Below are 57671 nucleotides of genomic sequence, written 5' to 3' on the forward strand. Positions count from 1 at the left end.
TCATGTCTTTGAGCAGTTATTTCATTTAGCCAAAAAAGAACGTAGACGTGTTGACTGTAATGGTTTTCGGTTGTCTCCTAAACAAATTCTTTTCCCTTAGCCTGACGGCTATGGTGATAACACCAACTTGGGGAGTGAAAGCTGCAAAGGCATCTTTTGTGCTACGATTTCGTCCATTTTTCGGCCCATAGATTTTGCTATGTTTTTCCCGTCGTTGGTGTTATCACCAACGACCACTTTCCCCTCATGCAAAGTCGGGATTACCCAGACCTGCCACTATCAATACTGAGACGAATAGCTTTCTATTTAGGTTTTAGACGATGACTGGCACATTGCCACTGGTTGATGTAATAAACATACGCAATAAGTCCATTTATAGGCAGCATATACGCTTGCGAACAAAGGGACAAAACTTGTACATTTGTTTTTCAATCAACTTTTGTTCCTGGCTGACTAAACACAGGCTATCTGCACAACAAAAAGCAGATGGATGTTGTGTGCAATCATATTTTGAAACTGCGATTTAATGAAAGATATTTATCATGCTGACTTTGTAAGACAACTGTTTAACAGTATGTCTGCTTCCTATGAGCGTATGAATTTTATTACTTCATTTGGCTTCTCTTTGCTTTGGAGAAAGCAATTCATTGACAAAGTAGGTTATGATAATTCACAAGTCGAAGTTTTGGACTTACTTTCAGGATTAGGGGAAAACTGGACTACCTTAATTAAACGATTTCCAAATGGCAATTTTCAAGCTGTAGACTTTTCTGAAATAATGTATAACAAAAGTCAAGTAAAGAATTTCAAGAAGTTTGGAAATCGATTTACAGTTCATAAACAAGATATTTTAGAAAATAAATTGCCTTCTGCAAAGTTTGACATTGTGACCTGTGCTTTTGGCTTAAAGACATTTAATGACAAACAAATTGAAATTTTTGCCTTTACATTAAAAAGAATTTTAAAGGATAACGGCCGATTTAGTTTTATTGAGGTTTCTACGCCAACAAATAAGGTATTGCTTACTTTTTATAGATTTTACTTAAAACATTGTATTCCATTTCTAGGAAAAATATTTTTAGGGAATCCAAGTGACTACAAAATGCTATGGCTTTATACTGAAAAGTTTGAAAACTCAAGAAAGGTTAAAGAAGCTTTTGAAAAACAAGGTTTGATAGTGGACTTTAATGAATATTTTTTTGGTTGTGCCACAGGAATAAGCGGCAAAAAGAATAGCTGTGCAGTATAAAATAAAAATCTTATCAGTAATCTGACCAAACCTTGTGTAACTGCTGGATTTGATGAGGTACTGATAAGATTTAAAAACTTGTAACTATCACAGATGTCATTGTAGTCGCCGTACAATCAGGCTATTGACCAGCTCAAAAAAGCGAGGAGGCAAGTAGGTGCGCCAATTTTCGATTTGTAAGGTTCCTCCAAAGTTGATGTAGTAGTCCAGGTGAAATTTTTTCCACTCTGCTTCTACAAAGTCACGAAAGCTTACTGCTGCAATCCAGCCATCTTCTACTTCTTCAAACCATTCGGCATAGTATTCATCATCAGAGCCGTGGAAGTTAAGAAGGTTTTCACCGATAAGGATATATTTCTTTATTCCTTCACCCACCAGATGGTCAATTACATTTCGTTTGAAATACATGACATCGTTGTGCAGGGTATCATTCCATTCGCCAAACATTTCTATGATGGTGAACTCCCGGTCGTAGTCTGTATAGAGAATCTTACAATATAACGTTTCTGAGCCAAACTCATCCCAGAGCGGATGGATGTAATATCCATATACATCGTGTTCATACTCATTAAAGTTATATTCCCGGCCATAAAACGGACTACGTTCGTCTTCTGCTGCTATATAATAGGTTTCCCAGTTGTAAGAAGGTTCAATATCGTGCATAGTGTATCTCCTTATTTGATTGTATGTGTTTGACTGGATACTTTGCTATCTGGTTTTCTATCAGAGATTGTGAAATGCATCAATCGCTTTACGTACACTGCCATGTTTTTCCAGTAGTTCAGCAGCCTGTTTCTCTTCAATGTTCAGTTCATCCATCACCATATGAACGGCTCTGTTTACCAGTTTCTCATTACTTAGCTGCATGTCGATCATCTTATTGCCTCTTACCTTTCCTAAACGGATCATTACCGAAGTAGAGATCATATTCAAGGCTAACTTCTGAGCAGTACCTGATTTCATACGTGTACTACCTGTAACAAATTCCGGGCCTACTACTACCTCTACAGGGTAGTTGGCCTGTTCTGCTACTTTGCTACCTGCATTACAGACAATACATCCTGTAACTATAGCGTGGGCATTGGCATCCCGTAAGCCCCCAATCACATAGGGTGTGCGTCCTGAAGCTGCAATACCAATAAGTGCATCTTTCTCAGTGATCTGATAGGCTTGTAAATCTTTCCATGCCTGTTCAAAATCATCTTCTGCTTTTTCTACAGACTTGCGAATGGCCCCATCTCCACCAGCTATAATACCAACAACCAGTCCATGTGGGACACCATAGGTAGGTGGGCATTCAGATGCGTCTACCACACCCAGACGTCCGCTGGTACCTGCACCTATATAGAATAAACGACCACCGTTTTGCATTCGTTCTACAATGGCGTCTACTAATTTTTCAATCTGTGGAATTGCTTTCTCTACTGCAAATGGCACTGTTTTATCTTCCTGATTGATTCCAATGAGCAGTTCACGGGTAGAGAGTGTTTCCAGGTTAGTATAATGAGAGGGAGATTCTGTCGTAAGCATAGATGTATTTTTTGTAAGTATGACATAACTGTCCCATATGTGCGTGTAACTAACGACTAGTGGGTACGGGAGGTAAAGTTTGCAATTTTGTCAGGCAAAGGCAACCGAAACGTTCAGAAAACATACAGAAAAATATAGTCTGCCTATTTCTGATCATTCTTTGCATACGTTGCTGGTGTTGCCCGTTGTTGGTGTTATCACCAACAACGGGCAACACCAACAACGGGCATATAATGCGACAGGCAGTGTCTGGCAACTACCTGGTTATGGGGCTGATAAGGTACAGCTTATACCTAGCCCAGGTGGTGAATAGTAGTCTCCCGGAAGGCTTTGGGTGTAGTGCCTTCATATTTGCGGAATAGCTTGAAAAAATAATTCGTATTGTTAAAGCCAGACCGGAAACATACCTCTGTGATAGGCACCAATGGATCGGCTAGTAGCTTTTTGGCGAGTTTGAGGCGTTCCTGGATAATAAATTCGACAGGAGTAAGACCAAATTCCCGTTTAAAGTAGCGGAAGAAGTTAGGTTTGCTCATACAGGCCAGATCGCTGAGCCGGTCAATATTCAGGTTCTCAGCCAGGTTTTCCCGTATATACGCAGCAATGTAGGCAAAGCGATGATTGTTGAGGTATTTTTTGTAATTATCCAGAATCAGGTGTCGGGCCTGTGTTTGCATAAGCCGGATGAGTAGTTCTTTAAGCGTAAAGCTGGCAAGTACCTCTTTTGCACCTATATTTTCGCGGCTCACATGTACCAGCCGGTCTACCGCATTGGTAATCTCAAATGTGTTTTGCAGATGAAATGCACTCATGTCTATACGCCACATATCATTATCTTCTGCTTTAGGAAACTTCTCATTGAGCAGACCGATGGTTTCTTTTAATACTTCTCCATTTACTGCTAGGGCAATGCATTGTGTAGGATTTTGCTGACTGGCATCCGGAAAGTCGATGATCATTTCCTCTTTCTCTGGCACTATAACAGACTCTCCTGGCAGGTAATCAAAATGTTCACTCCCAAAAAGATGCATCACCTTTTTTCCGCGCAGCATGGTTGTGAGCACGAGGTCATTGAAGCAAAGTCGCACGTTTTTACTTTGTTGATGCGTCTCAAACACATTGAGTTCACACTGATTCAGTGTATACACAGAGCGGTGTTCTACCAGTGTTTGTAATTCTGTCAATGGACTTAAACCAATGGGATGAAGTTTGTGACTGGTTTCCATTTCCTGAATATTTTTAGTGAGTAGACAGTTTTGATTACAGATTTAGCATCAGACAATGGTCTAATTTACCCATTGCCAGTATAGTATAAGAACGTATAAATTCGGCTATAGCAGATGATAGAAAGGTGTATAAATAGTTTGATACAATTGTTCCCAACTGTGATACGATAGTACCCTTTTTTGAGAAAAATACAAAATAACTTTGGAAAAATTACAAACGACTGTCAATGCTTTAGTAACGAAACCATACAGTCATTCATTGTATTTCTCACAAAATCACTTTTAACATCATGGAAACCTTAGCAGTAAGTGAACGGCTGGTAGCTCGCCCAAAATTCAAGGAACGTTATGATAATTTCATTGGCAACGAATGGGTTTCTCCAGTTAAAGGAGAGTATTTTGATAATATCTCACCCATTGATGGACGGTCGTTTACGAAGGTAGCACGGTCAACCAAAGAAGACATAGATCTCGCTTTAGATGCTGCTCATAAGGCGTTTGTAACATGGTCTAAATCCTCTGTGACGTATCGTAGCAACATTCTGTTAAAGATTGCTGATATCATGGAGAAAAATCTGGAGTATCTGGCTGCCGTAGAAACCGTGGATAATGGAAAGCCAATTCGGGAAACCAAAGCAGCAGATCTTCCACTGGCGGTTGATCACTTCCGGTACTTTGCTGGTTGTCTGCGTGCAGAAGAAGGCACTGTTTCTGAACATGATGAGAATACCTTATCCATGCAGTTGCATGAGCCTATCGGTGTAGTGGGACAGATTATTCCCTGGAACTTCCCCTTGCTGATGGCTGCCTGGAAGCTGGCTCCTGCCCTGGCAGCAGGATGTACAGTAGTAATGAAGCCAGCAGAACAGACGCCTGTGGGTATTCTGATACTGATGGAACTGATTAAAGATGTATTGCCTGCCGGAGTTGTAAATATTGTAACAGGGTTTGGACCGGAAGCAGGTAAGCCACTGGCACAGTCACCTCGTATTGCCAAAGTTGCATTCACAGGTGAAACCACTACTGGCCGGTTAATTCTGCAATATGCTTCTGAAAATATCATTCCGGTGACTATGGAGCTGGGAGGGAAGTCGCCTAATATATTCTTCCCAAGTGTGATGGATGCAGATGATGAGTTTTTTGACAAATGTCTGGAAGGAGCTGCCTTCTTTGCCTTGAATCAGGGAGAGGTATGTACCTGTCCTTCCCGTATACTGGTGCATGAAAGTATCTATGACAAATTTATCAAACGGGTGGTAGAACGGGTTGAGAAAATTAAGATGGGCAATCCGTTAGATCCGGATACTATGATGGGCGCACAGGCTTCGAAAGACCAGTACGAGAAGATTCTGAACTATATTGATATTGGCAAAGAAGAAGGCGCTGAATTATTAACAGGTGGAGGTGCACAATACATTGACGATGTAAAAGATGGATATTACATTAAGCCAACCATCTTCAAAGGACATAATAAGATGCGTATCTTCCAGGAGGAGATTTTTGGTCCTGTAACGGCCGTTACTACATTTAAAACTACCGAAGAAGCTATAGCAATCGCCAACGACAGCCTGTACGGATTAGGAGCAGGTGTGTGGACTCGTGATGCACATGAAATGTTTAAGGTTCCGCGTGCTATCCAGGCGGGCCGTGTATGGGTCAACTGCTACCATGCTTATCCGGCACATGCTCCGTTTGGCGGGTATAAAAAGTCTGGTTTTGGACGAGAAACCCATAAAATGTCTATGAATCAGTATCGTCAGACGAAGAACATGCTGATTTCGTATGACAAAAATAAACTTGGGTTTTTCTAAGTTATTTTTCTGCTCTTGCATGAGGGGAAACAACTCGTTGGTGATAACACCAACGAGGGGCAGGATTTGAGACAACCTCTACCTTATTTCTCAGCTCTTCTGCCGCATGAGGTGGATTTTACAAGTAATGAACAATCAGATTATGGAAATGGAACATATAAAATCTTCTTCAGCGGCAGAGAGCAGAGAAACTGTAGCACGAGTGTCTGTAACAGATGCGGCTGCTCAGGTTATTGATACACTTAGAGAAAAAAACGGAGAACTCATGTTTCACCAGAGTGGTGGGTGTTGCGATGGATCACAGCCTATGTGTTTTGCCAAAGGAGAGTTTCGGGTTGGTAGTAATGATGTATGGATAGGCACTATTCATGGCTGTGATTTCTTTATGAATACCGACCAGTTTGAATACTGGAAGCATACACATCTCACCATTGACATCACCCCTGGACGGGGTTCAAGCTTTTCTCTGGAAATTCCTTTGGGGTTACGGTTTATTGTTAAATCACGTTTGTTTACAGCAGAAGAATCAGAAAATCTACCCTCTGTACTAAACGGAGAAGAGTATCTGGCTCAACAAAAGTAGACAAAGAGACGGTTACATGGAAAATCCTATGGCTCTCTGGCGGTAGGATTTTTTGTTGTTTTTACCATAAACTTACATAGTACAATACATCTGTAGCTGCGAGTAATCGGAAGAACAAGTCTGTGGCTTTTCTACTGGCAAACGGGAAATGGAAAAATATTTTTGTAAGTAAAAATGACTTATTTTTTTTACAAATGTCTGTTAATTAATTTATTATGATAGTATAAGGAAATGTGCATTAGGCCGGGGTATTAACATAATGATGTGAGTAGGCTTGTTAGTCTGCTCTTTATTGTTTTACTTGAGGCAAAACAAAGAAAAAGAATTCTCTAAAACGAGATATCATACATCGTCAAGGCTAGCTGTATAATTGAGTTTGAGAATTAAACCCAGACAGCTTGTGTTTATCTAAAAAAAGTAAGAAAGCTACACCTTTCTGCTTCTCTACTCTTAAAAACTCAAATAATTTTCAAAACCCGATACTAACTACTTTTATACACGATTTTGAAAAGTAGTATATAGAATATATGGATGTACGATTTAAGTTATATAATACACAGGGTATACCTGCCTGGAAAGTAGAACAGAGTGAAGCAAATTTTAAAAAGCATTATAGTAAACACTTAAAAAAGATAGAGGAGCTGCTCGTTCAGAAAGGTGAATCTGAGACTCCTGTTGAGATAAAAATAGATATTGATCTTAAAAATGGTAAAATATTTCCGCCCATAGTTCATGTTGGTACAGAAACAGACAAAGATCTGGATAAATACCAGGAGCTAAAAAAGGAGATACTTTCAATACTCCCTGCATAAACCTCTTAAACTTTACTTGGATGAAAAACAGAAAAGAAGCAATTCCTGCAAGTGCTGCATACATGCAGAATACAGAATCTGTATACGCGAAGATCAAACAACTGGTCAAAGGCGAGAAAACGGATAAGGATAAAGATGATACCGATGAGCACGAAAAAGATAGATCAAAAGACGACGAATAAAGAAAGCCGTTTATGAAGTTGTATAGCAACTGCTATGCGAAATAGGTAATCTCAAAAGGATTACCTATTTTTCTTTTTTATAGGGTCTAATCATAGAGGAATCTATTATGTTCTCGAGGAATCTATTATGTTCTCTTTGATCTGTTTTTGAAATAGAATTATGAAGCCTGCTATTCCTGTTTACGATATTTGTGCCATAGCTCAAAAAACGATAGATGAAAACGACCTGTTGATTGAACGTTTCTCTGTGTATTTACAAACCAGAAAAAAGCTATGGTTGCCTCACCGACATTCTTTTTATCATCTGGTGATGTTTACCAAAGGGGGAGGAGGACATACAATTGACTTCGTTCAGTTTCCTGTAGTGCCATTTCAGATTTATTTCATGATTCCGGGACAGGTACATAGCTGGGATTTTGAGGGAGAGATGGATGGATATGTCATTAATTTCTCGTCTGAATTTTTCCAGCCCTTTCTGAAAGATCCTGATTATCTGGACCAGTTTTCTTTTTTTAAGGGAAATTGTGAGAACTCGGTTGTGTCGCTGACAGAGTCTGAGAGAGAACGAATTGTAACGCTATTTGAGCATATGCTGGAAGAGTCTGCATTGGAAGACAAGGGAAAAACAGATATCATACGGACACTGTTGCTGGAATTATTCATGAGAGTAGATCGTATAGTATTGTCTTCCACACCACAATTATCTAAACATCATTCCAATTACCACACACTCAGAGAGTACCAGCGATTGATAGATCTGCATTTTGCTACATTAAAGCTACCAGGTGAGTATGTTTCCTTCCTGAATGTAACGGTTGATCACTTGAATGAGATTTGTAAAGAGTTCTTGGGGCAGTCATCCGGGCAACTTATTCGCAATCGCATCCTGTTGGAAGCAAAGCGCTTATTGGTTAATGCCGATTTGAGTATCTCAGAAATTGCCTATCAGCTTAACTTCAGTGATAATTCTTATTTTACGAAATTCTTCAAAAAGTACACACAGATTACGCCTGAAAGCTTTAGAAAACAGGCACTTATCAAGGTGGTTTAGCACTTTTGGGTAAATAAACACAGCACATAGAATGGTTTTTTTCTAAAAAGATGCTATTTTTTTTGTGCCCTAATGTAAAAAATATATTTTTGCACTCGCAAAATGGTCCCGTAGCTCAGCTGGATAGAGCAACTGCCTTCTAAGCAGTCGGTCACACGTTCGAATCGTGTCGGGATCACCTTGTTAACCAAAGGCTTACATTAATCTGTAAGCCTTTCTTGTTTTAGTGTACATAAGAATATAGAATATCAAGCCCTAATCTCTTTTAGAATATGTACAGGTAAGTCCAATTCTGACTAAGTTATTGTCCACATCCCTGCTTAAAATAGAGTTCATACCCAAACAGAGAACGCCACTCAATGTTATATTCGGGAATACCAAGCTACTTGAGCCATGCTGAGAAGAAGCTGGGACAGTCTTTATTATCAAACTGGTTATGTCCGGCAATCTTTATATTCGGGCAGTTTAGTGTATAATCATGTATTGGAATTTCATACAGATTGGTGGCTAGTTATCCGTAGTAATTTATTGAAAGAGAACAAGACGGGTTCTTCCCTAGATCTGTGTTATTACCTGCCTGGATAAGATTGGCATAGATATTTTGTATTTGTAATTGAGAATACATAGAGAATGCAAGCCCATAATCTGATTTACTAAACAGGTTATCATAAATTATATAAAGGAGTATTCTACTCACAATACAGCTATGGAAATTCTAAAATTTAAAATGCCTAAACATTCAGTTGATACACAGAGACAGCTTGCGCCAATACTAAATAAAGAAAAAGGGGTTATGCATTGGAATCTAAATACAAACTATCATATCCTGACTGTTTCCGGAGAGAATATCAATCCTGAAAAGATTGAGAAGTTAATAGAATCATTAGGCTTGCAGGTTGATCTTATGCATGTGTTTGGAGTTAGTGGGGTCGGTTTATAGCTCTTATCTTGTCCCATATGTTTGCTGGAGAGAATGTTTGTATATGAAGAACACACTCCTCTTTATCTTTCTGGAAGAATCTTCGCGCCAAGTTGTGACAGGTATGATGTGAGCTGGACAGGCGTGATAAGACCAGCAACCTTACCAATTGGACTATATACTTTTTCTCGGGAACTGAAATATAACTACAGATTAGAAGCTATGCTAGTAGTTTAATTCTATTATATTTTCTTCCTATGTTAGCTGTCTGAGAAATTTACCTATGAGACCCGCCGTCGGGTATCAAATATATCCAATAATCTGTCTAGTTCTGAAATAGGTAAATGTCCCAGACGCATAATAGACGAACAGAGTGACGTTAGTTCTGCACTCAGTTGCAACGTAATATCCAGCATCTCTCTACTGAGTTCAAATTCTTCCCTGATCACATCCCAGTCCTTGTCGTGTTTGATAAATGCAGGCAAGAGGATAATTTTTTTGAATGCCAGTGCATCCCGTAGATAGGCGCAGAACAAAGAATGTATCTCTGGTTCCCTTAAAATAGGTTTTATTGCCTTAAACAACGCAAAATCAATCAGGCTCTCATTCATAGAGGATGAAGTTTGGTTTTACATGCTTATTGTCTTGTTAATCAAGCAAATGTTGAAAAAAAAATGATGCCTAACTGCTAATTTTTATCAGGAAAAGATAAAATAAATGAGACAGGAAAGTTTATTTAAAAGATAATTCATAACGAATATGTCGTTACTAATATGTTACTATATGTGGTTAGATATGTTGCCGTCAGTTGTATAATCTTAGACTCGCTTATATCTACTGTTTTTTGTTTTTCTGTTAAACAACTTCCGGTTTATAATGCAGAAATAGCATTTTTTATATTTTAATTGGATTTTAATCTCCTAAATTATCACTTTTGTAACTTTATATCTACTAATAGATAAACAGAGGTTTGTAGGTACTTCAGGAAGTTATAAAGCCTACTAAATGATCAGCTAACTATAAAGTTTGATATACAATAAAGTGAAACCTATATATACTGTAAAATATGACTGAGAAGGTATACATTTTTTGCAGTGATACGATAAGAGGTTGTCTAAAAGAACTGGTATCGTAGTTTGCCAGATCTTATTTTTTGATCCATAGGAAGCTATGTGTGAGAATGAACGAATTTTTATTTATAGACTATTCACATGAGCCGGAATAAATTAGTTGCAGTCGTGATTCCTGTACATGAGGCAACACCTGACGCAAATGAAACATTGGTACTGGGATATTATTTGAAGCTTTTTGCTCAGTATCCGATTGTGTTTGTAACACAGTCTGATCTGGATACAGGATTTTATGAGCAGATGATCCATGAGTCCAGTCACCCAAACTGTAGTTTTGAACGCTTTGAGTACAAAGGGTATGATGAGTATATGCACCTGTTGGTATCAGAAGCCTTCTATGCTCGGTTTCTGGAGTATGAGTATATGCTTATGACTCACCTGGATGCGTTTGTGTTTAATGCGGATCTGGAGCACTGGTGCAAACTAAATTATGATTATATAGGGGCAGTAGTCTATCATAAAACCTATGTGAGAGAATATGTTGCCTCTTCACGTATACTACAAACACTACATAAATTCAGATTATTGCGTAAACACCCTTTGCAAAAAGGAGGGCTTTCACTCCGGAAAGTCCGGACATTTTACCGCAATAGCCGTTTGTTTAAGCCAGTTATTCGACTTACAGACATTTTTTATACAGAAGACTTCTTCTGGAGTGTCAGAGTGCCTTTACTCAATCCTTTCTTTCGGGTTGCGCCTACAAAAGTAGCACGCCACTTTGCTATTGAGTTGCCAGATGCCCGAAGCAAGGACTTCGATCCTTTTGTGAATAGACTATATCATCTGCCTATGGGATGCCATGGATGGAAAGTATATGGGTATACTTTCTGGAAGTCATTCCTAGAGACATTTATGCATAAACACTTAGTTGATACAGGTAAGGAAGATTAAGTTATCTAGCTAGCATGTAGTAATAGAGATGTGCACCCGGAATAGCTAAGGTCCTTTACTAACTATATCCTGGTGGTACTGATACAATTAGTGAACATAGCTGGTATCAGTATTGGTATTTTCCGTAGTTGAAAAGCATTTGTTTTTCAGCTTATCAGTGTATTCTTCTCCAAATGATAAACTACTATCGCTGCCAGATGGCCTTCAGGTGTAATGTCTTTGATTTCTTTGACCTGATAGCCTTCCTTAAGTGCTGCTTCCAGCTCAAGGTATGGAATCAGGTTTTGTGAAGAGTTATACAGCAGTTGTTCTACACCGTACATTTGGACGGTAACAGTTTTCGATTTCATAATAGAGTTGGTTATGTGGTTAGGGAAAGTTAAAAGAAATAGTTTGTAAAATCAAGATTATCAGGATATTATATTTTGATTGCATGCTTGTCGATACAAAAGTTATGACAACTTGCTACTAGGCGAAGAGGTAGTTCTGTCTCAAATACCAGGAATATAGTCTAATGTGCTGATTTAAAGAGCATAAAAGATAAAAAACGACAAGAAAAGATACAAGCAACAGAGATAACTTCTATCTTTCTGCTATTCTTTGTAGTACCCATTTTCCAATCCCCATGTTGTTAGTATCACCAACGTGCATGATGAAAAATAACTCGTTGGTGATAATATTAATGATGGACAAAATACGAGAACCCTACTTTTTTCTTAATTCTATTCTAACAATCCCTAAACAACAATTCGTATGAAAACACATGGTATAGGAGTCGTTATCATTTTAACATTTACATTTTTTACTATGGCAACATCTGTATTCGCACAAGGCGATAAAGCAAGCCGCCCCAGTCCACCCGCAACCGCAACAGGTAAGATCGGTGCGGCTACTGTTACAATCAATTATAGCAGCCCATCTGTAAAGGGGAGAAAAGTATGGGGAGATCTGGTTCCTTATGACAAAGCATGGAGAGCAGGGGCAAATGAGGCAACTATATTTGAGACAGATAAAGAGATTAAAGTAGCTGGTAAGGCCTTGCCTGCTGGAAAATACAGCCTGTTTGCTGTTCCGGGAGAGAAAGAGTGGAAAATAATTTTTAACTCTGAGACAGGACAGTGGGGAATTAAACGTACTGGAGAAGCCAACCACGACCCGGCAAAAGATGTATTGACAGTAGCTGTAAAGCCTACAAAGTCTGCAATGACTGAAAAGCTACTATATGAAGTAAATAAAAACAATGTGACTCTTAAATGGGAGACGGTCGCTGTTCCTATTCCAGTTCAATAATCTACTAGGACACTTCATCAATCAAAAAGCCAGCTTGTTATATAGCTGGCTTTTTGATTGATGAGATTTTTCAATAGCAATTATATATCACATAACATAACTGCCTTTTTCAGAGAAGTCAATTGGCCTTGAGGTTCTTTAGGTGTAGGCACAAACTCCTGTGCAACAAAGCCTTTGTAGCCAGTTTCAAGAATTGCTTTCATCACTGCCGGATAGTAAATCTCTTGTGTCTCATCTATCTCATGTCTACCCGGATTACCACCTGTATGATAGTGTGCAATGTATTTACTGCTTTCTTTGATGGTACGAATGATATCACCTTCCATAATCTGCATATGGTAGATATCATATAAGAGCTTGAAGTTGTCAGAACCTATTCGTTTACATAGCTCTACTCCCCAGGATGTACGATCACACTGATAATCTTTGTGATTTACCTTGCTGTTAAGCAGTTCCATTACCATTGTCACCTTATGCTTTTCAGCTATAGGCATTAGCTTCTTTAGTCCAAGAGCCGCGTTTTCAAGGCCCTGTTCCTCTGTTTTACCATTACGGTTTCCTGAAAAGCAGATAATGGTACTAAAACCCGCCGCAGCTACTTTAGGAATCATCTCTTCGTAGCTCTTTATTAACGTTTCGTGGTATTGCGGATCATTAAAGCCTTTTTCGATACCTAAGCCAGCACCCCACGGCATGGCAGAAACAAGACCATATTTCTTTAACACCGGCCACTCCTCGGGACCCACAAGGTCAATGGATTTAATACCCATCTCTTTGGCGGCTTTGCAAAGGTCTTCAAGTGGAATTTTATCATAGCACCAGCGACATACCGAGTGATTGATATTTCCTTTAAGAGGTCGCGCTGCTTCTGCATTTTGTGTGTTTTCCATGGCAAGAGAGGGAAGCGAAGTAAGTAAAGCCGTGCCACCAAGCATTTTTTTGGCAACAGACCGACGGGTAAGTTTAGCTGACATAAATCTATAGGTGAAAAGTGAAATCTTCTGGTAGGATGCAGGTAAGAGATGTCTCTTACCTGCAGTAAGTTACTATATTACAATTCACGAATACGGATGTTGCGAAATGATACCACATCTCCATGATCCTGCAAACCGATATGTCCTTTCGCATATTTATTGAATCCTTCCCAGGTAGCAAACTTGCTATCCTTTACCATATTTGCCCAGTCTGTACCACTCAGATTGTATTCCACAACCTTGGTTCCGTTTGTCCAGTGTTCTGCATGATTGTTTTTAACAACAATACGAACCTTGTTCCACTGTCCTGCCGGATTTGCTTTTTTGCTGGGAGGCAACATATCATATAAGGAACCTGCTGTACGGTTGTTGTTTTTTCCTGCCTTTGCATCCGGGTGTCTTTCATCATCCAGAATCTGTACTTCAGGGCCAGTCAGATAAGGAACTTTGTATTTTTCGTCTTCATGTACACGATAGAAAATACCACTGTTGCCACCTTCTGCTATTTTCCACTCCAGTTCCAATTCAAAGTTTTCATATTCTTTATCAGAAACCAGATCTCCGCCACCTTTCCCACTTAAAGTAAGCACACCATTTTCTACAGTCCAGGCAGAAGACACATCCTTTTTAAGGTAGTTGTGCCATCCTTTTGTGGTTTTGCCATCAAACAGGCTTTCCCATTTACCTGGTTTCACCTTAGCTTCCGGATTGACAAAAGACGCCATCAGAAAGCTGGCCAGTACAAAAGAGAAAGAAAATAAGATTTTCATAATCAGATTGTTTACGTGTGAATGTGATGAACTACTGTCAGTTCGGAAATAAACCGTATATGACACTTCTCAAATATATAACGTTGGAAGTGCCTGATCTTTATTTAAGAATTATAATCCCAATACTTTTTTATTGAACTCTTCATCTGCACCCATTCCTGCAAAGTCATCAAATGCCCGTTCTGTAACACGTATGATATGATTTTCAATAAACGGTGCTCCTTCTGCTGCGCCTTGTTCAGGATGTTTAATCGCACACTCCCATTCCAGTACAGCCCAGCTATCATAGTCATACTGAGCCAGCTTGCTGAATATGCCACTAAAGTCTACCTGACCATCACCCAGAGAGCGGAAGCGTCCTGCCCGTTCTACCCATCCCTGAAAACCACCGTACACTCCTTGCTTACCTGTAGGATTAAACTCAGCATCCTTTACGTGGAAAGCTTTGATACGTTCGTGGTAAAAGTCTATAAACTGAAGATAATCTAGTTGCTGTAATACAAAATGGCTGGGATCATAGTTGATGTTAGCTCTTGTATGGTTGTTGGTGTGTTCAAGGAACATTTCAAATGTAATCCCATCATGTAGATCTTCGCCCGGATGTAATTCATAACACACATCTACTCCAGCTTCATCAAATGCATTCAATATAGGTATCCAGCGGTTGGCCAGTTCTTTAAATCCTGTTTCTACCAGACCTGCAGGGCGTTGAGGCCATGGATACATAAAAGGCCATAGTAGAGCACCAGAAAAGGTAGGATGTGCTTTAAGTCCCAGGTTCTGACTGGCTTTGGCAGCCCATTTTAGTTGCTGGGTAGCCCATGCCTGCTGGTCCTTAGGTTTGCCTGCCAGTTCAGCCGGACCAAATCCGTCGAACATAGCGGCATAGGCAGGATGAACTGCTACTAACTGTCCTTGCAGGTGAGTGGCCAGTTCAGTAATTTCTACACCAATATCTTTTAATTTTCCTTTTAGTTCATCACAATATGTTTTGGATTCGGCAGCTTGTTTTAAATCAATACAGCGACTATCCCAGGTAGGGATCTGAATGCCTTTATAGCCCAGTGATGCCATATAGCGGGCAATGGATTCTAACGAATTGAAGGGTGCTTGGTCACCCAGAAACTGAGCCAGAAAGATCGCAGGTCCTTTGATGTTTTTCATTGGAAATGGTTGTTGAAATAAAAAGAATAGCAAAGTTAGTTTACAGAAAAGTGCAATCTGTGTCAAAAACGGTTGCTTTGCAAATTGCGAAAAAATTGCCTGTTTTTATTATTTTCTTGCAAAAAAACAAGGATTGGCAAAAATGTCAGAGAGACAATGGGTTAGTCGCTAACTGATAAGAAATAATAGACCCAGGATTACATAACTGTATATTTTCGGGAGGATATGCAGGTGCTGGCAGTTGTATCTGTTGAATATAGTAGCTTATCAGGTTTTTGTTTGTTAAACTTCTTATTTGCCCGTTGTTGGTGTTATTCACCAACAACCACCTTCCCCACAGTTCATGGTGGTCTTATCACCAAGATGGGAGGCGAATTTTGTCAGGAGGCAGGTAGTAGCTGATGAGATAGAAAAACAAAAGAGCCGGATGGTAAGTCCAGCTCTTTTATCGTTGTAGTAGGCAGTCTAAATATATCCAGGCTGCAATTTCTGATAGCGGTTGAAATAACTTGGGAGTGTTTTGTTTATAAGCACATCCACAATCCAATGAGTAGTATCATTACCAGCTTAGCCAGTTGACAGTACAACAGTGGTAAATGCGAAATTTGTCTGATAGTTTTCATAGTTGAAAGAATTATAATCACGAGGTATTTAATCTGTCGCAATACATCTATTGGTAAATGTAAGCTAAGCATTTGTAACCTCCCTCTTAAAATACTTTTTACACTACAACTATTATCAAATAATGTGCCAGTTTTGATTTCTGGGTCTGACCAGCCTTGTGTTTAACAACTTTCCGTAGATTGATTACGTATAGTCTTTCATTTCAGGAGTTTTTTCTATATTTCTGCCTTGATTCTTGCTTTTCTATTCCTAAACGTGACTATATGTGTCCAATTAATTACCCATACCTGCGAAGTTTTATAGTTTTTGGATTTTTGTTGGCCGGAGTTTTTGGTGCTCATGCACAAAGTGCTTATGCCCCTCTTAATTCAGATTATTACCATCTGGTAGAGCGTTATGAAATTAAGTCTGGAAAGTTTGCTGAGGGTATGCATACACAGATAAGACCTGTATTGCGACAAGCTATTGTGCAACTCACTGATACTGTAGTTCAGAATAACAATTTCCTATCAGACAGAGACAGATTTAACCTGACATACCTGCGCAATGATAGCTGGGAGTGGGCTGGTGATAGTGCTGATAGTGATAGCCGTAAACCGATTTTAAAACATTTTTACAAGAAAAAGTCAGATCTGTTCTCCTATCAGGATGAGGATTTTGATCTACATATAAACCCAGTTATTTACTTTGCTGGCGGGGGAGAGAGTGGGACAAAGAGCGGAAATTATTTTACCAATACCAGAGGTCTAGAACTTCGTGGCATGATCAGTAAGAAAATCGGGTTCTATACATTTATTGCCGATAACCAGAGTACTTTTCCTACTTATGTTCAGGATTTAATGAATCAGTACTATGCGGTGCCTCAGGAAGGATACTGGAAATTATGGAAATCGGGAAATAAAGGAGGCAGAGATTTTCTAACTGCCCGTGGCTATATTACCTTTCATGTGGCCAAACCTATCATGATCCAGTTTGGTCAGGATAAAAACGTTATTGGCAGCGGCTATCGTTCGCTGGTGCTTTCTGATTTTGCAGGCGCCTATCCCTTTCTGAAAATCAATACAAAGGTGTGGAAGCTAAACTACATGAACCTGTATGCACAGATGACTGCCGATACTCCTCCAGGTGCCAGAGATTATCTGCGATCTAAGAAATATTTTGCCTTTCACCATCTGAGTATAAATCTGACAAAAAACTTAAATGTAGGTGTTTTTGAGTCTATTATGTTTGGCCGTCCAGATGATCGTCGCCGCTTCCGGTATGACTTCCATTATTACAACCCGATTATTTTCTATCGGTATGTAGAGCAACAATTAGGTAGTGACGATAACGCCGGACTGGGTATGGACTTTAAATGGAATATCAAACGTCATGTGCAGCTATATGGTCAGGTTATGCTGGACGAGTTCCTGTTGTCTCATGTACGTGCCAGAGATGGCTGGTGGGGCAACAAACAGGCTATTCAGCTTGGAGCCAAATATATAGATGTATTCAATATCCGCAACCTGGACTTACAGACAGAGTTAAATATTGTACGTCCTTACACTTATACTCATACATTGACGAAAGTGCAGAACTCACCAGGTTCTACTGACTCCAGTATGGTGTCATTTACAAATTATGTACACAACAACCTGCCACTAGCTCATCCACTGGGAGCTAACTTTGTAGAATGGATAGGCATTTTGCGTTATCAGCCGATTAAGAAATTGCAGCTAACCGGAAAGTTAATTATTACCAAATATGGGGCTGATCAGGCCAATGGAGATGGTACCACTACCAACTGGGGAGGAAATATCCGGTTAGATTACGATACACACGAAAAAGAATATGGAAACACCATCGGCCAGGGAGTACGTACCAATATAGTGTTTGCCGATATGACAGCTTCCTATATGATAAAGCATAACTTATTTGTGGATGGTAAACTCACTATCCGAAGATTAGATAGTGCATTACCAGAGCGTAATCTGAATTCTGTAATTGCTTATCTAAATCTGCGCTGGAATATTCCTCAACGATTACAGGAATATTAATGTATAGTCTATTTTACAACTTTTGCTAGTTAAAAAGTGTTATTCTCTGTATCAGACATTAAACGTGTACAAGTGTATGAAATCATTTAAACCTTTTCTATACGTTATTTACACATTGTTGTTTTTGTGTACCTTATTGATGGCTTATCTGAATGATAAACTGATTAATCTGGTTTCTATCGAAACTGCAACTCAAATCTGGATGTGGTGGGCTATTGGGGGTTTTGTGCTACTAATGCTTGAAAGCGTATTTGAGAACATTCATATTTCCAGTGTGAAACGAAAACATGAAAAGCTTAATCTGGAGAATAATGAATTAAAGGCTAAGCTATATGATAGATATGTAGCCGGTGAAAGAAATACGTTATTGCCAACGCCCCAATCACGTATAGAAACTAAAGATGATATTTAGATAAAAAGAGTTTTGTTGAATATGCAGTCTTAATGCATTTACAAAACTTGGCAGAACCATTTTTATCCTGTAATCTTGCCTCAAAATAGTTCAGGCTATTTCATATTATTATTGGATTCGCAAGACAGAAATTATTTACGAATGGAATTTGAAAGTATAATAACCAGCGAATTGAAAGAGTCCGCTCTGGTACTGGAAAAGTTTATGTCTAATCCTGTATCTATTGAGCAGATTCAGAAAGCAGCAACGCATATTGCAGATGCTATTCGCAATGGAAAAAAAGTAATATCATGCGGCAATGGAGGATCACACTGTGATGCCATGCATTTTGCAGAAGAGTTGTCCGGGCGTTATCGTGATAACAGAAAAGCATTACCTGCTATTGCTATTTCAGATGTAAGTCATATTACCTGTACAGGCAATGATTATGGGTTTGAATATATCTTTAGTCGCTTTGTAGAAGGGTTAGGTCAATCAGGTGATGTATTGTTGGGAATCAGTACCAGTGGAAATTCGGCTAATGTGATTCGTGCCTGTGAAACAGCCCGGCTTCGGGGTATGACAGTAATAGCCTTAACAGGAAAAGATGGAGGAGAGTTGGGACCATTTGCCGATGTAGAAATACGTGTTCCTCATTATGGCTATGCAGATCGTATTCAAGAAGTACATATCAAGATCATCCATATACTCATCTTGTTAATTGAAAAGATGGTTGCCTGATCAATTAGAAGGCAAATACTAAAAAGGCAGAAAGTATACGACTTTCTGCCTTTTTAGTTGGATATAGATAGTTAGCTTATTCAGCTAGGAGCTTATCTGTAAATAATGTGAAGTCTTCTACAAACTCATCATAGTACTTGCCTGTACCCGGTCCGTTAAAGCCTGTATGAATTCGACGAACTTTTCCTTTCTTATCAATAAAGATTGTAGTTGGATATCCTTTAATCTTTTCTAGCATAGGCAATGATTTTGAAGCGGTAGAGTCGTTAACGCCCGCGAGTGCTACATCATATTCCATTCCAAAACGCTGTTTCATCCGTTCAATTTTAGGCCCTGAAACTTTGAGATCGTTACTCTTTTCAAAAGCCAGACCTACTATTTCCACTCCTCTGTCTTTATTTTTCTTATACCAGGGAGCTAGAAAATTAGTCTCATCCATACAGTTCGGACACCAGGAACCTAAGATCTGTACAATAACCACTTTGTTTTTGTACTTAGGGTCCTGAAATGATATATTTTTACCAGTAGGATCTGGGAATGTAAAGTCTATGGTGCTATATCCTTTTTTCAATAACGTATAGGTATTAGCATCTGGTAACGCGGCTTTCTCATTTTTAATAGCTTTCCATTTGCGGTATCCTCTATCTCCTGACCAGAATTCACCAGTGATTTCATTTCCTTTATCTGTTGTAGTGCCTTTAAAAAGATATACGTGACTTCCGTCAAAAGTGGATAGTTGGAAAGTATTACCCTGTGCACTACCTGCCAGATAGCGATAATCGCCGGTAGGAGTGAGAAATGATCCTGTTAACTCCGCTCCATTCTGATTAAATACACCCACAGCCTGTGAGGTATCACTGTCTCCATAAAAATAAACATCCCATTTACCTGTAATGTTGGTTTTAGGTGCTTCGGATGTAGTGGCAAAACGATACGTTACTCCAGGCTGTGCAGAGAAATCCATCTTTACAATACGGTTGGAAGATTGCTTGGTATAGTATCCTGTCAGAACACTATCACCTACATGAGCTATAATTTCCGCATCAAATAGGCGCATAGGAATGTGAAGCGAGTCATTCCGTAAAATGGCATCATCCATTTTGAGTCGTTCTGTGCTATTTATAACATACACCTGATAGGTGCTGTCATCTTTTTTAGATATGTCCAGTCCGAACGGAAGTTCTCCTCCCGGAGATTTTATAACACCTCTCCAGGTTCCGGTTTTTAGTTCTGTTGATGTTGTTTGATCGTTTTGTCTTGTTTGGCAGGAGGATATAAGTAGTGCCATCCATACTGCCAGACAGAACGTTGGAATAATCTGTTTCATATAAAACTCTATAGGTTTGGTAGTTTAAAGATATAACCTTCTGAAAAGGTCTAAAAGTTCTTATGCTTTGTAAAATGCAAAATATATTTTTTTATATAATAAGTAAAATTTTGTAAAACACGAGGAATTCAAAATAGTATTTTATGTTTTTTGGTACATACTGAAAATAAAGGCAGTATTCGTTTTGGTATTGTAAGACCTGTTTATGAGTTGTGAAAGTAATTTTGATTGTATTTTGTCTTAAGTTCAATTATAAATGAGTTATGTTATATTTTTTAGTGCTCGGAAAAAATATTTGCTACAGTGTATTGTTTTGTGTATTGAGAATTTGTAGTATTATATTCGATTTATAGGTTAAAAGTCAAAATAATATTTAGCATTTGATTGCTGTGTTAGAATAATTCCACTTTTTTGTTGATTTTGCTGAAAAGCGTTAAAATGATGTAATGCGGGTCTTGTATTTGAATTGTCCTGTTGTAATAAGTTTATCTAAAAGATATAGTTTATGAACCAGTTAATCTATTCTTAATTACCAAACAATCTATTAACCAATCAAACAAAAGTACCTATGAGGAAAACTTACAAATTTCTACTTGCGGTGCTATTAACATTTTGGGTAGGAGCTGCCTGGGCGCAAACTCATTCTGTTAGTGGCAAGGTTACAGATTCAGGAGACGGCTCCCCACTTCCTGGAGTTAACGTAGTTGTAAAAGGAACAACTCAGGGAACGGCAACTGATGCTAGTGGGAAGTTTATATTAGTCAATGTTCCAGATAATGCAACATTGGTATTCAGCTTTATTGGATTTCTTCCGGAAGAAGTCTCTGCAGGAACAAAAACTACTATTGATGTCAAGCTGATATCAGATGTAAAGGCTTTGCAGGAGATTGTTGTAACAGGGGTTGGTGTAGCAACAGATAAGAAGAAGTTAGGAATCTCTGTTGAATCAATTACAGCAAGTAAGTTACCTGCAGCACCTACAGCATCCATTGATCAGGCTTTGATTGGAAAGATTCCTGGGGCACAGATTTCATCTGTTAGTGGTAATCCTGGCGATCCAGTAAATATTGTATTACGTGGTATAAATACAGTTCAGAATGGTACTAAGCCATTGATCATGGTTGATGGGGTTCAATTATTTGGTACAGATCTTAATTCTTTAGACTTAAGTAATATAGAGAGAGTTGAAGTTGTACAAGGTGCTGCTTCTTCAACAATTTATGGTGCACAAGGTGCTAATGGTGTTATCCAGATCTTTACCAAAAAGGGAAAACAAGGGCATATCTCTGTTAATGTTTCCAGTAGTTATTCTGCTAATCAGTTTATAAATAGTGGAGATCTGCATAAAGCCAGAAAACATCCATACATCACTGACGATAATAATAATGTTGTTGATAATGCAGGGAATGTATTGCAATATAACGAGTATGGAACTATTACAGGAATAAGTTATCTCTATGGATTACCAAATAACACTGCAAACGGTAATGGTGCTACACGTTATGCAATCCTTGATCCTAGAAATGTTGCAGATAAAGATTATGGTGCTAATCTGAAGTACTATGATCATTTCAAGCAAATGTTTAAAACAGGGAGTACATGGAACCATAGCATTAATATTTCTGGAGGATCAGAAAAAACGGATTTCTCAATTTCTTTGGCTAATAATAATACTGTTAGTCCGGTAATGAAAAACGGTTCTGTTGATAGAACAAACTTGACTGCTAATGTAGGAACTGAACTACTTAAGGGATTGAAAATACGTTCAACTACTCAATTAGTATATACAAAAAATGATCTTCATCCAGGCTTGGGTGGTGCAGGCGGATCTTATTATGGACAAGGAAATTCATTGGGTGGTGTTGGCAGAGTATACAGCTTTTTGAATACATCTCCATTTTTCGATCTTACATACAAACTCGCAGATGGAACTTACCCTCGATATCAGACAGCTGATTTCGTGAGTATAAATGCTTCCAATCCATATTATCAACAAGCATATTCAAGCAGCCTTGATAATAAAATCGACATAATCCAGAGCTTTAATGCTACTTACACTGTAAACAAATTTCTTGATCTAGATGCCAAATATGGTATTAATTATCGTAATGAAAATGCCAAGTGGACATACTATAATCAATCTCAGAATATAAATGCCGTTCACTATAAATCATGGTCAGGACAATTTGCTTCTGCAAATACAGGTGAAATCGATAATTGGCAGTATAATAATACCTTCCAGAATTTTCTAGCCACAGCTTTTATTAAAACAGATTTTGAAAAAGATTTTAACTTAAGTATACCTATTCAGACAAGCACACAAATTTCTTTTGATTACAGAAAAAATAAATATACAGAATATGATACTTATGGCTTGGGTTTACCTTTAGCTCCTCCTATTAATATGAGATCTACTGCTAGCCAGGCGGTTGCTTTGGATTATGTAAAAACATTTGTTACATATGGGTATTTGATCAATCAAAAGATTGATTTTGGAGATTTTGGTGGTGTAACTGGTGGTTTTCGTAGTGACTGGTCTTCTGCATTTGGTGGAGGTTCTAAACCATTTACATTTCCTCACTTTGATGGTTATCTTTTGCCTTCTTCTTTCTGGAAAGAAAACCCTATTGCTTATACAATACCATACTTCAAGTTAAGAGCAGCTTATGGACAAGCTGGTATCCAACCCGATGCATTTGATCGGTATCCCACTTTGAGTCAGCAAAATCTTGGATCTCAAGTAGTATACTCTATTCCAGAGATTTCTAAAAATCCTGATTTAAAAGTAGAAGTTTCTAAAGAATTTGAAGTAGGAACAGATTTTACTGTAGATCTTCATAATGGAAAATGGTTTAAATCTATTAATGGATCATTCTCTTACTGGAAACGTGCAAGCGAGAATGTAATTTATACAGTTAGTACTGCTCCTACAACAGGATCTACTGGTCTAAAGAATAATGCAATTGGTTTGTCTTCTAATGGAGTTCAGTTTTCTTTAAACATTCCAGTATATGCATCTGGTGATTTAACTTGGGATTTCACAACAAACTTCGGACATCAGGTATCCAAAATAGATAATATTTCTGGAGGTGCAGATATTATTTTAACGTCAGGAGCTGGAGATGCTGCTCTTGTTTTAACTCCTGGACAAATCATTGGTCAGATTTATGGTTATAAAGCATTGACAAGCCTTGATTATAAACGCAAAGATGGAACTCGTTACATTGCAGAAACTAATGAAGACCAATACGAAATAGTTGATGGTCGGGTGGTTAACAAAGCCAAAAAGCAAATTCAGTTTGCTGATGAAAAAACACCATTAGCTAATCCTAACCCTAAGTTTAATGCTTCATTTATCAATGCTTTCAGTTATAAGAATTTCTTGACATTTTCTTTTCAATTTGATTGGATTTATGGTAGCCATATATATAATCAGACAAAAGAATGGATGTATAGAGATGGAATCCATGGTGATTTTGAGAAGCCTGTGACTATTAATGGTGAGACAGGAGCTTATTCTGCTTACTATGCAAGTGCTTATTATGCTCTTTGGGGAAGTGACAAAGGTGCAGGAAACCTGGCTACAAAAGATTATTTCCTGGAAGATGCTTCTTTCCTGAGATTGAGAAATATTTCTTTGGGTGTTGATCTGAATAAATTTATTAAAGTACCTGCATTGAAGAAAGTACAATTAGTATTTACAGGAAGAAACCTGTTGACAGTGACCAAATACACAGGTATGGACCCTGAAATTAGTTCTGGTGCTTCTAACTCTTCATTTGATAGAGGGGTAGATCATAGTACTTTGCCAAATACCAAATCATATCAGGTGGCACTCAACATAGGATTCTAATACCAAAATCTCAAAAAACGATACTTATGAATAAAAATAAATTTGCTTCTTTGGTTGTTCTTATAGCTGTGTTTTTTGGAACAATTGCTTGTAAGAATCAATTGGATGTCGGTAATCCAAATGAACCTACCGTAGATCAAAATGTAATAACAGAATCTGGACTTATCTCTTTAGCTCAGGGAGGAGTGTATATCAATGGTTTCTATAATGGAGATGGTTGGTTGGGAGACAGTTATTTTTCCTTACCTTGGGGATATAACGAGTTAATGGCCGATAATTTGGGTGCTGATGCCTCAAACAATCAGGTTAGTACAATTGGTGTACCTGATTATATAGTTTACGATGATGGAACCAAGGTTACTAACTCATCTCCTTCTATAGGCATAATTCGTACTTATAATACAAGGGCTTCAACAGGTGCTAGTAATAATCCTATCTATTATCAGTGGTTGAACATGTATGCCTTAAACAACGCTTGTAATGTGGTTTTGACTAAAATAGATGGTATCACCTTTACTGGTGATGCTGCTACTAAGGCTAATACATTTAAGGCGTGGTGTTATTGGTGGAAAGGCTATGCATATGCTTCTATTGGGTCTATGTATTATTCTGGTCTTATTATTGAAGACGTTAGTGGTGCTAATAGTATACCTAATGGAAACTATGTTTTACATGATGTTATTATTGATAAATCCAATGAATATTTTAAATTGGCCGCAACTACATTAGATGGGATTACTACTACTAGTGATTATCAGGAAGTTTTAGGTCAGTTGATTCCTGAGTTCTGTCAGGTGGGAAATGGAGGAGTACCAAGTCCTGAAATGTGGAAGCGCAATATTAATACTATGTTAGCCCGTAATATATTGATTAATAAGCTCGCTCCCTTTGTTGATGGCAACCCTAATGCTACAATTACCAAGTCGTCGACAAGTGCAATGTCAACTTCTGATTGGAATGATGTACTTACATATGCTACTAATGGTATTAAAGAAGGTGATTATGTATTTACAGGGAGAAGTCCTGCAAATAACTATTTTTTCTCTCCAAGTGGAGGAACTGCAGCTGCTTTAACTACAGGTATAAATACTTCTGCAACTTTCAGGATTAGTGAACGTTTTACTCAAAATTTTAAAGAGGGAGATAAAAGATTTTCCAATAATTTTGATCAAACTACTACTTATAAAAATAGCTATTCATTCACCACACGACATAGTATGATTGATGGCGGAAATGGTCAAGCTGGAGTTTATGTTTATGGTAGTCAAACCGAAGGCGAATATGAAGTATTTATTGCTGGATCATATGAGGAAAATGCTCTAATGCTTGCCGAAGCAAATATTCGCTTGGGGAATACAGACCAAGGACTTTCTTATGTGGATGATGTAAGAAATTATATGGGGGCTGGTATTGCTCCTGTTTCAGGTAAAGGTTTGTCATTGGCAGGCGCTTTAACAGAATTAGTAAAAGAAAGAAGAGTCGCTCTTATATTTAGAGGATTGTCTTTCTATGATAATAGAAGGTGGGGATGGACGTATGATATAGCTAATGGTGGTGGTAGTTATGGTAATACTGTGGTTACTACAGGTGGTACAGTATACACTAATGCAACTATTAATTACAACTTCCTGGATTATTGGGATGTGCCTGCTGACGAATCTGAGTTAAATCCGTCAACAAGTGAGGTGGCTACTAAAAATCCTAACTTCTAGTTAGATTTAAAGTTTGATAATAGGCAAAGCCACATCCTTATGGATGTGGTTTTGCGCTTTATGGAGTTTTGGCAATATTTGCAAAACACCTAAATCATTTTTTTTGATGAGCTATAGAAAAATTTTTACCCTGCTTACACTATTCATTGCAATTAGTGATTTTGTTTTTGCTGCCAAAGTTGATACTGTAGAAACAGTAAGTGTTGTCATGAACAAAAAAATTAAGGCAGTCGTGATTACACCTGATGCCTATACAAGTGGCAAAGAATTTCCTGTAGTGTATCTATTACACGGCTATAGTGGCAATTATTCAGATTGGATTAAGAAAGCAGTTGCTATCCGGGAATATGCAGATCTTTATAAAATGATTATTGTATGTCCGGATGGTGGATATTCAAGTTGGTATTTTGATAGCCCTATGGATTCAAAGTGGAAATATGATACCTATGTGGCAGATGAATTGGTGAAATGGGTGGATAAAACCTATAAAACAGTGAAAAGCCCCGCAGGAAGGTCTATTACTGGCTTGAGCATGGGTGGACATGGTGCCTTATATCTGGCATTACGTCATCAGGATGTATTTGGCGCAGCCGGAAGTATGAGTGGTGGAGTGGATATAAGACCTTTCCCAAAGAACTGGGAGATTGCATCCCGTTTAGGAAAATATGCTGAACAACCTGAGAATTGGGAAAAGCATACGGTTGTCAATATGTTGCATCTGCTGACTCCTGGCGCATTAACCCTTCTTATCGATTGTGGCACAGAAGACTTTTTCTTTCAGGTGAATGAAGAGCTGCATAAAAAGTTATTGGAACGAAATATTCCTCACGATTATATAACCCGCCCTGGAGCACACAATTGGGATTACTGGGCAAATGCTGTTCAGTACCAGCTTTTGTTTATGCATAATTTCTTTCAGAAGAGTACTAAGGTAAATAAAGGGTAGTTACATTATCTTTTAGGGTATATTATTTAACAGGTTGGTTTCGTACTTTTGCAGTATACTATTTCGTTACTACCTTGTATCATATTCCTGTTTTATTAAAAGAATGTATTGATGGCCTGAATATTAAGCCCGATGGAGTTTATGTGGATGTAACTTTCGGGGGAGGAGGCCATTCCAGATTGATAACAGAACATTTAACAACTGGAAAGCTGTTTTCCTTTGATCAGGATGAAGATGCCGTTGCCAATGCAGAAAGTATAACCTATCCGGGATTCCAGCTTATTAAAGCCAATTTCCGTCATCTGCGTAAATTTCTGAAGTTATATGGTGCTGCTAAAGTAGATGGTATTCTGGGAGATTTGGGTATTTCTTCTCATCAGATAGATGCTCCGGCACGTGGTTTTTCAACCCGTTTTCCTGCACAACTGGATATGCGAATGGATCAGACGGGAGATATTTCTGCTCGTGATATTGTGAATTCCTATAGTGAAGAACAGTTGCATAAGATATTAGGGATGTACGGTGAAGTGAAAAATGCTCGTACACTGGCAGCTGCCATTACACGCAATCGTTTTTCGAAATCTATTGAGACTACCAATGATCTGATAAGCATCTTGCAGCAGTATGCACCGAAGGGCAAAGAATACAAGTATTATGCTCAGGTGTTTCAGGCATTGAGGATAGAAGTAAACCAGGAACTGGCAGCTCTGGAAGAAATGTTGTCACAATCGGCAGATGTGCTGAAACCAGGAGGGCGGTTGGTAATTATGTCTTATCACTCGCTGGAGGATCGATTGGTAAAGAACTTTATTCGTACAGGAAAATTTAGCGGAGATGCTGATAAAGACTTATATGGAAATACCAATGTGCCTTTCCATGTTATTTCCAAGAAGCCGATAGAGCCTGATGCAGACGAAATTGCCCGAAATCCCCGTGCCCGTAGTGCTAAGCTACGAATAGCAGAACGTTTGTAATTGTTGTTAATGAAAACTGATAGCGTGATATAGAATACATATTATGGCAACAAATACCTATAAAGAACCCGTTAAACAAAATTCCAAAATTGAAACCAAACGGAAACAAGTGAATTTCTTTCGGTTTCTGGAAGGATATCTGAGTTTGGGAGGTGTTTTTGAGCAGGGATTACCTATTCGTTATATTCCTCATATACTGTTTCTGACATTTCTGGGTATTATTTACATTGGCAATATTCACTATGCAGAAAAGAATGTGCGTAAGTTAACCCGTCTGAAAAAAGAAGTAGATGATTTGAGAGCTGACTATACAACTACCCAATCTGAATACATGCAGGCCAGTAAACAATCCGATGTAGCTACCAAGGTTTCTAAGTTTGGATTGGTAGAGAGTTCAACGCCTCCTTATAAAATCATTGTTAAAAAAGAAAAATAAATCCTAAAAAGATACCAGGTTTGGTATGCTTGTGTTGAGAATATTGAATATTTAACTGTCTAAAAGATATGAGTAAATTTCATGCACCTGAGAAGTCGATATTTATCTGTACGGGAAGTAAGTGTGGAAAGCGTGGAGGTAAAGATATGTGTAAAACATTGAAGCATCATATCAAGGATGCAGATTTGAAAGATACAATAGAAGTCGTTCGGATAGAATGTACAGACCGCTGCAAGTTTGCACCTATACTATCCATACAACCTGCGAATATATGGCTCAAAGAATATGAGGAGAGAGATGCACTGCGTATTCTGAAGCTGGCGATCGATGGCCAGGCTGAATCCTAATATTACAGACGTTTATTGATATTGGAGAATTGAAGACAAATAAAAAAACTCGTAGCCATTAGCTACGAGTTTTTGCGTTATTTCAGAATGGGAAAAATTATTCGGCAGGAACTTCAGTGGCTGGAGTATGTGTCACAACTCCAGATCTTCTTCCGCCTGATTTTTTTAAGAAACGGTCTTTGATCTTTTCTACATTATAGTACATACAAGGTACAATCACCAGTGTTAGGAATGTTGTGGCTAACAATCCAAAAATGATTGTCCAGGCCAATGGTCCCCAGAAGACAGAACTCTCTCCTCCAATAAATATATTAGGATTAAAGCGAGTAAATAATCCGGCGAAGTCAACATTCAGTCCTACACCTAAAGGAATCAAGCCAAGTATTGCTGCAGATGCCGTTAGGATTACAGGTGTTAAACGAGTAGCACCTCCATCCACAATGGCTGTCTTCAGGTCTTCACCACGCATGCGTAACTCTTCAATAAACTCCATAAGGATGATACCATTCTTTACAACTATACCTGCCAGCGCTATAAATCCAACACCTGTCATAATAATGGAAATAGTCATACCTGTTAAGGAGAAACCTAGTAGTATACCTATCAAACTAAATACAATTGTAGCAAAAATGATAACTGGCTTGGTGATAGAGTTAAACTGAAGCACCATGATAAAGAACATCAAACCAACTGCCGTAAGGAATGCTATGGTAAGGAAATCCTGAGTTTCTTTTTGGTCTTCCTGCTCACCTGCTGTTTTTACACTATATCCTTCTGGTAGAGTAAGACTGGAAAGCACCTGACTGTTAATCGCACCGACAATCTCATTGGCATTGTAACCAGGCATTACTTCAGAACCCAGTGTGATAAGGCGTTCCTGATCTTTTCTATTGATACCACTAAACGTAGTTCCATAATGGATATTGGCCACTGAGTTGAGAGGGATCTGACGGAAACCTCCTGTTGCTATATCCATGTAACCTATTTGCATAGCTAACAACGTTTCAATCTGTTTCCGTTGACTCTCTTTTACACGGATCTGAACCGGATATTCATCTTTGTTATCTCTGAACTTAGTAGCTTCTGCTCCGAAGAGTGCAGTACGTACAAATAGAGCAATTGTTTGAGTAGAGATACCTTCTCTTTCTGCTTTTTCTTTATCGATATCAATGATGATCTCAGGTTTGTTCATCACCAGATCAGACTTCAGGTTCTCAATACCTTCAATACCATTCTTTTTGATACCATCGCGAACTTCTTTCTCTATTTTCAATAATTGATTAAAGTCCTCCCCAGCAATTTCTATACTGATAGGCTTACCTGTTTGTGGACCATTACGTTCACGTTCAACAGAGATTTCTGTACCTGGAATGCCTTTTACTTTTGCACTGATGGCTTCCATGATTTCTGTTGTGGATACACCAATACGCTCATTCAGGTCTACAAACGCAATCGTAATTTTACTTTTGTAGGATGCAGGTTGACGATCCGCTGCATTTTGAGGATCACCCGCATTCACACCCACATTGGTAATAATGGATTGAATTACCGGATTGCGATGCCCATTGGGAAGAGTCGTCACTTCTGCAATTCTTTTTTCAATTATTCGGGTTATTGAATCTGTAACAGCAGCGTCAGTACCTACAGGTAGCTTATTGTATACATACACAAAGTCAGGTTCACCGCTAGGGAAGAAAATAACTTTAGGTTTCATAATACCTGTTACCACAAATGAGATAACAAGCACAACGATAGAGGCCAGAATAAATAGCCAAGATCTATATCCTATCAAAGCAAATGAAAGCAATCTTCTGTATCCGTTCTTTAACTTAGGTAAGAAACGATCCTGGAAAGCAAAGATCATCGGATTAAACAGATAATGATTGGCTACATATAGTACAATTACAAAGAGCATAAAATTACCTGCACCTACATGTATCATATAACCCAGTACTGCCAGTACTGCCATGATGATAAGCGGACGAATCAATGGTTTGAAACCTTTATTCGCTTTATGATCTTCTGTGTTTTTCATAAAGTCAACAGCAAACACAGGGTTCATTACAAAGGCCACAAACAAGGAGGCAAATAAGGTTGCAATCAATGTAATAGGCAGATATTTCATAAACTCACCTACTATACCAGGCCAGAATAGCAATGGGATAAAAGGTGCTACGTTTACTAATGTTCCACTCAACACAGGTGCAAATACCTCACCTGCAGCCTTTTTAGCTGCTTGTTTAATTGACAGATTCTCATCATGAAAAATACGGTGTGTATTTTCAATTACCACAATAGCGTCATCCACTACTATACCCAAAGCGAGCAGGAATGCAAACATTACTACCGTGTTGAGTGTAAATTTGAGGTCCGGATTAATCCATGCAATGATTGAGATAATCAAGAATGCCATCAAAGACGACAGAGGTACAGATAGTCCCACAAAGAACGCATCTGTAGTACCCATGAAGAACATCAATACAAACACCACAAAGATGAAACCTAAAATAACCGTTGCAATTAAGTCATTTAAAGTATTCTTGGTACGTTCAGATGTATCGCCTGTAACTGTTATCGATAAACCTTCAGGGAATCTATGTTCTTCAAAATCTTTAATGAGTTCTTCTATCTTCTCAGAGGCAGAGATCAGGTTTTCACCACCACGTTTAATTACGTTTAGTGTGATTACTGTCTTTCCATCCAATCGGGCATAATCCTGTTTCTCTTTGAATCCATCTGCTACATCCGCGATTTCTTTCAGGAATTTCGCATTTCCACGAGCAGAACGAACGATTACATTTTCAATTTGCTGTACATTTTTGAATTCTCCTGCAACCCGTAACGTCCGGCGTACTCCTGATGTATTTAATTCACCTCCTGAGATGTTGATGTTTTCAGCTGCTACTGCCTGGTTAATATCATTAAATGTGATACCAGCTGCTTGCATCTTGAATATATCTACATTCACCTGAAATTCTCTTTCAAGAGCCCCTACGATATCTACCCGGTTAATTTCTGGTAGCTCTTCAATCGCATCTTCCATATCCTCTGCATAGTCTTTCAGTTTATGCAACGGATAGTTACCTGCCAGGTTAATATTCATGATCGGGATCTCAGATAATTCGATTTCCTGTATCTGAGGTTCCTGATCTAGCTTTGTAGGTAAATCCGGACGTGCTTTGTCTACTGCATCACGAACCAGATCCTTGGCATCAGAAATGGATATACCTGTATTGAACTCAACTATAACCAGTGAAAACCCTTCTAACGAAGTTGAGGTTACCTTTTTTACATTCTTTACTGATTTTAGCTGTTTCTCGATGTGTTTGGTAATAATGTTTTCAACATCGGCCGGGCTTGTACCAAATTGCACAGTTTGAATGGTAAACTGCGGAAGTACAATATCCGGAAAGTTCTCTTTGGGTAAACTGGAATAAGTAAAGAACCCAACCAAAGAGATAATGGCTGTCATGACGTACATTGTGGTTTTATTCTCAATAAACCACTCTGTCGGCTTAAACCGTTTAAATTTTTCTTCCTGATCTATCTCAGGTTTATGAGTATGTTGTGCCATAATATAATATGGTAAGAGTATATTCGTAAGTTATAAAGTACAGAAGAACTGTAACTTGCTTGTAACATCAGGAAGTTGTAAAGATGATTGAAAGAGCTCGAATCAAATCTTTACATTATCTTTACTTGCTGGCAACTTGCTGATTAACTTTAATTACCTGACCGTCTACAAGGTCTTGACTTCCAACAGTAATAAGCTGACTACCTGCATCCAATCCTGATGTGATTTCGACTTTACCATTGTAAGAAAGTCCTTGAGTCACTTTTTTAGCTTTGGCAACAGTCTTTCCACCTTCATTAGCCGCAACGTATATGATATTACCTGATTCTGTATTTTGTACCAGATTTTGGTCAATTACCAGAGCGTTATTTTTGGTTTTATCATTGATGTTAACCACAGCTAACAAGTTTGGCTTAAACTTATTGTCTTTGTTTGGAACACTAATTTCAATATCAAAAGTACGGGTCATCGAATTAACTACCTGACCAACAAAGGTAAGACGAGCCTGAATTTCTTCATCAATATCCGGAAACTTAACAGTCACAGGATCACCTACTTTAATGGAGTTGATGTACGCATCTGCTACTTTCGCTTTTACTCTCATCTCAGCCAGATTCACAACCTGAACAGCAGGTGCGCCAGGGGCAGCCATCTCACCAATCTTTACATTGACTGCGTTTACAGTTCCATTGATAGGAGATGTAACCCGTGTCATAGCAATCTGTGTTTGCAGAGTAGCTATCTGGCGTTCTACCCCTTCTTTTTGATTTTTAGCTTGAAGGTATTGAATCTCTGAACCTATTTGCTGTTTCCAAAGGTTTTCCTGACGTTCAAATGTTGTCTTGGCTAGTTCGTATCCAGTCTGTAATTGTGCCAGATTCTGCCGAAGTGTGGCATCATCCGTAACCAACAGTACTTGTCCAGCTTTTACATAGTCTCCCTCTTTTACATATACCTGAGTTACATTGCCACCCATTTTAGGGGTTACGTTGATATTGTTGCGAGAGTCAAGAGATCCCTGTATTTCCACAAAATGTTTGAATGTTTGTGGTTGTACAGTAGTTGTCATTACAGTGGTAATGCGTGTGCTATCCGTTTTATTTGTTCCCAGCTCCTTCTCCAGTGCTACAATTTTAGTTTCAAGCTCTGCTTTTTGTTCTTTTAATTTAGCAAGTTCTGCCTTTTTGTCTCCTCCTGAACCACAAGCTACTGCTAAAAGTGTAGTGGCTGCTAAAAGTGAGGTCTTACTGGTTTTTATGATCGTATTTTTCATATATAAAGTCAATTTGTATAGTTATATCAGAATTGTATGGGTGTTTATTGAACTTTGTACAGATCTCCAGTTGCTTTATCCAGATCTACTTTGGCAATAAGTGCATCATAGAGAGCTGCATAATAATTGGTTTGAGCTTCTTTCAGAGAGGCTTCTGCATTGATAACCTCAATGTTAGATCCTACGCCTTGCTGATACTTGATCCGGGTTACTCGAACAATCTCCTGTGCCAGATCCAAATTGCGTTTTTGCATTTTTAAACTTTCCAATGCATTCTGAAGTGTAACATTTGATTGCTGAACCTGGAAATCAACTGCTCTCTTAAGCTGTGTGATATCATTCTCAGTTTTCTTAACTGCAATCTTCTTCTGTTGTGCCTGATAATTTTTACCAAAGCCACTAAATATGGGTACATTGAGCTGGAACGCCAGAAAAGAGTAATTAAGCCAACGATTAGATTGTGTAATATCTTTCAAACGAGTTGCAGCAGGATTATAACCTGTGGTAAAAGAGGCTGCTAATGTTGGGTATCTTCCTGCCTGTATATTTTTCAAATCCAGTAAATTAAGCTCTTTTTGTTGCTGTAGTAGAGTATACTCGATGCGTTGATCATAATTTACTGTTTCAGTAGCAACTGGAGTGAATGTTGTATTTGTTAAATCAGCAAGTTTCTCTGTCAAAACTATATTCTCATTGAGAGGCATGTTCATTTGAAACTTCAATGCATTTGTCGTCAGATTTAATGATCTCTCAATATTTTGTAGTTGCACTTTTAGATTATTGGCTTGTACCTCTATTCTATCCACATCTATTTTCTCTACGAACCCATTTTTATTGAATTCCCGAGTTTCATTAAGAAGCTTCTCTATGCGATCTACATTAACCTTTACCAGATCATATTGTTCCTGATTAACCAGAACCCCATAATATGCTTTGGTTACATTCTCTACTACTGTAATTTTAGCGCTGTTCAAACTTTTGTCACTGAACTTACGATAAGCCTTTGCTGCTTGTAGGCCTACAAAGTAAGAGCCACTAAAAATTAATTGCGAAGCTGTCACTGATACTCCTGCATTATTCTTTAAACCAAATGCAAAGTGATAGACAGTGTCTAGATTAGGAGGAGCTTGTGGTGCCGGAATATATTCTGTTACAGTACCATTTTTTTTGAGTTGATCATAAATATGCTGAGCTAGTGGATCTGAGCTTGATGCAAAGCTTGTGAATGGACTACTAGCTCGGCCATCCAATATGGATTGTTGTATTCTGAAGTTGTGTTGCAATTGAACTTGTCCACTAATTTGTGGTAATCCGGTAGCGCGAGTCTCACCAATACGTGCATTGGCAGTTTCTATGTCTAGTTGTGCATTTTTTACAGTTGTACTATTTTGCAATGCATACTCAATAGCCTGTTGAAGCGAATAGCTGGTTTGTGCCTGACTGGCAACTGACACTAGCAATAGACTCGCTATTGTTAACTGCCAGCGGCCAACCGTAAAAGGGAAGCCGGTAAATGTAAAAAGTAGTCGGAGAATGGTTTTCATTGTTCATTAATCGTTTGTAGGTAAAGGTTAAGAAACTCCCGCCCTTTATCACTGAGGATGCCGTGCAGGAAGTGTTCCAGTAGTTGTAGTTGTATCTTTTTTAGCACAAACTCTTGTCCTGGAAAAATAGTAGGATCAAACCCCATCGCTATTTGTTCCACTCGTAGGCGTGCCAGTATATCAGGATCAATATCAGATCTGTAAAATCCCATCTCCATTCCTTTCTTCAGATTGTCAATAATGGATTGTAGTATCCATTTCTCTTTGTGTTCCTGAAAAATAGCCCAGGCTTTGGGATGATATTTTTTTAATTCAAACAGGATAGTAGGGTGTATGTTATGAGTGGTAAACTTCAGATGCTGAGCCTCTATAACAAACTCTTCTACCGGATTGGATACTTTCGCCCAGATCTCATTGGCTGTACATTTTTCATAGTCCAGATGATTTTCGATGCAGTGGCACACAATCTCATCCTTATCGGCAAAATGCTGATAGATTGTTTTTTTGGATACACCCAGATGTTTTGCTATTTCGTCCATGGTAATACTCCGGAATCCATATTGAAGAAAGAGTTCTTCTGCTCCTGTTAAAATCCTTTCCCGGATTTCTTTGTCTTTGTCTTCTCTTTCGTCATTTCTCTTTTCTGCAAAGTCACTTTCGCTTTGGCCAACAGATTTTCTAATCATGGTCTTACTTCCTTCTGATCAATTGGGTATCTGGCTGACTCTCCTGAATCGGCCTTAGTGTACATATACTAATTTTTATTTAACAATCAGACTCTGAATAGTGAATGTGTGTGTAAAGGTAATTCCGTATGTCGGCAATGCTGTTCCAGTTGTGTTGTGGAGATACAGGTGCCTTTACAGAAAAGCCTTTTTCGATTCGTTTGGAAAGCTTAATGATCTTTCGGTAGGGAATGCCTAAATCATCGGAAAATAGAGCCTCATCAGGGATTAACCGATCGTCAATCTCAAAGTCTATGAGAATGTGGCGGAGTTTTTCATTAATAATGTTCATAGTTTTGTATGGAAAAAATGTATGGTATGGTTGTAAAAGAAGATACTGTGAAATAATCAGAACTACTATTACTTATGTACTGACAAAACTATGGAAACTTTTTCGTTACAAAAAGTTTCCGATGGGATTTTTTGACGAAACTGCTATTTTTTCGGATGAACCGTTATTTCTATCAGATGAATGGTGTACTCTGGAAACTATTTTTGTGGTAAAAGTTTTTTGTTGTGTTTTTTGTTAGACAATACATCGAAATCCTGTTTTTTATCAGTAAGAAAAATATACATCGCCGATTTGTTAGGAAAGGAGTTGACCAGTTTCTATATTTTATCTATATTTCAATTCTTTTTTTCAGGAAGATGGTTTTGCTATATAGCTATGGGTATTTTTCATTCCGTACTGGACGAACAAATCAAAAAGTATTTGGACAATAATTACCTGATAGACGAGAAGCTACGCGGTTTATTGTTGGAAATCAGTAAGACATATGAAAAGATTTCAGATAGGGAAGAGAAAGAAGTATCTGAACAGTCTTTGCTACAGAAACTGCAGTTTAACGAAGCTCGATATCGGCAGATTGTTGAATGTACAACTGATCTGATTTATGGATGTGATGCAGAAGGTTATCTGATTTATGCCAATCCGGTAGCATGCCAGCGGTTTGGTTACACAGAAGAGGAGATTCGTCAATTACATTTCACAGATGTAGTTGCATTAGAGCATCGTGAGATGGTGCGGGACTTTTACAAACGACAGTTTGAAGAAAGAATCATAGATACATATCTTGAGTTTAAGTGTCTTACACGAGATGGAAAAACAGCCTGGATCGGAAATAATGTGCATTTGCAACTTAATGCAGAACACAACTGGGTGGTTGGTTTTCAGGGTGTGGCCCGGGATATGACAGAGGCCAAACAGGCTGAAGAAACATTGATTCAGGCAAGGCGAATGGCTGAAGAATCTGTAAAGGCCAAAGAGCATTTCTTGTCTGTAATGAGTCATGAAATACGAACACCACTCAATGCCGTAATTGGTCTGTCTCATCTGCTTCTGGATGAAAATCCACTTCCTAATCAGGTCGAACACCTGCAGGCTATCAAACACTCTGCTGATAGCTTGATGATTATTATCAATGACATCCTGGATTTTTCAAAGATAGAGTCTGGTAAGGTGTCTTTTGAAAATGTTGATTTTAAACTGGATGATATCTTTCGTGGCATAGAGAAGAGCTTGGCTTATAAGGCTAGAGAATCTAATCTGCGTTTGCTGATAGAAACAGATCCTCGCTTGCCAGCTACTGTAGTGGGCGATCCGTTGCGACTGAATCAGATAATCCTTAATCTGGTCAGCAATGCTATTAAATTTACGGAGAAGGGCTTTGTAGAAGTAAAAGCTCAGATGGTGAGCCAGAAAAAAGATACGATTACTATTGAGTTTAAAATTACAGATACAGGTATTGGTATTCCAGCTAATAAACTGAGCACTATCTTTGAAAGTTTTACCCAAGCTTCGCATGAGACTACCCGTAAATATGGTGGTACAGGACTGGGACTTACTATTACTAAAAGACTGGTCGAGTTGAAGGGTGGAACTATTCAGGTGAAAAGTAAGATAGGATTGGGATCTACATTCACAGTATTACTTACCTTTGAGAAGTCTCATCTTACAGCACCTGTTATTCCTGTTCCCAGTGGAAATACAATTGAAGCATCTACAGAGTCTCTCGATAACTTACAGGTATTGTTGGTAGAAGACAATCGAATGAATCAATTGGTTGTAAAAAAGTTTATGGAGAAATGGGGAGTGAGAATGGATATTGCAGAAAATGGGATTGAAGCTATTGAAAAGCTGAGAGAAAGTACTTTTAGTCTGGTGTTGATGGATTTGCAGATGCCCCAAATGGATGGATACAAAGCTGCCCGTTATATACGCTACAATATGGACTATCCGTATCGAAATATTCCTATTGTAGCACTGACTGCATCTGCCATGGTGGATGTAAGACGTAAGGTAATGGATGCTGGCATGAATGACTTTATTACCAAACCATTTGATCCCCGTGATTTATACCTGAAGATTTTAAAGTTTTCTATGAAAGGATCTCAGTCTGATGAAAGTCCCATTTTCACACCATCTGTGTTACCTGGAAACAATGGATATGTAAATCTCCAATATCTGGAAGAAATTTCTGCCAATAATCAGGAGTTTATAACAGATATGATTCGGTTATTTCTGCGTCAGATGCCTCAATTTGTACAAAAGCTTAAAAAGGCTTGTGAGAATGCCAACTGGATGGATTTGAGGTATATTACCCATAAAATGAAATCTTCATTATCTACCATTGGTATTTTTGAATTGGAATCCGTGATTCGACAACTGGAGACCTATGCTGCACAGGAAAGTCATCTGATTGAGGTTGTACAACTATGCAACCATGTGGAGCGGGTATGTGAGGAGGTCTATACTGAACTAAAAGAAAAGCTCAATGAGAAAAATCTAAAGCTGATTAAATAAGGTTCTTCTATTGAACTGGAAAATAAAACGCTCCCAAAAAGTTTTGGGAGCGTTTTATTTTTCGGCTAGATTCCTCTATAGTATCATTCAATTAGAAGATGTTATCTTTGCCACATCTTTACTACTGCCTGATTTTGACTTCTAATGTCCGATTTTACTTTTGGTGGTTCGTCGCTACATTATACCTGTACAGGTTCCGGAAAACGTGTGTTATGGGTGTTTCACGGATTTGGTCAGACACTCCGGAATATGGATGTACTTGTGCAGCAACTTAGTGAGCAGTTTACTGTCTACTCATTTGATTTGTTTTTTCATGGCCAAAGTGTGTGGGGACACAAGGAGAATCTGCTCTCAAAACTACATTGGAAAGAATTGGTAGAGACATTTCTTACCCAGGAAAAGATTGACAAATTTTCGGTCCTAGGATTTAGTATGGGTGGAAAGTTTGCATTGGCAACCTTGGAAAGTTTTCCTGAGCGAATAGAAGAACTAATTCTGATTGCACCTGATGGAGTGAAAACTAACTTTTGGTATAGCCTGGCTACCTACCCTTCCTGGGCAAAAAAAGCTTTCAGAGGTGTTGTGATACGACCTCGTCGGTTTCAACAACTGGCACTTTGGATGAGACGTTTGCGTGTGGTAGACAAGGGTGTAGTGCGATTTGCTCAAAGTCAGATGAATACTCGTGAAAAACGTCACAGAGTGTACTTTTCGTGGATAGTTTTTAAGGAACTAGCTTTTGACATGAACCATATTGCAGAATTGATTAAACAATATCAGATAGGAGTGAGTATGTTCATTGGGAAGTATGACAAAATTATTACAGAACATAACATGCGTCCATTTCTGCAAAAAATACCTGATCATACATTTATTATACTGGAAAGCGGGCATAACAGATTGGTTGAAGCCGTTGCTGAACATTATACCAAGGGATTTTCGGTACATAAAAGTCGGTGACTTTCCTTTGTACTGGAAAAGATACTATTTTGCATACAGTTTTTATTCTTTATTGATACATGAAATATTTGATTGTAGGGTTAGGAAATATAGGCCCGGAGTACGAATTAACACGACATAATATTGGCTTTTTGGTGGTAGATCAACTGGCCGACAAAATAGGTACAGATTTTACAATGGATCGGCTGGCCTATCGGGCAGAAGGTCGTTACAAGGGAAAAACGTTGATTATCATAAAACCTACCACTTATATGAATCTGAGTGGTAAAGCTGTCAATTACTGGTTGAAAACCGAAAAGATTCCTCTTGAGAACCTATTGGTTATTACAGATGATCTGGCTCTGGACTATGGCAAGATACGTGTACGTGGTAAAGGGTCACATGGTGGCCATAATGGATTCAGAGATATAGAGGCTGTACTTCAGACACAAGAGTATGCCCGTTTGCGTTTTGGTATTGGCAGCACCTTTTCCAAAGGCAAACAGGTAGATTATGTGTTGGGAAACTTCTCAAAAGACGAATTTGCGGAACTGCCTTTGCATATTGATAAGGCCTGTGATGCGGTATTTTCATTCTGTACAGCAGGATTGTCTCAAACTATGACACAGTTTAACTCCTAGAAACTGCTGCTCTGTATTGATGACATGTTAGTTTGAAGAAAACTTTAGTATGTCCGCAACAAAGTTATCTGGCAATTTTTTAAAACCTTTTCATTCCCGAATTGCACCCACTCCCAGTGGTTTTCTGCATATTGGGAATGTTTTTTCATTTGTTATCACCTGGCTACTGGTTCGTAAAACACAGGGAAGCTTACTACTTCGTATTGATGATCTGGATTATGACCGGGTAAGACATGAGTATATCAAAGATATATTTGAAACGCTAGACTGGCTTGGTCTGGATTGGGATCATGGTCCGCAAGGAGTGGATGACTTCAATAATCATTATTCGCAGATTCACAGAATGGATATGTATCAGGCTTTGTTGACTAAACTGGTCAAAGATCCTGTTGTGGTATATGCTTGTGATTGTTCCCGAACCAGAATACAGGAACTTGGTAGTTATACGAATATATGCCGTTATCGGCGTCTGCCACTGGATAATAACGATAGTGCATGGCGTATGTGGGTATCTGATGATACACATGTTTGCTGGAATGAACTACATCAGGGAACCACTCATGTAGAATGTAGGTCTGTAACAGAACAGATTGGAGATTTTGTAGTGAAACGACGAAATGGGCAACCTGCCTATCAGGTAGCTTCGCTGGCAGATGATCTGTATTTTGGTAGTAATTGTATTGTGCGAGGAAAGGATTTGTTGCCTTCCACTACTGCCCAACTCTGGATGGCAGGTTTGTTGGCGCAAACAAGCTTCTCGGGGTCTGTCTTTTATCATCATCCTGTGGTAATGGATGTATCTAAGCAAAAACTGTCTAAATCAGCAGGAGCCATGTCTGTTCGGTCTTTGCGTGAGACTTCTGTACAGGCTGGAGTTGTCTTTCGCAATTTGGCTCGAAGTATGGGAATACCATATGAGGACATCTTTACTGCCCAGGATTTGTTACAACAATTTAACTTTCAATTACCCCAAACACTTTCTCCTGATCTGACTCTATGAGTAGTTATTCACTATGAAAAGTATCAGATCTCTGATAATTCTGAAATGTGACCAGTATTTCGATAGTTTGAAAAATTAACCGGAACTTCAGTCAATGACAGAGATGACTGGAATTCCGGTTAGACAGAAAAATGAACCGAGTTCAAATATTTTTGTAAAATGACTGGTATTCGGATATTTTTTCAACCTGACCGCATTTCCAGTCAAAACCAAAAGTGAACGGAACTATGGTCAAAACTAAAAGCGATTCGATTTCTGTTCATTTTTTATTTTGATCAACAAGTTTGTGTATGCAGGCTTTGTTGGAAGTTTGAACAGAATTCAAATATTTTCCAAACCAATCAGAATACAAATTATTAATGATGTTGGTTTTGTCACTTACAGAAACCTATCAAAACTTACTGTAAATCTAACAAGAAGTACTTCGCATGAATAAAATAGAGTTGCTTGCCCATGCCTTACAGACATTTTCAGGAATGGATCAGGAAGCATTTGATTTGTCAGTGCCTTTCTGGCAGGAACGTAGTTATGACAAAGGTGAGTTCTATAATGAGTATAAAAATGTATGTCGACATCTGGGATTTGTTATTGATGGCGTTTTCAGGACCTACTATATTCATTCTGATACCGGAGAAGAGAAAAATGCATTCTTCTTTTCCAAAAATCAGATCATAGTTTCCTACAAGAGCTTTATCAACCAGGCTCCATGCAATTATTATACGGCTAGTCTGACAAATTCAACCATTCTCTATATTGGGTATGAGCAACTGATGCATCTGTATTCACAATCTCATCAATGGGAAAGGCTAGGGCGACTGATTGCCGAATCTGCTTTCAATACCTCCATGGGGCGAGCCGAAGATTTTATGTTTCGTACACCTGAACAACGCTATCAGGATCTGGTTGAAATGCATCCGGATATTTTTAATAATGTTCCATTATATCATATTGCTTCTTACTTAGGTATTCAGGGGCCTTCACTAAGCCGTATTCGCAAACGCATGGCACAACGTTAATTTCCTTCTAACAACTGACGAATAATCTCAGATGTAGTCCTTCTGGGTGCTTTCGATGCATTTTGTCCTGCCCATAGAGAGAGAAACTGGCTATTGTTTGTCTTTCTGGCTAGTTCACGTATCGCTGCAGTGAGGCTATTCTGAACCGGATAAGGAGGAATGGATATACCTGAGGAGTCTACAGCTTGGGTATACAGATTCGGAAGGCCACGAGCCCATCGTCCTGAAAAGGATTGGGTAAGGATCGAGTCTTCTGCTACTGATTGTTGTATGGCATCTTTGTATGACTCAATCGCAGCACTTTCCATACTTGCTAAAAATAAACTACCGATTTGTACACCGTGTGCCCCTAGTGCCAATATCGCATCAATACCTGCCTTATTATAAATACCCCCGGCAGCCAGTAATGGTTTGTTGGTAACTGCTTGTACTTGTGACAGTAATGGCAGCAGTCCTACCATCGGTAAGTGGTCATGTTCCAGAAAAGTACCCCGATGACCACCTGCTTCTATTCCCTGTACTGTAATTATATCAATATCTGTTGCAGCTACCAGTCTGGCTTCTTTTACACTGGTTACCGTTGCTATAAGGATAGTTCCTTTTGATTTAAATAAACGAATTTCTTCATCTGTAAGGATTCCAAATGTAAAGCTGACAATCTCTATATTCTCCTCCAATAGGATATCCAGTTGGTCTTTATAAGAGTAAAACCGCACATTTTCAATCGTAAGAGGTGTATACGGTACTCCGTTTTCTTTACAGAGTTGTTCCAGAAAAGTATTCATCTGAGAAAACTCATCTATTGAAAACTGAACTGGAATTGGATGTGCAAACAGGTTAACCGCAAATGGTTTATTGGTAAGTGCTTTGACCTTTCGAATCAATTGCTGAGCTGTTTCAGGAGACAGTCCACCTATTGCCAGAGAACCTAGCGCACCTGCATCGGAAGCGGCAGCAGCCATTTCAGGAGTGGAAACGCCCAGCATAGGAGCTTGTACAATTGGATAATCAATGTATAATAGCTGGGTTAAGGAGTTGTTCCAGGTCATGATAATAAAGTCAAAAATGGAAACAATGCTCAAAAAATAATAGACCCTCTCTCATTAACTGAGAGAGGAGTCTGGATATTAGGCTAGTTTTGCACTAAGAGTAATTTCTGCATTCAGCAATTGGGATACCGGACAGTTTTGTTTAGCTTCTAAAGCTGCTGCCTGAAATGCCTCTTCTGTAATAGAAGGTATAGTAGCTGTCAGATCCAGATGAATGGCTGTGATCTTACCATCTTCAAATGTAACTTTTGCCTGTGTATCCAGATTATCAGCAGTAAATCCTTTTTCTGCTAATACAAAACTCAGTTTCATGGTAAAGCATCCTGCATGTGCTGCGCCAATTAGTTCTTCTGGATTGGTACCCACACCATCTGCAAAGCGGGTTTTAAATGAAAGTTGTGCTTTGTTTAATGTTGTGCTTTGAGTAGATACTGTTCCCTGGCCTTCCATGCCAGTTCCTTTCCAGTTTGCACTTGCAGTTCTTGAGAATTTCATGATAATAGATTGTTTAAGGTATAAAAAATGTGTGAGAAATATAGGTAATTAATTGTTATTGGGCCAAGTTAATCTATAATCTGCATTTTGGTTTTAATGGTTTTAGGTATTTTCTTAGTTGATTTTGATAAGACAAAGATCTGGCAACTAGAGGAGAATAATTTTAACTTGGGTTAAAATCGTAACATAATTCAAAAATTATTTGGCAGATTTTTGTGTTTGATTTCAGAAGGAATCTAGTCCTATAAAGGGATTCATGTGATCCATCTCTTTGTTGGGTTACACTTCGTTATATTAAATCCTTTGATTTTTTCGTAACTTTGTGAAAAAACAGTTTTTAAGTTGTCTGAATCAAGATGTTATCTATAAATAATCTTTCTTTTTACTTTGGTGGGCGAGCATTATACCAGGAGGCAAATTTACACATCAAACCCAAAGATAGAATTGGCCTCATAGGATTGAATGGAACCGGAAAATCGACATTACTACGTTTGATAGATGGTGAGTATCAGCCAGATGAAGGCAGTATTTCCAAAGCAGGTGGCTGTACTATTGGTTTTCTGAACCAGGATTTACTTTCCTATCAGACTGAAGACAGTATTTTGTCAGTTGCTATGCAGGCATTTGAACAAGAAAATAAACTTCAGCAGCAGATCAATGAGTTATTACACCAGTTGGAGGTTTCTTATACTGACAGTCTGATTGATAAACTAACTCGTTTGCAAGAGCAGTTTGATACATTAGGAGGATACACCATTCAGGCAAGAGCTGAAGAAATTCTGGAAGGGTTAGGATTTCGTACTGAAGAACTGCAACGTCCTTTGCGTGAATTTTCCGGAGGATGGCGTATGCGTGTTATGTTGGCTAAAATGCTTCTTTCCAAACCAGCTCTGCTCCTTCTGGATGAACCTACCAACCACTTAGATCTACCCTCAATCCAGTGGCTGGAAGATTACTTAAGTGACTATGAAGGTGCCTATATAATTGTATCTCACGATAGAGAATTTCTGGACAATGCCATTGAAACAACGGTTGAGGTTGCTAATCAAAAGCTGAATACATATTCTGGGAATTACAGTTTTTACCTGGAAGAAAAGGCCTTGAGAAATGAAATTCAGCGGGGTGCTTATGAAAATCAGCAGGCTAAGATTCGCCAGACCGAACGTTTCATTGAACGTTTCAAAGCAAAAGCAACAAAAGCACGGCAGGTACAATCACGTGTGAAGGCACTGGACCGAATGGATATGATTGATGCGGTTGTAGATGAAAATGTGAAAGTACATTTTCGTTTCAACTTCCGTCAGCAAAGTGGGCGCAATGTACTTTCTATTGAAGATGTAAGTAAGTCTTATCCACAGAAGCCTATTCTTAAACATGCTACTGCTCGTATTGAACGAGGGGATAAAATAGCACTGATTGGGGCTAACGGAAAAGGAAAGTCAACTTTGCTACGCATTGTTGCCGGAACGGAAAATATAGATGGAAAACGTGAGATTGGGCACAACGTAAATTTTGCCTTTTTTGCTCAGCACCAATTAGAAGCTCTAAACGTAGAGAATACTATTCTGGATGAACTCAAACAGGCTGGTACAAACAAAACAGAAGTAGAGCTTAGAACTGTTTTAGGGTGTTTTCTTTTTAGCAATGATGAAGTATTCAAAAAGATCAAAGTACTTTCCGGAGGGGAGAAATCTCGTGTAGCTCTGGCTAAAACGTTGATCTCTGAAGCTAACTTTCTGCTTCTGGACGAACCTACCAATCACCTGGATATGCAATCCGTAAGTATTCTGATTCAGGCGCTTGAGCAGTATGAAGGTACATATGTGGTCATAAGTCACGACAGACACTTTGTAAGTCATGTTGCCAATAAAATCTGGTTCATAGAAGATTACCAAATAAAGGAATATCCTGGTACCTATGATGAATTTGAAACATGGTATGCAGAACGTGAGAAAAATAAAGCTACACAGGTGGCCCCTATAGAAACAAAATCTGTTACTACCAAGCCTGTTACCAGTAAACCCATATCTGCTGACCCTACTGTTACTAAAAATCTTCAGAAGGCCAATCGCCGTGTAGAAGAATTGGAGAAGAAAATTGCAGAATTGGAAACACAAAAACATGATCTGGAGCATCAGATGGCTCATTTCTCTGCTGAGAATAATACAGAAGAAGTTACTAGGATATCAGGTGTATATCAGCAGGTAATGCAGACAATGGATAAAACCATGGAAGATTGGGAGGTAGCAACACTGGAAGTAGAAGAACTGGAAAAAAAGCTAGCATAGTTATAGCATAAAGTCTGGTGCTAAGCAATAGACTTGCATCAGACTTACTCCTTTATTTTCTTTTGAAGTTGAGTTTTGGCAGAGGAATATCTTCGCATCAGACTTTTTTCTACTCCAATGATATCAGCCCAGGGTTGAAACAGGCTTAATGCCTCTGCTGTATTTATCCGATTGTCTATATTTGTCACTTTATCAAAAATAAGGGTACGAGTCCATAGCTTGTACTCCTCCTGATAATTGTATACTTGTGCAATAGCATGGATGGTCTCAAAATCAAGTCCATGAAGAGTATTGCTGATCAGACCCGACTGGTACACTGAGTTCTCCAAAGGAGGAATATAGATACCTTTCCATCCAGAAATTAGTTGAAATCCTCCACTTTTCCAGAAGCCTGCTTGTAATCTGTCTTTACCAAGTGTATGATATAAGGCCTGGCTTGTTTTCAGAACGTGTTCACGATACGCCAGAGATTGTTGTAATTTTTGCTGGTTGGAGTCAATCTCCATAGACAGGTTTTTAAGAAAGTCTTTTTGTTTAATGGTTTCATTATGTTGTTCATTCCAGTTGCTGGCAACAAGACCCAGATATACACCTGCTGTAATAAGAACCAGTTCTCCCAATAGCTTAACCAGACCTTCCTTGATGTTTTGACCTATGGACATTGGTAGTTTAAAATGTTTAGACGAATTTGGCCGAATATAATTATTTGAACGTAAAACCACAGTCACTCGTAATGCATTTATAATGTAATAGTCTCAATATCATGATAAGCAAACCTGAAAATACTTATGTTAGACCTTGGCATATATTGCTGGATATAGATGGAGTATTCATTACAACACCTATCTGGAAGCCAGATGTGTTGCATGAGGATGGATATTCAGATTTTCGTCAGGACTGTGTTAAGAATTTTAACGAACTGGTACAACAGATAGATGCTCGCATTATTATTACCTCTTCACGCAGGCATACCAAAAACAGAGACGAACTAGCTCTTATATTTCAAAACAGAGAAATTCATACTCCAATAGAAGCATTATTGCCTATATATGAAAATGTAAATAATAGAAAAGAAGAATTAACGTTATTTATATTACAGAACTGGTATGAGAAGTATATTATTATAGATGATGATATGTCATTGCATGAACTTGAGCCAGATATAAAGCAGAATTGCATAATTACAACCTATTCCAGAGGATTTGATAGGGAAGCTTTGGCTACTACACAATTGCTCATTTCAGGCTGATAGTGATAATATCATCATTTCAGATACATTTCTTTGTAATCCTGATTTACTTCGCTACCTTTGCAACCTTTTGTAATAAATAGAGGTTTTTACTGAAAATCTATTGTTTTTAAACTGACAAAACACCCCAAAGGTGTTTGTAATTCCTACCTATGAAGCTCTCTGAGTTTAAGTTTGACCTTCCTGCGAGCCTGATTGCCAACTATCCTGCCGAAAATCGGGACGAAGCTCGGCTTATGGTTGTTAATCGCCAGACCAAAACTATCGAACATCGCGTGTTCAAAGACATCATCGACTATTTTGGTGATGGTGATATGATGGTGGTGAACGATACTAAAGTATTTCCTGCCCGTTTATATGGTAACAAAGAAAAGACAGGGGCAAAAATTGAGGTTTTCCTTTTACGGGAATTAAATCGTGAAGCACATTTATGGGATGTACTTGTAGATCCTGCACGTAAAATTCGTGTGGGGAACAAGTTGTATTTCGGAGATGGAGATTTGGTTGCCGAGGTGATCGATAATACTACTTCCCGTGGTCGTACTATTCGTTTCTTATATGACGGTACTCCGGAAGATTTCTATCATACAATTGAATCATTGGGTGAAACTCCGCTGCCAAAAATTATCAAGCGGAAAGTAGAACCTGAAGATCGTGACCGTTATCAGACTATTTTTGCTGAAAATAAAGGTGCTGTCGCTGCCCCAACAGCTGGCTTACACTTTACCAAGCAGGTTGTGCGTCGTCTGGAAATAAAAGGTGTACATCTGGCTCCCATTACATTGCATGTGGGTTTGGGTACATTCCGTCCGGTAGATGTAGAAGATCTGACCAAGCACAAAATGGATTCTGAAAACTTCAATGTACCTGCTTCTACAGCAGATGCCGTAAATGTGGCGCTGGACAATAAAAAGAAAGTATGTGCTATTGGCACTACTACCATGCGTACACTTGAATCCTCTGTGTCTGCTAATGGACGTTTGAAGCCTAATCAGGGATGGACAGATAAATTTATCTTTCCTCCATATGATTTCAAAATTACCAATGCAATGGTAACCAACTTCCACTTGCCTGAGTCTACTTTGTTTATGATGACAGCCGCTTTTGGAGGATTTGATTTTATCCATCATTGTTATCAGACTGCGATCAAAGAAAAATATCGCTTCTTCACCTATGGTGATGCAATGCTGATTCTATAAATTATAGTAAATCCGTTCTTCTGTTTAATGAGAGGAACGGATTTTTTGTATTTCCAAAGGTTTTAGCTGCCTGATCATGAAAACCTTAGCTCTCTATTTCTCTCTTCTCATAATTGGTATTATCTGTTCTTCGTCAGTTCCTGCTACTAATACCCCAAAGAAACTTCCTATTGACTATTGCGAGGTCTATGGTGCCATTTATCTGGAAAAGGATCGGTCTTTTGCAGATGTACGTGTATACATTGAGGAAAGTGAAGGATTAGCCAAAATGCAGGTTTTTAAGGAAGATAACGCCTTGTATGCTGATAAACCTGGAATCTGGTATATTACTAAGAACCGTAACCTGGCTAATTATCGTGTATATATTGAAGAAAACCGTTCATTTGCTCAGTTCTCTATCTATTACATAGATAATCCCTCATTTGCTGGCTGCCGGTAACCTCTACTATTTTTGAATAATTGAGTCGTTAAATACATATAGGGTTTTGGTCTATTCATAATGACAATCGCAGATTTATAGGTATTCATACAGTTTTTAACACCTTGTGCATTTCTTTCCTGATAATAGGATTGCTTCGGTATTCTGCTTCTGCTATTTGTAAAGAAAGTCTAAAGCTTAGCTCTGCTATTTTTACTCCATACTTCTGTCTCTGTAATAACTTCACCAAAGATACATCATAAGGCTCTTTAATTTTCGGCGGCGAAAGGCCGTAATGATATTATTTGAGATGCCCACCGCTTATCTAAAAATCACTTATGTAAGTTTGTGACACTGAACGTGTTGGATACTGTCTTATAAATTCTAATTTTTGTAATTGGCAAAAAAATACTATACAAACCCTTACCACATTGGATTTCATTGAGTTAAAAGTTTTCGTATCGCCTGAATGGGCAGAGATTATTATCGCCGAACTAGCTGAAATTGGCTATGAATCGTTTGTAGAGTTCGACGAAGGCATTATTGCCTATGTACAAAAGTTGCAGTTTAGTGAAGAATTATGGCAATCAGTTGTTGAAAAATACACTGATTTTGTGACAATTGACTATACAGTTGCAGAGATGCAACGTAAGAATTGGAACGAAGAGTGGGAAAAAAATTATCAACCTATTGTAATAGATGATCAATGTATTGTAAAGGCATCATTTCATCAGATTGAAGAAAAATATCCCTATGAGATCACTATCAACCCTCAGATGTCGTTTGGCACAGGGCATCATGAAACTACTACACTGATTCTTCAAAGTCAGTTACAGTTGGAACATGAGGGATTAAAAGTGATGGATGCAGGCAGTGGAACAGGTATCCTGGCTATTATGGCTCAGAAAAGAGGTGCAGTTCTGATAGATGCTTTTGATATAGATGAATGGGCGGTAACCAATGCTGTTGAAAATTGCCAGATGAATCAGTCTGACAAAGTTCGTGTACAGCAGGGAACCATTGCGAGTGTACAACTGGAAGATGTTTACGATATTATATTGGCTAACATTAATCGTAATATTTTATTGGATGAAATGCCATTGTATGCCAGTAAGTTAGTTTCTGGCGGAACATTATTGTTAAGTGGTTTTTATGAACAGGATATCCCTGAACTTGAAAAAAGAGCTAGTGAATTTCAGTTAGTAAAAAAACAACAAACCTCAAAACACCAGTGGGCGTCTTTGTGGTTTGAGAAAAGATAATGAGTAAAAGAAGCTCTCTGCTATATGTGATTCTTAGTGCAGAGGGCAAATACGTTTGTGAGTATACCAGCTAGTGCAAAAAAACGTTTAATAAAGAAACGAATCTTAGATGAAAAAGAAAGTTTACATTCTTCTCGTATTCAATCTGTTAGCAACCATACTAACATATGCGCAGTCTTTTAAAATTTCGGACAAACAGGAAGAGTTTGTAGCGGATGTATCTAAGATGTTGGCAAGCACTAAAAATGAAAAGCTGACTCAACTGGGCTCTGACTTTGGAACAGCCTGGAATAGTCTGAATGAGGCTCAACGAACGAAAATAATAGCTGTCACACAAAAAATGAATGTGAAGAAATATCGTGTTTCTCCACATTATGAATCATTATTTGGGGCTCTTACCTATGCAATTACCAAAGAGAATACCCCCGCTGATGAATATTCCAAGCTATTAAATGTGATAGAGAAATCCGTAAATCAGTTTGATGGCAAAACATTAGCAGAAGTCTTAAAGAATATGTCTGTATTCTTTGAGAATAAAGCATTGTATAGTACACATTATAGTAGCTTACAGGTGACAGGCGGTAGCTATACATTTGAGTTTATTGGTGAGGCGGCACCTTCTGAAGTACTGCCTCCTGCCGAAGAACCAAAAGAGGAGAAAAAGGTAGAAGAGGTGGTGGTTGAAACACCTAAAAAAGATGACAAGAAAACACCTGCAAAGAATACAGTTACAAAGAATACCGCCAAACCTAAAAAGGTTGATGACGGCTGGGGATCATTTGACGATAAGCCAGCTGAAGATGCCAGCAAAAAGAGTGCAGATGATGGATGGGGATCGTTTGATTCAAAAGATGATAAGAAAACTGCAAACAAAACGAATGATGATGGTTGGGGTTCTTTTGATGACAAACCTAAAACATCTTCAAAAACCAAGAACAAAACATCGAATACCAACAATAAATCTACTGCACAAGCCAAACAAAATGATGGATGGGGGGATGCTCCCGTAGAAGAAAAGAAACCGCAGACAGATGATTGGGGTACTCCAGCTACAGACTCTGAACAAAAAACAGATGCGAATAGTGGATGGGGAGATAATTTCCAAACACCTGAGAGTACATTTTTGCAATCTACTTTACCTCAGGTTTCCGGACCTGTACTGGTATTGACAAAAGCAGATTTTACATTTATCAGTCCACACGATTCCGCTGCTCTGATAGGAACAAGCGGATCAGTAATGTTACAGAATGGTACTTTTGTAGGTAAAGGTGGAAAGTTTGACTGGAGTACTGCTGGTAAACCAGAGATCTATGTGGAACTAAAAGACTTTAGCTTTAATGTAAAAAAATCTCAGTTGTCAGCAGACAATGTTACACTGCACTATCCTGAAAAAATAGAGACCCCTGTGCCAGGTGTTTTTCAGTTTGCAAGTAAAAAACATTCTTCACCTGCAACTGCAGAATATCCTAAGTTTACGTCCTTATATAGCAACATTGTCATTAAAGACATTGGACCTAATCTGGTTTACAAAGGAGGATTTTCATTGGCTGGTCGTAAAATGTCCAGTAAGTCATTATATGGCAAGATGTGTAGTTTGAGTTATGTAAAAGATGGACAAACAAAGTTTAAAACCCGTGGGACACAATACGAATTTCAGGATTCTACCATTGTTGGTCAGCAGGTTAGTGTGACCATTCCTATGCGCCGGGATTCTATTTATCACCCTGCTGCTCGGATGACATACAAACCGTTTTCAAAACAGCTCCGGTTAAATCAGAAAAATGATGGTTTTCAGAATACTCCTTATATCAACTCATTCCATAAAGTAGATATTGTTATGGATGGATTGCAATGGAATCCCGACAGCAGTGAGATCAATTTCTATACGTTGAATGCCCGTATGGAAGTACCGGGTATCCTGGAATCACATGATTTCTATGATTCTACACGGTATTTTGATTTGCGTGGTATGTATTCTTTCCATCCATTGCAGATATTAGCTTCACAAGCAAAAAAGGCCAAACGGACTACCTTTACTATTACAGAACTAGCTACCACCTATAAGCTCAATCCATCAGTAGTGCGCAATGCAATGATTCGGATGATGCAGGGTGGTTTTGTGGATTATAATTCGGATATGGACGAAGTACGAATGACTCGTAAAGGGGACCATAACGTATTGGCAGGTAATAAGAAACGTGACTATGACAGCTTTGTTATCAATTCCTATATTAAGGATAAACCCAATGCATCGCTGGATCTTCAAACTAATACGCTGACAGTAAGAGGGGTAGAGAAGTTCCCATTGAGTGAGAAACTGGAGGTATATGTGTTGCCACGAAGTAAAGAGATTCAATTGCTTAAAGACAGAAACTTCCTGCTGGAAGGGGAGGTGCAGGCTGGTAACTTCCGCTTTAAAGGATCAGGGTTCTCTTTCCTATACGACGAATTTACTGTGGAGATGAACCAGATTGATACCATTCTCTTTACTCCAAAAGAAGCAAAAGGTAAATCAGATAGTGTACAATTGGGATCAGAGATCCGGTATTCAGCAGGGACATTATACATCAATAAACCAGATAATAAAGCTGGTTTGAGAGATTATCCGGAATATCCACGTCTGAATGTACAATCAGGTGCTGCTATCTATTTTGACCAGAAAGATCGTATCAACGGGTCTTATAACCGAAATGTACGTTTTGAGGTTCCAAGTATTACACTGGATAGTTTGAACTCAAAGAACCCTGAATATAAGGGGACATTCTATTCGGATGGTATATTTCCTGAATTCGAGGAAGATCTTATTGCTATGTCCGATAACTCTCTTGGGTTTAAGCATAAAGTTCCGTCAGGTACCTATCAGCTCTTTGGTAGTGAGGATAGCCGTATGATTTTTGCCGGCGATTTGATTATGGACCGCAAAGGATTACGTGCTTCCGGACGCATTGATCACCTGAACACTACTTTGACAGCCAAAGATATTGTCTTTACTCCCGATTCTGTTTTTGCCAGAGGACCACAGGCAGATATTAAGGCTGCTACTTTGGGAGCGGTGGCTGTACCAAAAGCTACAGTCAAAGATTTTAAGCTGACGTGGAAAGCCAAAGTAGATAGTATGATGATCTCTAGTACCAAAACTCCTTTTGAGATCTATAAGGAAACCGGTGCATCATTCAGTGGTACGATGGTTGTACGACGCAATGGTTTGTTTGCAGATGGGCAGTTTGACAGACCTGACTCAGATATAAACTCTCCTTCTTTTGCATTTGAGAAAAACAAATTCAGTGCAGGTGATGCAGAGTTTCGTATTAAATCCAAGACGCTGACCAAACCGTCCTTACTTGCCAACTTTGTAAACGTTAATTTTGATATGGGCAAAGGAATGGTAGAAATCAAGACTAGTACAAACCCTGATCTTATAGGATTTGCCAGTCTGGAATTCCCTTATTGTGAGTATAAGACATCTATTCAGGAGGCTACCTGGTTGCTTGATAAGAAGTTAGTATTCATGAAGGGTGATGTGAAGACTTCGACATTTACATCCAACAACCCACAACATGAAGGATTGACATTCAATGGTAGTGTGGCTGGTTATAATATTGATAAAATGACATTGAGTATCTCAGGTATTCCATACATTGTTTCTGCTGATGCGCGTATCTATCCAAGCAAGGGAACCGTAATGATTACCGAGAATGCTAAAATGCAACCTTTGTCAAAAGCCGTACTGACACTGGACACAACAACCTCTTATCACAAGCTGGTAGATGGTGAAATTCAGATCTTGTCCCGTAAGAAGTTTGCAGGTAATGCAACATACGCCTATACCAACTTTGAAGGAAAAACCTTTAATGTGAAAATGCGTGACTTTGAAACCCGTACAGAAGAAGCAAAACGTAAGAAAGATGTTCCTCTTGAATATACAGCTGCTACGGGTATTGTAGATGAAGGTGATAAATTTTATCTGACATCCAGGATGTTGTTTAAAGGAGCTATTACGATGAAATCTCCCCGAAAGTACCTGGATCTTGATGGCTTTGTGAAGCTCGACTTAAAATCTACCAGTAGTCTTGCCGACTGGATTTCTTACAAAAGTAAGCCAGAGGATGAAGGGGTAACGATCACAGTAGATGAGAATCTGAAGAGTGGTGAGACACAGATGACTGTGGGTGTGCATGTTGATAAAGAAACTTCTTCTGTTTATACTACCTTTATTTCTGCCAAGAGCCATGCAGATGATAAGGACATTCTGATGGCTACAGGACAACTTACCAACAACGATGAAGGAAACGAATTTAAGGTTGTTGACCCCGAAAGAGCCAAGAATAACAAATATGCCGGTAATCAATTTATCTTGGATGATAATACAGGTAAGATCCGTCTGGAAGGAAACCTGAGACTGTTTGAGGATCCGGGAAATTATCTGCCTGTGTCTTCAGGAAGTGGGGAAATAGATCTTAAAACCAATAAATATACATTCAACACACTGATGGGATGGAACTTCCCTACATCTACTCAGATTTATGATGAAATGGCGGCAGGAATTTTGGAAGCCAAAGAGAATGAAGGCGTAGGACAGGAAGCGGCAGAAGATAACAAGGAAAGATTCCTGATGAAAATTGCGCAAATCATTGGAGAGAAAGAAACACAATACTGGAAAGACAAACTGACCATTGAGTATATTCCTATGCCTCAGATTTCCAAACGATTTGCATTGCCTCTGGTATTATCTAATGTGGATCTACTTTGGAATGATGAATCTAAAAGTTTTGGTAGTGTAGGTAAAATTGGCGTATCAAATATTGGAAATAACGACATCAATTCTGCCTTTGATGGTATGGTTGAAATTCGTAAAACGGCAGAAGGTGATCAGGCTACTATTTACCTGGAGGTATCTTCTGACAAATGGTACTATATGAACTACCAGCAAGGTCAATATTCATTACTTTCTTCTGATGAGAATTTTAATGCAGTAGTTTCTTCAAAAGGAAAAGGTGGAAAATCGTTCACTGTTGCATTGGCTACTGAAAATGATGTCAATGGCTTCAAGGATCATTTCAATGATACTCACAATAAAGGAAAAGAAATTCCTAAGAAAGAAAAGTCTGTTGTAAAGAAAGAAGAGCCTAAAAAAGAAGAACCTAAGAAGGAAGATTCTAAAATAAAAGAGAAGCCAAAGGCGGATGATAAGCTTGTAGAAGGAGAAGCTGATGAAAATGCGCAGCCTGAGGGAGAAGAAAATACACCTCCAAAAGAAAGTAAAAAGGAGAAAGAGAAGAAAAAGAAATCTGATAAAAAGGCTGACTCCAAAGCAGATGCCAAAGAGAAGAAGAAAAAAGAAGAGAAGCCTAAAACTATCGATGAAGAAGAAGAAGACGGTTTCTAGCTTATCTAAACAAAACACCCTGGCAGAGATGTCAGGGTGTTTTGTTTTAAGCCCTCTTAGGGCATACTTTTTTCATCAGTTGTACTTTCTTATTTATTAACTTTTAATGTAGAATGCTATGTATGCTCAATCCATGCAACCCACAGAATACGAAAAACTAAAAGATAAAATCAAGGGCATTAAAATTGCCATGCTCACTACAATTGACTCTCAGGGAGACTTACGAAGCCGTCCGATGGCAACACAGGAAATGGATGAAAATGGAACCTTATGGTTTTTTACAAGCGATGATTCTCATAAAGTAGAAGAACTGCAACGAAACAATAAAGTGCAAATAAGCTATTCGGATGAGGATGCAGTTACCTATGTGTCTGTTTCAGGAATCGCTGAACTAACCAAAGACTCTCAGAAAATTAATGAACTTTGGTCTGATGCTTTCAGAGCTTGGTTTCCAGGAGGAAAAGATGACCCTAGGTTGGCCTTGTTAAAAATCACTCCTTACAAAGCAGAGTACTGGGATAGTCCGGGTGGTAAGATGCAGACTTTGTTTGAAATGATCAAAGGTGTCTTCACTGGAGAGTCTGATAAGTCATCCCAACATGAAAAACTGGGAAGAGACTCTTAAAGATTTTCGAAGGTAGTGTTATTGAGAAGCTTATAGCCTAATTTTACCAGGCTATAAGCTTATAGCTGAATACTATTACTTTTGTGTCTGACTGGTAAAGGTACTCTCGAATATCCGGTCGGCATTGTTAGTTTCAAATCCATCCCGCAGGTGTTCACGTTTGATTTGATCCGAAGGTAAATGGCGAAACTGAGGTAATACCCGTCGTTCTGCAAACTCTACATAACTACCTGATATCTGATGTTTCTCTCCTTCAGCAAACTCTGCTTCGATCATTTCTGCCACAGAAGAACTTTGAGCCAATCCTCCATCTGGACTGGTTTTTATCTTGCCACCTGAATCATTGAGCTTTATACCCGTATGCTCCAGAAAGGTATTGAATTCAGGAAGTGTATTGTACCCTTTCTTTAGGTTGTGAACACTTATTGTGTAATGGTTCAGATAATATCTGTTGTAGATAACCCAAGCTGCATATTCACTTTCTGCCTGCAAAGCCTGATAATCTTTCCAGGTTGGCTTACGCCAGAGAGGTTTGTGTAAAAACGCATCCACAGCCGCAGGGTCATTCAGATCAAGAGCATTTACCGGATCTGATTTTACTTCATTAGTATAGCTGGTGATAATCTTCTGAATAGGCTCTGAAAGGTCCTGTATTCGCAACTCACTGACAAAGATACGCGGAAAATGAGATTCAGGTGGAGAAAACCAATAGGCATTCAGCTTCTTTCCCTCAAAATAAAAATAATCACGTTTCTGATAGCCATAATGGAGAAATATCTTCTCAAAAGATTGAATACCAAGCTGAGGCACTCCCATGGTTCGAAATGCTATATGATCATTTTCTATTTCATCGGCATGCTGTATAATGCCTTCTGCAACCATGGCATTGAGGATATGATTTACATCCGGAACCCGCTCCTTGTACCGGCGCATAAGTCCGTTCAAAACAAATGTTAAGGTTTCTTTTTGATCTGTATTCATAATGGGATACTGTTTTACTGATCTGAATTATGATATACATATTCCGTAAATAGATTCCGGAATAGTCTGAGTTATTTGAATAGAGTACCGTTGGAGGTAGCCAGAAAGAGGTCAAAAGGAATATCTTCCTGTTTCAGAAAGCCTTTTTGTGGCAATGACTCATTAGCTACCATTTCAACTACAGCAGCAACTGAGGCCGCAGTTGTCCATGAGATAGCACGCCAGTGCTGGCCTT

At 38.6% G+C, this 57671-nt stretch carries 50 protein-coding genes and 1 tRNA gene (1 of these 51 running past the window's edge); 32 read left to right on the top strand and 19 right to left on the bottom strand.

The genetic code is table 11. From position 1 onward, the window contains the following. The first annotated feature begins 526 nt into the window (after nucleotides 1-526). Nucleotides 527-1249: a class I SAM-dependent methyltransferase gene (locus QNI15_RS09070; protein WP_314031470.1), complete on the top strand. Its 723-nt coding sequence runs from the start codon at nucleotides 527-529 to the stop codon at nucleotides 1247-1249. A 96-nt stretch (nucleotides 1250-1345) separates the two neighbouring features. Here QNI15_RS09070 and QNI15_RS09075 read toward each other — a convergent pair whose 3' ends face one another. Beyond that, a complete protein-coding gene (locus QNI15_RS09075) occupies nucleotides 1346-1912 on the bottom strand; it encodes a hypothetical protein (protein ID WP_313978790.1) in 567 nt (188 codons plus the stop codon). A gap of 60 nt (nucleotides 1913-1972) precedes the next feature. Beyond that, on the bottom strand, nucleotides 1973-2800 hold the full coding sequence (gene murQ / locus QNI15_RS09080; RefSeq protein WP_314031711.1) for an N-acetylmuramic acid 6-phosphate etherase: 828 nt from the start codon (nucleotides 2798-2800) through the stop codon (nucleotides 1973-1975). 58 nt (nucleotides 2801-2858) lie between these two features. Here murQ and QNI15_RS09085 point away from each other — a divergent pair, with 58 nt between their 5' ends. Further along, nucleotides 2859-3092, top strand: a complete 234-nt coding sequence (locus tag QNI15_RS09085) for a hypothetical protein (RefSeq protein ID WP_314031471.1) — start codon at nucleotides 2859-2861, stop codon at nucleotides 3090-3092. Here the strand turns inward: QNI15_RS09085 and QNI15_RS09090 are convergent. Next, on the bottom strand, nucleotides 3073-4005 hold the full coding sequence (locus QNI15_RS09090; RefSeq protein WP_314031473.1) for an AraC family transcriptional regulator: 933 nt from the start codon (nucleotides 4003-4005) through the stop codon (nucleotides 3073-3075). The genes QNI15_RS09085 and QNI15_RS09090 overlap by 20 nt on opposite strands. A gap of 290 nt (nucleotides 4006-4295) precedes the next feature. Here QNI15_RS09090 and QNI15_RS09095 point away from each other — a divergent pair, with 290 nt between their 5' ends. The 7 genes from QNI15_RS09095 to QNI15_RS09125 all read left to right on the top strand — a co-directional run bounded on the left by QNI15_RS09095 (nucleotide 4296) and on the right by QNI15_RS09125 (nucleotide 9384). Next, nucleotides 4296-5816 carry an aldehyde dehydrogenase family protein gene (locus tag QNI15_RS09095; RefSeq protein ID WP_314031474.1) on the top strand — a complete coding sequence of 507 codons (1521 nt, stop codon included), beginning with the start codon at nucleotides 4296-4298 and terminating at the stop codon, nucleotides 5814-5816. A 148-nt stretch (nucleotides 5817-5964) separates the two neighbouring features. Further along, entirely contained in the window at nucleotides 5965-6399 is a 435-nt protein-coding gene (locus tag QNI15_RS09100; RefSeq protein WP_314000484.1) for a DUF779 domain-containing protein, read from the top strand. A 527-nt stretch (nucleotides 6400-6926) separates the two neighbouring features. Continuing rightward, nucleotides 6927-7211: a hypothetical protein gene (locus tag QNI15_RS09105; protein WP_314000286.1), complete on the top strand. Its 285-nt coding sequence runs from the start codon at nucleotides 6927-6929 to the stop codon at nucleotides 7209-7211. A 20-nt stretch (nucleotides 7212-7231) separates the two neighbouring features. Beyond that, the gene (locus tag QNI15_RS09110; protein ID WP_314000288.1) at nucleotides 7232-7393 is read left to right on the top strand and encodes a hypothetical protein; all 162 of its coding nucleotides are present in this window, start codon (nucleotides 7232-7234) and stop codon (nucleotides 7391-7393) included. A 160-nt stretch (nucleotides 7394-7553) separates the two neighbouring features. Further along, the gene (locus QNI15_RS09115) at nucleotides 7554-8444 is read left to right on the top strand and encodes an AraC family transcriptional regulator (protein ID WP_314031475.1); all 891 of its coding nucleotides are present in this window, start codon (nucleotides 7554-7556) and stop codon (nucleotides 8442-8444) included. Nucleotides 8445-8548: 104 nt separating this feature from the next. After that, nucleotides 8549-8622, top strand: a tRNA-Arg gene (locus QNI15_RS09120). 528 nt (nucleotides 8623-9150) lie between these two features. Next, nucleotides 9151-9384 carry a hypothetical protein gene (locus tag QNI15_RS09125; protein ID WP_314031477.1) on the top strand — a complete coding sequence of 78 codons (234 nt, stop codon included), beginning with the start codon at nucleotides 9151-9153 and terminating at the stop codon, nucleotides 9382-9384. A gap of 260 nt (nucleotides 9385-9644) precedes the next feature. Here QNI15_RS09125 and QNI15_RS09130 read toward each other — a convergent pair whose 3' ends face one another. Further along, a complete protein-coding gene (locus tag QNI15_RS09130; protein WP_313978773.1) occupies nucleotides 9645-9974 on the bottom strand; it encodes a hypothetical protein in 330 nt (109 codons plus the stop codon). A 600-nt stretch (nucleotides 9975-10574) separates the two neighbouring features. Between QNI15_RS09130 and QNI15_RS09135 the strand changes: the two genes are divergently transcribed. Then, nucleotides 10575-11384: a DUF5672 family protein gene (locus tag QNI15_RS09135; protein WP_314031479.1), complete on the top strand. Its 810-nt coding sequence runs from the start codon at nucleotides 10575-10577 to the stop codon at nucleotides 11382-11384. A 146-nt stretch (nucleotides 11385-11530) separates the two neighbouring features. On the opposite strand, the gene QNI15_RS09140 is transcribed toward QNI15_RS09135, so the two are convergent. Further along, nucleotides 11531-11734, bottom strand: a complete 204-nt coding sequence (locus QNI15_RS09140) for a hypothetical protein (protein ID WP_313978769.1) — start codon at nucleotides 11732-11734, stop codon at nucleotides 11531-11533. Nucleotides 11735-12137: 403 nt separating this feature from the next. Between QNI15_RS09140 and QNI15_RS09145 the strand changes: the two genes are divergently transcribed. Beyond that, a complete protein-coding gene (locus tag QNI15_RS09145; RefSeq protein ID WP_313978767.1) occupies nucleotides 12138-12674 on the top strand; it encodes a DUF2911 domain-containing protein in 537 nt (178 codons plus the stop codon). An 80-nt stretch (nucleotides 12675-12754) separates the two neighbouring features. Here the strand turns inward: QNI15_RS09145 and QNI15_RS09150 are convergent, their stop codons facing one another. The 3 genes from QNI15_RS09150 to QNI15_RS09160 form a co-directional block, all read right to left on the bottom strand. After that, on the bottom strand, nucleotides 12755-13648 hold the full coding sequence (locus QNI15_RS09150) for a hydroxypyruvate isomerase family protein (protein ID WP_314000295.1): 894 nt from the start codon (nucleotides 13646-13648) through the stop codon (nucleotides 12755-12757). 77 nt (nucleotides 13649-13725) lie between these two features. Continuing rightward, nucleotides 13726-14418 (bottom strand): 3-keto-disaccharide hydrolase, encoded by a 693-nt coding sequence (locus QNI15_RS09155; RefSeq protein WP_313978762.1) that lies wholly within the window; start codon nucleotides 14416-14418, stop codon nucleotides 13726-13728. Between the two features lie 111 nt (nucleotides 14419-14529). Further along, nucleotides 14530-15582, bottom strand: coding sequence for a sugar phosphate isomerase/epimerase family protein (locus QNI15_RS09160; RefSeq protein WP_314031481.1), 1053 nt, complete (start codon nucleotides 15580-15582; stop codon nucleotides 14530-14532). A gap of 887 nt (nucleotides 15583-16469) precedes the next feature. Here QNI15_RS09160 and QNI15_RS09165 point away from each other — a divergent pair. From QNI15_RS09165 to lpcA, 3 genes are all read left to right on the top strand, one after another. Then, the gene (locus QNI15_RS09165; RefSeq protein ID WP_314031482.1) at nucleotides 16470-18242 is read left to right on the top strand and encodes a hypothetical protein; all 1773 of its coding nucleotides are present in this window, start codon (nucleotides 16470-16472) and stop codon (nucleotides 18240-18242) included. Nucleotides 18243-18318: 76 nt separating this feature from the next. Next, nucleotides 18319-18654: a hypothetical protein gene (locus QNI15_RS09170; RefSeq protein ID WP_314000301.1), complete on the top strand. Its 336-nt coding sequence runs from the start codon at nucleotides 18319-18321 to the stop codon at nucleotides 18652-18654. 141 nt (nucleotides 18655-18795) lie between these two features. Continuing rightward, complete coding sequence (gene lpcA / locus QNI15_RS09175; RefSeq protein WP_314000303.1) at nucleotides 18796-19374, top strand: D-sedoheptulose 7-phosphate isomerase; 579 nt, start codon at nucleotides 18796-18798, stop codon at nucleotides 19372-19374. A 76-nt stretch (nucleotides 19375-19450) separates the two neighbouring features. Here the strand turns inward: lpcA and QNI15_RS09180 are convergent, their stop codons facing one another. Next, nucleotides 19451-20701, bottom strand: a complete 1251-nt coding sequence (locus tag QNI15_RS09180) for a TlpA disulfide reductase family protein (protein ID WP_314031483.1) — start codon at nucleotides 20699-20701, stop codon at nucleotides 19451-19453. Nucleotides 20702-21269: 568 nt separating this feature from the next. On the opposite strand from QNI15_RS09180, the gene QNI15_RS09185 reads away from it, so the two are divergent. From QNI15_RS09185 to QNI15_RS09210, 6 genes are all read left to right on the top strand, one after another. Next, nucleotides 21270-24554, top strand: coding sequence for a SusC/RagA family TonB-linked outer membrane protein (locus QNI15_RS09185; protein WP_314031484.1), 3285 nt, complete (start codon nucleotides 21270-21272; stop codon nucleotides 24552-24554). A gap of 26 nt (nucleotides 24555-24580) precedes the next feature. Next, on the top strand, nucleotides 24581-26266 hold the full coding sequence (locus QNI15_RS09190) for a RagB/SusD family nutrient uptake outer membrane protein (protein WP_314000310.1): 1686 nt from the start codon (nucleotides 24581-24583) through the stop codon (nucleotides 26264-26266). 106 nt (nucleotides 26267-26372) lie between these two features. Continuing rightward, nucleotides 26373-27212, top strand: coding sequence for an alpha/beta hydrolase (locus QNI15_RS09195; protein WP_314000313.1), 840 nt, complete (start codon nucleotides 26373-26375; stop codon nucleotides 27210-27212). Between the two features lie 74 nt (nucleotides 27213-27286). Then, nucleotides 27287-28186 carry a 16S rRNA (cytosine(1402)-N(4))-methyltransferase RsmH gene (gene rsmH, locus QNI15_RS09200; RefSeq protein WP_314000315.1) on the top strand — a complete coding sequence of 300 codons (900 nt, stop codon included), beginning with the start codon at nucleotides 27287-27289 and terminating at the stop codon, nucleotides 28184-28186. A 43-nt stretch (nucleotides 28187-28229) separates the two neighbouring features. Beyond that, a complete protein-coding gene (locus tag QNI15_RS09205) occupies nucleotides 28230-28622 on the top strand; it encodes an FtsL-like putative cell division protein (protein ID WP_314000317.1) in 393 nt (130 codons plus the stop codon). Between the two features lie 68 nt (nucleotides 28623-28690). Next, on the top strand, nucleotides 28691-28969 hold the full coding sequence (locus tag QNI15_RS09210; protein ID WP_314000319.1) for a (2Fe-2S) ferredoxin domain-containing protein: 279 nt from the start codon (nucleotides 28691-28693) through the stop codon (nucleotides 28967-28969). Nucleotides 28970-29066: 97 nt separating this feature from the next. On the opposite strand, the gene QNI15_RS09215 is transcribed toward QNI15_RS09210, so the two are convergent. The 5 genes from QNI15_RS09215 to QNI15_RS09235 form a co-directional block, all read right to left on the bottom strand. Next, on the bottom strand, nucleotides 29067-32543 hold the full coding sequence (locus tag QNI15_RS09215; RefSeq protein WP_314000321.1) for an efflux RND transporter permease subunit: 3477 nt from the start codon (nucleotides 32541-32543) through the stop codon (nucleotides 29067-29069). Between the two features lie 121 nt (nucleotides 32544-32664). Then, nucleotides 32665-33816 carry an efflux RND transporter periplasmic adaptor subunit gene (locus tag QNI15_RS09220; protein WP_314000323.1) on the bottom strand — a complete coding sequence of 384 codons (1152 nt, stop codon included), beginning with the start codon at nucleotides 33814-33816 and terminating at the stop codon, nucleotides 32665-32667. Between the two features lie 44 nt (nucleotides 33817-33860). Beyond that, nucleotides 33861-35360 (bottom strand): TolC family protein, encoded by a 1500-nt coding sequence (locus QNI15_RS09225; RefSeq protein WP_314031485.1) that lies wholly within the window; start codon nucleotides 35358-35360, stop codon nucleotides 33861-33863. Continuing rightward, nucleotides 35357-36046 carry a TetR/AcrR family transcriptional regulator gene (locus QNI15_RS09230; RefSeq protein ID WP_313978726.1) on the bottom strand — a complete coding sequence of 230 codons (690 nt, stop codon included), beginning with the start codon at nucleotides 36044-36046 and terminating at the stop codon, nucleotides 35357-35359. Before QNI15_RS09230 ends, QNI15_RS09225 begins: the two co-directional genes overlap by 4 nt. A 79-nt stretch (nucleotides 36047-36125) precedes the next feature. Further along, nucleotides 36126-36377 carry a hypothetical protein gene (locus QNI15_RS09235; RefSeq protein ID WP_313978724.1) on the bottom strand — a complete coding sequence of 84 codons (252 nt, stop codon included), beginning with the start codon at nucleotides 36375-36377 and terminating at the stop codon, nucleotides 36126-36128. A 375-nt stretch (nucleotides 36378-36752) separates the two neighbouring features. Here QNI15_RS09235 and QNI15_RS09240 point away from each other — a divergent pair, with 375 nt between their 5' ends. The 5 genes from QNI15_RS09240 (at nucleotide 36753) to QNI15_RS09260 (ending at nucleotide 42484) form a co-directional block, all read left to right on the top strand. Next, a complete protein-coding gene (locus QNI15_RS09240; RefSeq protein ID WP_314031487.1) occupies nucleotides 36753-38888 on the top strand; it encodes a PAS domain-containing hybrid sensor histidine kinase/response regulator in 2136 nt (711 codons plus the stop codon). A 144-nt stretch (nucleotides 38889-39032) separates the two neighbouring features. Further along, on the top strand, nucleotides 39033-39848 hold the full coding sequence (locus QNI15_RS09245) for an alpha/beta fold hydrolase (protein ID WP_314031489.1): 816 nt from the start codon (nucleotides 39033-39035) through the stop codon (nucleotides 39846-39848). A 59-nt stretch (nucleotides 39849-39907) separates the two neighbouring features. Then, the gene (gene pth, locus QNI15_RS09250) at nucleotides 39908-40468 is read left to right on the top strand and encodes an aminoacyl-tRNA hydrolase (RefSeq protein WP_314031491.1); all 561 of its coding nucleotides are present in this window, start codon (nucleotides 39908-39910) and stop codon (nucleotides 40466-40468) included. A gap of 49 nt (nucleotides 40469-40517) precedes the next feature. Next, nucleotides 40518-41468, top strand: coding sequence for a glutamate--tRNA ligase family protein (locus QNI15_RS09255; RefSeq protein WP_314031494.1), 951 nt, complete (start codon nucleotides 40518-40520; stop codon nucleotides 41466-41468). A 428-nt stretch (nucleotides 41469-41896) separates the two neighbouring features. Then, entirely contained in the window at nucleotides 41897-42484 is a 588-nt protein-coding gene (locus tag QNI15_RS09260; protein ID WP_314031496.1) for a Crp/Fnr family transcriptional regulator, read from the top strand. On the opposite strand, the gene QNI15_RS09265 is transcribed toward QNI15_RS09260, so the two are convergent. After that, complete coding sequence (locus QNI15_RS09265) at nucleotides 42481-43533, bottom strand: NAD(P)H-dependent flavin oxidoreductase (RefSeq protein ID WP_314031498.1); 1053 nt, start codon at nucleotides 43531-43533, stop codon at nucleotides 42481-42483. The two genes, QNI15_RS09260 and QNI15_RS09265, sit on opposite strands and share 4 nt — an antisense overlap. A gap of 78 nt (nucleotides 43534-43611) precedes the next feature. Next, nucleotides 43612-44028, bottom strand: coding sequence for an OsmC family protein (locus tag QNI15_RS09270; protein ID WP_313978708.1), 417 nt, complete (start codon nucleotides 44026-44028; stop codon nucleotides 43612-43614). Nucleotides 44029-44384: 356 nt separating this feature from the next. On the opposite strand from QNI15_RS09270, the gene QNI15_RS09275 reads away from it, so the two are divergent. Beyond that, nucleotides 44385-46316, top strand: coding sequence for an ABC-F family ATP-binding cassette domain-containing protein (locus QNI15_RS09275; protein ID WP_314000339.1), 1932 nt, complete (start codon nucleotides 44385-44387; stop codon nucleotides 46314-46316). Nucleotides 46317-46360: 44 nt separating this feature from the next. On the opposite strand, the gene QNI15_RS09280 is transcribed toward QNI15_RS09275, so the two are convergent. Then, nucleotides 46361-46978, bottom strand: a complete 618-nt coding sequence (locus QNI15_RS09280; protein ID WP_314031500.1) for a hypothetical protein — start codon at nucleotides 46976-46978, stop codon at nucleotides 46361-46363. 101 nt (nucleotides 46979-47079) lie between these two features. On the opposite strand from QNI15_RS09280, the gene QNI15_RS09285 reads away from it, so the two are divergent. The 6 genes from QNI15_RS09285 (at nucleotide 47080) to QNI15_RS09310 (ending at nucleotide 56455) form a co-directional block, all read left to right on the top strand. Next, nucleotides 47080-47565: an HAD domain-containing protein gene (locus tag QNI15_RS09285; RefSeq protein WP_314000344.1), complete on the top strand. Its 486-nt coding sequence runs from the start codon at nucleotides 47080-47082 to the stop codon at nucleotides 47563-47565. A gap of 152 nt (nucleotides 47566-47717) precedes the next feature. After that, a complete protein-coding gene (gene queA / locus QNI15_RS09290; protein ID WP_313978699.1) occupies nucleotides 47718-48764 on the top strand; it encodes a tRNA preQ1(34) S-adenosylmethionine ribosyltransferase-isomerase QueA in 1047 nt (348 codons plus the stop codon). Nucleotides 48765-48840: 76 nt separating this feature from the next. Beyond that, nucleotides 48841-49203: a DUF6150 family protein gene (locus QNI15_RS09295; RefSeq protein ID WP_314000347.1), complete on the top strand. Its 363-nt coding sequence runs from the start codon at nucleotides 48841-48843 to the stop codon at nucleotides 49201-49203. A 410-nt stretch (nucleotides 49204-49613) separates the two neighbouring features. After that, a complete protein-coding gene (prmA, locus tag QNI15_RS09300; protein WP_314000349.1) occupies nucleotides 49614-50444 on the top strand; it encodes a 50S ribosomal protein L11 methyltransferase in 831 nt (276 codons plus the stop codon). 109 nt (nucleotides 50445-50553) lie between these two features. Then, the gene (locus tag QNI15_RS09305) at nucleotides 50554-55830 is read left to right on the top strand and encodes a hypothetical protein (protein WP_314031501.1); all 5277 of its coding nucleotides are present in this window, start codon (nucleotides 50554-50556) and stop codon (nucleotides 55828-55830) included. Nucleotides 55831-55948: 118 nt separating this feature from the next. Beyond that, nucleotides 55949-56455: a pyridoxamine 5'-phosphate oxidase family protein gene (locus QNI15_RS09310; protein WP_313978691.1), complete on the top strand. Its 507-nt coding sequence runs from the start codon at nucleotides 55949-55951 to the stop codon at nucleotides 56453-56455. Between the two features lie 75 nt (nucleotides 56456-56530). Here QNI15_RS09310 and QNI15_RS09315 read toward each other — a convergent pair whose 3' ends face one another. After that, nucleotides 56531-57436: a DUF1338 domain-containing protein gene (locus QNI15_RS09315; protein ID WP_314000353.1), complete on the bottom strand. Its 906-nt coding sequence runs from the start codon at nucleotides 57434-57436 to the stop codon at nucleotides 56531-56533. A gap of 71 nt (nucleotides 57437-57507) precedes the next feature. Next, nucleotides 57508-57671, bottom strand: partial view of a saccharopine dehydrogenase C-terminal domain-containing protein gene (locus QNI15_RS09320; protein ID WP_314031503.1) — the final stretch only. 895 nt of this gene lie beyond the right edge of the window; the window shows 164 of its 1059 coding nt (coding positions 896-1059); the start codon falls outside the window, past its right edge; the stop codon is at nucleotides 57508-57510.

The sequence above is a fragment of the Xanthocytophaga flava genome (assembly GCF_030068545.1).
In the GTDB taxonomy this organism is placed as follows: Bacteria; Bacteroidota; Bacteroidia; order Cytophagales; family 172606-1; genus Xanthocytophaga; species Xanthocytophaga flava.

What these genes read in the sequence shown, in the direction of transcription:
- QNI15_RS09070 (WP_314031470.1), top strand. Translation starts at nt 527, where the DNA reads ATGAAAGATATTTATCATGCTGACTTTGTAAGACAACTGTTTAACAGT.
- QNI15_RS09075 (WP_313978790.1), bottom strand. Translation starts at nt 1,912, where the DNA reads ATGCACGATATTGAACCTTCTTACAACTGGGAAACCTATTATATAGCA.
- QNI15_RS09090 (WP_314031473.1), bottom strand. Translation starts at nt 4,005, where the DNA reads ATGGAAACCAGTCACAAACTTCATCCCATTGGTTTAAGTCCATTGACA.
- QNI15_RS09095 (WP_314031474.1), top strand. Translation starts at nt 4,296, where the DNA reads ATGGAAACCTTAGCAGTAAGTGAACGGCTGGTAGCTCGCCCAAAATTC.
- QNI15_RS09100 (WP_314000484.1), top strand. Translation starts at nt 5,965, where the DNA reads ATGGAACATATAAAATCTTCTTCAGCGGCAGAGAGCAGAGAAACTGTA.
- QNI15_RS09105 (WP_314000286.1), top strand. Translation starts at nt 6,927, where the DNA reads ATGGATGTACGATTTAAGTTATATAATACACAGGGTATACCTGCCTGG.
- QNI15_RS09110 (WP_314000288.1), top strand. Translation starts at nt 7,232, where the DNA reads ATGAAAAACAGAAAAGAAGCAATTCCTGCAAGTGCTGCATACATGCAG.
- QNI15_RS09115 (WP_314031475.1), top strand. Translation starts at nt 7,554, where the DNA reads ATGAAGCCTGCTATTCCTGTTTACGATATTTGTGCCATAGCTCAAAAA.
- QNI15_RS09125 (WP_314031477.1), top strand. Translation starts at nt 9,151, where the DNA reads ATGGAAATTCTAAAATTTAAAATGCCTAAACATTCAGTTGATACACAG.
- QNI15_RS09130 (WP_313978773.1), bottom strand. Translation starts at nt 9,974, where the DNA reads ATGAATGAGAGCCTGATTGATTTTGCGTTGTTTAAGGCAATAAAACCT.
- QNI15_RS09135 (WP_314031479.1), top strand. Translation starts at nt 10,575, where the DNA reads ATGAGCCGGAATAAATTAGTTGCAGTCGTGATTCCTGTACATGAGGCA.
- QNI15_RS09140 (WP_313978769.1), bottom strand. Translation starts at nt 11,734, where the DNA reads ATGAAATCGAAAACTGTTACCGTCCAAATGTACGGTGTAGAACAACTG.
- QNI15_RS09145 (WP_313978767.1), top strand. Translation starts at nt 12,138, where the DNA reads ATGAAAACACATGGTATAGGAGTCGTTATCATTTTAACATTTACATTT.
- QNI15_RS09150 (WP_314000295.1), bottom strand. Translation starts at nt 13,648, where the DNA reads ATGTCAGCTAAACTTACCCGTCGGTCTGTTGCCAAAAAAATGCTTGGT.
- QNI15_RS09155 (WP_313978762.1), bottom strand. Translation starts at nt 14,418, where the DNA reads ATGAAAATCTTATTTTCTTTCTCTTTTGTACTGGCCAGCTTTCTGATG.
- QNI15_RS09160 (WP_314031481.1), bottom strand. Translation starts at nt 15,582, where the DNA reads ATGAAAAACATCAAAGGACCTGCGATCTTTCTGGCTCAGTTTCTGGGT.
- QNI15_RS09165 (WP_314031482.1), top strand. Translation starts at nt 16,470, where the DNA reads ATGTGTCCAATTAATTACCCATACCTGCGAAGTTTTATAGTTTTTGGA.
- QNI15_RS09170 (WP_314000301.1), top strand. Translation starts at nt 18,319, where the DNA reads ATGAAATCATTTAAACCTTTTCTATACGTTATTTACACATTGTTGTTT.
- lpcA (WP_314000303.1), top strand. Translation starts at nt 18,796, where the DNA reads ATGGAATTTGAAAGTATAATAACCAGCGAATTGAAAGAGTCCGCTCTG.
- QNI15_RS09180 (WP_314031483.1), bottom strand. Translation starts at nt 20,701, where the DNA reads ATGAAACAGATTATTCCAACGTTCTGTCTGGCAGTATGGATGGCACTA.
- QNI15_RS09185 (WP_314031484.1), top strand. Translation starts at nt 21,270, where the DNA reads ATGAGGAAAACTTACAAATTTCTACTTGCGGTGCTATTAACATTTTGG.
- QNI15_RS09190 (WP_314000310.1), top strand. Translation starts at nt 24,581, where the DNA reads ATGAATAAAAATAAATTTGCTTCTTTGGTTGTTCTTATAGCTGTGTTT.
- QNI15_RS09195 (WP_314000313.1), top strand. Translation starts at nt 26,373, where the DNA reads ATGAGCTATAGAAAAATTTTTACCCTGCTTACACTATTCATTGCAATT.
- QNI15_RS09205 (WP_314000317.1), top strand. Translation starts at nt 28,230, where the DNA reads ATGGCAACAAATACCTATAAAGAACCCGTTAAACAAAATTCCAAAATT.
- QNI15_RS09210 (WP_314000319.1), top strand. Translation starts at nt 28,691, where the DNA reads ATGAGTAAATTTCATGCACCTGAGAAGTCGATATTTATCTGTACGGGA.
- QNI15_RS09215 (WP_314000321.1), bottom strand. Translation starts at nt 32,543, where the DNA reads ATGGCACAACATACTCATAAACCTGAGATAGATCAGGAAGAAAAATTT.
- QNI15_RS09220 (WP_314000323.1), bottom strand. Translation starts at nt 33,816, where the DNA reads ATGAAAAATACGATCATAAAAACCAGTAAGACCTCACTTTTAGCAGCC.
- QNI15_RS09225 (WP_314031485.1), bottom strand. Translation starts at nt 35,360, where the DNA reads ATGAAAACCATTCTCCGACTACTTTTTACATTTACCGGCTTCCCTTTT.
- QNI15_RS09230 (WP_313978726.1), bottom strand. Translation starts at nt 36,046, where the DNA reads ATGATTAGAAAATCTGTTGGCCAAAGCGAAAGTGACTTTGCAGAAAAG.
- QNI15_RS09235 (WP_313978724.1), bottom strand. Translation starts at nt 36,377, where the DNA reads ATGAACATTATTAATGAAAAACTCCGCCACATTCTCATAGACTTTGAG.
- QNI15_RS09240 (WP_314031487.1), top strand. Translation starts at nt 36,753, where the DNA reads ATGGGTATTTTTCATTCCGTACTGGACGAACAAATCAAAAAGTATTTG.
- QNI15_RS09245 (WP_314031489.1), top strand. Translation starts at nt 39,033, where the DNA reads ATGTCCGATTTTACTTTTGGTGGTTCGTCGCTACATTATACCTGTACA.
- pth (WP_314031491.1), top strand. Translation starts at nt 39,908, where the DNA reads ATGAAATATTTGATTGTAGGGTTAGGAAATATAGGCCCGGAGTACGAA.
- QNI15_RS09255 (WP_314031494.1), top strand. Translation starts at nt 40,518, where the DNA reads ATGTCCGCAACAAAGTTATCTGGCAATTTTTTAAAACCTTTTCATTCC.
- QNI15_RS09260 (WP_314031496.1), top strand. Translation starts at nt 41,897, where the DNA reads ATGAATAAAATAGAGTTGCTTGCCCATGCCTTACAGACATTTTCAGGA.
- QNI15_RS09265 (WP_314031498.1), bottom strand. Translation starts at nt 43,533, where the DNA reads ATGACCTGGAACAACTCCTTAACCCAGCTATTATACATTGATTATCCA.
- QNI15_RS09270 (WP_313978708.1), bottom strand. Translation starts at nt 44,028, where the DNA reads ATGAAATTCTCAAGAACTGCAAGTGCAAACTGGAAAGGAACTGGCATG.
- QNI15_RS09275 (WP_314000339.1), top strand. Translation starts at nt 44,385, where the DNA reads ATGTTATCTATAAATAATCTTTCTTTTTACTTTGGTGGGCGAGCATTA.
- QNI15_RS09280 (WP_314031500.1), bottom strand. Translation starts at nt 46,978, where the DNA reads ATGTCCATAGGTCAAAACATCAAGGAAGGTCTGGTTAAGCTATTGGGA.
- QNI15_RS09285 (WP_314000344.1), top strand. Translation starts at nt 47,080, where the DNA reads ATGATAAGCAAACCTGAAAATACTTATGTTAGACCTTGGCATATATTG.
- queA (WP_313978699.1), top strand. Translation starts at nt 47,718, where the DNA reads ATGAAGCTCTCTGAGTTTAAGTTTGACCTTCCTGCGAGCCTGATTGCC.
- QNI15_RS09295 (WP_314000347.1), top strand. Translation starts at nt 48,841, where the DNA reads ATGAAAACCTTAGCTCTCTATTTCTCTCTTCTCATAATTGGTATTATC.
- QNI15_RS09305 (WP_314031501.1), top strand. Translation starts at nt 50,554, where the DNA reads ATGAAAAAGAAAGTTTACATTCTTCTCGTATTCAATCTGTTAGCAACC.
- QNI15_RS09310 (WP_313978691.1), top strand. Translation starts at nt 55,949, where the DNA reads ATGTATGCTCAATCCATGCAACCCACAGAATACGAAAAACTAAAAGAT.
- QNI15_RS09315 (WP_314000353.1), bottom strand. Translation starts at nt 57,436, where the DNA reads ATGAATACAGATCAAAAAGAAACCTTAACATTTGTTTTGAACGGACTT.